At 61.6% G+C, this 56763-nt stretch carries 48 protein-coding genes and 1 tRNA gene (2 of these 49 cut by a window edge); 30 read left to right on the forward strand and 19 right to left on the reverse strand.

From position 1 onward, the window contains the following. Nucleotides 1–229: the 5' portion of a multidrug effflux MFS transporter gene (locus tag ACT6QH_RS11015; protein ID WP_444974876.1), read on the reverse strand. Its footprint begins 1094 nt before the window's first position; only the first 229 of its 1323 coding nucleotides appear in the window; the start codon lies at nucleotides 227–229; the stop codon falls past the left edge of the window. A gap of 162 nt (nucleotides 230–391) precedes the next feature. Then, a complete protein-coding gene (locus ACT6QH_RS11020) occupies nucleotides 392–892 on the reverse strand; it encodes a MarR family winged helix-turn-helix transcriptional regulator (RefSeq protein WP_444974877.1) in 501 nt (166 codons plus the stop codon). A gap of 136 nt (nucleotides 893–1028) precedes the next feature. On the opposite strand from ACT6QH_RS11020, the gene ACT6QH_RS11025 reads away from it, so the two are divergent. After that, on the forward strand, nucleotides 1029–2198 hold the full coding sequence (locus ACT6QH_RS11025) for a site-2 protease family protein (RefSeq protein ID WP_444974878.1): 1170 nt from the start codon (nucleotides 1029–1031) through the stop codon (nucleotides 2196–2198). Between the two features lie 26 nt (nucleotides 2199–2224). On the opposite strand, the gene ubiG is transcribed toward ACT6QH_RS11025, so the two are convergent. The 3 genes from ubiG to ACT6QH_RS11040 form a co-directional block, all read right to left on the reverse strand. After that, the gene (gene ubiG / locus ACT6QH_RS11030) at nucleotides 2225–2968 is read right to left on the reverse strand and encodes a bifunctional 2-polyprenyl-6-hydroxyphenol methylase/3-demethylubiquinol 3-O-methyltransferase UbiG (RefSeq protein WP_444974879.1); all 744 of its coding nucleotides are present in this window, start codon (nucleotides 2966–2968) and stop codon (nucleotides 2225–2227) included. Nucleotides 2969–3141: 173 nt separating this feature from the next. Continuing rightward, a complete protein-coding gene (locus tag ACT6QH_RS11035) occupies nucleotides 3142–4293 on the reverse strand; it encodes a DegT/DnrJ/EryC1/StrS family aminotransferase (protein ID WP_444974880.1) in 1152 nt (383 codons plus the stop codon). Between the two features lie 103 nt (nucleotides 4294–4396). Further along, nucleotides 4397–5371, reverse strand: a complete 975-nt coding sequence (locus ACT6QH_RS11040) for a Gfo/Idh/MocA family oxidoreductase (protein ID WP_444974881.1) — start codon at nucleotides 5369–5371, stop codon at nucleotides 4397–4399. Nucleotides 5372–5828: 457 nt separating this feature from the next. Between ACT6QH_RS11040 and panD the strand changes: the two genes are divergently transcribed. After that, nucleotides 5829–6278 carry an aspartate 1-decarboxylase gene (gene panD, locus ACT6QH_RS11045; RefSeq protein ID WP_444974882.1) on the forward strand — a complete coding sequence of 150 codons (450 nt, stop codon included), beginning with the start codon at nucleotides 5829–5831 and terminating at the stop codon, nucleotides 6276–6278. Between the two features lie 37 nt (nucleotides 6279–6315). After that, nucleotides 6316–6864 carry a nucleotidyltransferase family protein gene (locus tag ACT6QH_RS11050; protein WP_444974883.1) on the forward strand — a complete coding sequence of 183 codons (549 nt, stop codon included), beginning with the start codon at nucleotides 6316–6318 and terminating at the stop codon, nucleotides 6862–6864. A gap of 23 nt (nucleotides 6865–6887) precedes the next feature. Here ACT6QH_RS11050 and truA read toward each other — a convergent pair whose 3' ends face one another. Genes truA through def form a run of 3 tightly spaced genes read right to left on the reverse strand, consistent with a single transcriptional unit; the run spans nucleotide 6888 to nucleotide 9135 of the window. Continuing rightward, entirely contained in the window at nucleotides 6888–7625 is a 738-nt protein-coding gene (gene truA, locus ACT6QH_RS11055; protein WP_444974884.1) for a tRNA pseudouridine(38-40) synthase TruA, read from the reverse strand. 12 nt (nucleotides 7626–7637) lie between these two features. Next, a complete protein-coding gene (gene fmt, locus ACT6QH_RS11060; protein ID WP_444974885.1) occupies nucleotides 7638–8561 on the reverse strand; it encodes a methionyl-tRNA formyltransferase in 924 nt (307 codons plus the stop codon). Nucleotides 8562–8616: 55 nt separating this feature from the next. Next, the gene (gene def / locus ACT6QH_RS11065) at nucleotides 8617–9135 is read right to left on the reverse strand and encodes a peptide deformylase (protein ID WP_444974886.1); all 519 of its coding nucleotides are present in this window, start codon (nucleotides 9133–9135) and stop codon (nucleotides 8617–8619) included. An 84-nt stretch (nucleotides 9136–9219) separates the two neighbouring features. On the opposite strand from def, the gene ACT6QH_RS11070 reads away from it, so the two are divergent. The 3 genes from ACT6QH_RS11070 (at nucleotide 9220) to ACT6QH_RS11080 (ending at nucleotide 11708) form a co-directional block, all read left to right on the forward strand. Further along, entirely contained in the window at nucleotides 9220–10365 is a 1146-nt protein-coding gene (locus ACT6QH_RS11070; protein ID WP_444974887.1) for a DNA recombination protein RmuC, read from the forward strand. A gap of 179 nt (nucleotides 10366–10544) precedes the next feature. Beyond that, entirely contained in the window at nucleotides 10545–11453 is a 909-nt protein-coding gene (gene mutM, locus ACT6QH_RS11075; protein WP_444974888.1) for a bifunctional DNA-formamidopyrimidine glycosylase/DNA-(apurinic or apyrimidinic site) lyase, read from the forward strand. Between the two features lie 168 nt (nucleotides 11454–11621). Then, nucleotides 11622–11708 (forward strand) — tRNA-Leu (locus tag ACT6QH_RS11080). Between the two features lie 616 nt (nucleotides 11709–12324). Here the strand turns inward: ACT6QH_RS11080 and ACT6QH_RS11085 are convergent. Continuing rightward, complete coding sequence (locus tag ACT6QH_RS11085; protein ID WP_444974889.1) at nucleotides 12325–13596, reverse strand: CobW family GTP-binding protein; 1272 nt, start codon at nucleotides 13594–13596, stop codon at nucleotides 12325–12327. 443 nt (nucleotides 13597–14039) lie between these two features. Between ACT6QH_RS11085 and ACT6QH_RS11090 the strand changes: the two genes are divergently transcribed. From ACT6QH_RS11090 to ACT6QH_RS11115, 6 genes are all read left to right on the forward strand, one after another. Continuing rightward, a complete protein-coding gene (locus tag ACT6QH_RS11090; protein WP_444974890.1) occupies nucleotides 14040–16166 on the forward strand; it encodes a sigma-54-dependent Fis family transcriptional regulator in 2127 nt (708 codons plus the stop codon). Nucleotides 16167–16623: 457 nt separating this feature from the next. Further along, the gene (locus tag ACT6QH_RS11095) at nucleotides 16624–18558 is read left to right on the forward strand and encodes a hydantoinase/oxoprolinase family protein (protein ID WP_444974891.1); all 1935 of its coding nucleotides are present in this window, start codon (nucleotides 16624–16626) and stop codon (nucleotides 18556–18558) included. A 101-nt stretch (nucleotides 18559–18659) separates the two neighbouring features. Beyond that, on the forward strand, nucleotides 18660–19058 hold the full coding sequence (locus ACT6QH_RS11100) for an acetone carboxylase subunit gamma (protein ID WP_444974892.1): 399 nt from the start codon (nucleotides 18660–18662) through the stop codon (nucleotides 19056–19058). A gap of 141 nt (nucleotides 19059–19199) precedes the next feature. Beyond that, nucleotides 19200–21353, forward strand: coding sequence for a hydantoinase/oxoprolinase family protein (locus tag ACT6QH_RS11105; RefSeq protein WP_444974893.1), 2154 nt, complete (start codon nucleotides 19200–19202; stop codon nucleotides 21351–21353). Between the two features lie 102 nt (nucleotides 21354–21455). Further along, complete coding sequence (locus tag ACT6QH_RS11110; RefSeq protein ID WP_444974894.1) at nucleotides 21456–23732, forward strand: hydantoinase B/oxoprolinase family protein; 2277 nt, start codon at nucleotides 21456–21458, stop codon at nucleotides 23730–23732. Continuing rightward, the gene (locus ACT6QH_RS11115; RefSeq protein ID WP_444974895.1) at nucleotides 23729–24577 is read left to right on the forward strand and encodes a hypothetical protein; all 849 of its coding nucleotides are present in this window, start codon (nucleotides 23729–23731) and stop codon (nucleotides 24575–24577) included. Before ACT6QH_RS11110 ends, ACT6QH_RS11115 begins: the two co-directional genes overlap by 4 nt. Before the next feature lie 230 nt (nucleotides 24578–24807). Here the strand turns inward: ACT6QH_RS11115 and ACT6QH_RS11120 are convergent, their stop codons facing one another. Further along, on the reverse strand, nucleotides 24808–26454 hold the full coding sequence (locus ACT6QH_RS11120; RefSeq protein ID WP_444974896.1) for an isocitrate lyase: 1647 nt from the start codon (nucleotides 26452–26454) through the stop codon (nucleotides 24808–24810). Between the two features lie 86 nt (nucleotides 26455–26540). Beyond that, nucleotides 26541–28163, reverse strand: a complete 1623-nt coding sequence (gene aceB, locus ACT6QH_RS11125; RefSeq protein ID WP_444974897.1) for a malate synthase A — start codon at nucleotides 28161–28163, stop codon at nucleotides 26541–26543. A 134-nt stretch (nucleotides 28164–28297) separates the two neighbouring features. Between aceB and ACT6QH_RS11130 the strand changes: the two genes are divergently transcribed. The 5 genes from ACT6QH_RS11130 (at nucleotide 28298) to ACT6QH_RS11150 (ending at nucleotide 33690) form a co-directional block, all read left to right on the forward strand. After that, nucleotides 28298–29734, forward strand: coding sequence for a helix-turn-helix domain-containing protein (locus ACT6QH_RS11130; RefSeq protein ID WP_444974898.1), 1437 nt, complete (start codon nucleotides 28298–28300; stop codon nucleotides 29732–29734). A 182-nt stretch (nucleotides 29735–29916) separates the two neighbouring features. Continuing rightward, a complete protein-coding gene (locus ACT6QH_RS11135) occupies nucleotides 29917–30513 on the forward strand; it encodes an IMPACT family protein (RefSeq protein ID WP_444974899.1) in 597 nt (198 codons plus the stop codon). A gap of 311 nt (nucleotides 30514–30824) precedes the next feature. Continuing rightward, the gene (locus tag ACT6QH_RS11140; RefSeq protein ID WP_444974900.1) at nucleotides 30825–31568 is read left to right on the forward strand and encodes a (Fe-S)-binding protein; all 744 of its coding nucleotides are present in this window, start codon (nucleotides 30825–30827) and stop codon (nucleotides 31566–31568) included. Further along, nucleotides 31565–33088, forward strand: a complete 1524-nt coding sequence (locus tag ACT6QH_RS11145) for a lactate utilization protein B (protein ID WP_444974901.1) — start codon at nucleotides 31565–31567, stop codon at nucleotides 33086–33088. Before ACT6QH_RS11140 ends, ACT6QH_RS11145 begins: the two co-directional genes overlap by 4 nt. Continuing rightward, on the forward strand, nucleotides 33085–33690 hold the full coding sequence (locus tag ACT6QH_RS11150) for a LutC/YkgG family protein (RefSeq protein ID WP_444974902.1): 606 nt from the start codon (nucleotides 33085–33087) through the stop codon (nucleotides 33688–33690). Before ACT6QH_RS11145 ends, ACT6QH_RS11150 begins: the two co-directional genes overlap by 4 nt. Nucleotides 33691–33821: 131 nt before the next feature. Here the strand turns inward: ACT6QH_RS11150 and ACT6QH_RS11155 are convergent, their stop codons facing one another. The 3 genes from ACT6QH_RS11155 to ACT6QH_RS11165 are packed head-to-tail and all read right to left on the reverse strand — an operon-like array spanning nucleotide 33822 to nucleotide 36616. Continuing rightward, nucleotides 33822–34829, reverse strand: coding sequence for a TRAP transporter substrate-binding protein (locus ACT6QH_RS11155; protein WP_444974903.1), 1008 nt, complete (start codon nucleotides 34827–34829; stop codon nucleotides 33822–33824). Between the two features lie 21 nt (nucleotides 34830–34850). Then, the gene (locus ACT6QH_RS11160) at nucleotides 34851–36113 is read right to left on the reverse strand and encodes a TRAP transporter large permease (RefSeq protein ID WP_444974904.1); all 1263 of its coding nucleotides are present in this window, start codon (nucleotides 36111–36113) and stop codon (nucleotides 34851–34853) included. Beyond that, the gene (locus ACT6QH_RS11165) at nucleotides 36110–36616 is read right to left on the reverse strand and encodes a TRAP transporter small permease subunit (RefSeq protein ID WP_444974905.1); all 507 of its coding nucleotides are present in this window, start codon (nucleotides 36614–36616) and stop codon (nucleotides 36110–36112) included. Before ACT6QH_RS11165 ends, ACT6QH_RS11160 begins: the two co-directional genes overlap by 4 nt. 199 nt (nucleotides 36617–36815) lie before the next feature. Here ACT6QH_RS11165 and ACT6QH_RS11170 point away from each other — a divergent pair, with 199 nt between their 5' ends. The 3 genes from ACT6QH_RS11170 to ACT6QH_RS11180 are packed head-to-tail and all read left to right on the forward strand — an operon-like array spanning nucleotide 36816 to nucleotide 39888. After that, a complete protein-coding gene (locus ACT6QH_RS11170; protein ID WP_444974906.1) occupies nucleotides 36816–37529 on the forward strand; it encodes a GntR family transcriptional regulator in 714 nt (237 codons plus the stop codon). 24 nt (nucleotides 37530–37553) lie between these two features. After that, a complete protein-coding gene (locus ACT6QH_RS11175) occupies nucleotides 37554–38348 on the forward strand; it encodes an enoyl-CoA hydratase-related protein (protein ID WP_444974907.1) in 795 nt (264 codons plus the stop codon). 1 nt (nucleotide 38349) lies between these two features. Continuing rightward, nucleotides 38350–39888: an AMP-binding protein gene (locus tag ACT6QH_RS11180; RefSeq protein ID WP_444974908.1), complete on the forward strand. Its 1539-nt coding sequence runs from the start codon at nucleotides 38350–38352 to the stop codon at nucleotides 39886–39888. A gap of 199 nt (nucleotides 39889–40087) precedes the next feature. On the opposite strand, the gene ACT6QH_RS11185 is transcribed toward ACT6QH_RS11180, so the two are convergent. Further along, nucleotides 40088–40471, reverse strand: a complete 384-nt coding sequence (locus ACT6QH_RS11185) for a DUF423 domain-containing protein (protein WP_444974909.1) — start codon at nucleotides 40469–40471, stop codon at nucleotides 40088–40090. A gap of 206 nt (nucleotides 40472–40677) precedes the next feature. On the opposite strand from ACT6QH_RS11185, the gene prfB reads away from it, so the two are divergent. Then, nucleotides 40678–41808, forward strand: coding sequence for a peptide chain release factor 2 (prfB, locus tag ACT6QH_RS11190; protein WP_444974910.1), 1131 nt, complete (start codon nucleotides 40678–40680; stop codon nucleotides 41806–41808). Between the two features lie 101 nt (nucleotides 41809–41909). On the opposite strand, the gene ACT6QH_RS11195 is transcribed toward prfB, so the two are convergent. Further along, nucleotides 41910–42440 (reverse strand): gamma carbonic anhydrase family protein, encoded by a 531-nt coding sequence (locus ACT6QH_RS11195; RefSeq protein ID WP_444974911.1) that lies wholly within the window; start codon nucleotides 42438–42440, stop codon nucleotides 41910–41912. Between the two features lie 410 nt (nucleotides 42441–42850). Further along, entirely contained in the window at nucleotides 42851–44017 is a 1167-nt protein-coding gene (locus tag ACT6QH_RS11200; protein WP_444974912.1) for a c-type cytochrome, read from the reverse strand. A gap of 188 nt (nucleotides 44018–44205) precedes the next feature. On the opposite strand from ACT6QH_RS11200, the gene ligA reads away from it, so the two are divergent. The 8 genes from ligA to ACT6QH_RS11240 all read left to right on the forward strand — a co-directional run bounded on the left by ligA (nucleotide 44206) and on the right by ACT6QH_RS11240 (nucleotide 54483). Further along, nucleotides 44206–46545 (forward strand): NAD-dependent DNA ligase LigA, encoded by a 2340-nt coding sequence (gene ligA, locus ACT6QH_RS11205; RefSeq protein WP_444974913.1) that lies wholly within the window; start codon nucleotides 44206–44208, stop codon nucleotides 46543–46545. A gap of 209 nt (nucleotides 46546–46754) precedes the next feature. After that, complete coding sequence (locus tag ACT6QH_RS11210) at nucleotides 46755–47054, forward strand: helix-turn-helix domain-containing protein (RefSeq protein WP_444974914.1); 300 nt, start codon at nucleotides 46755–46757, stop codon at nucleotides 47052–47054. 101 nt (nucleotides 47055–47155) lie between these two features. Then, complete coding sequence (gene hyfB, locus ACT6QH_RS11215) at nucleotides 47156–49159, forward strand: hydrogenase 4 subunit B (protein WP_444975146.1); 2004 nt, start codon at nucleotides 47156–47158, stop codon at nucleotides 49157–49159. Further along, on the forward strand, nucleotides 49150–50103 hold the full coding sequence (locus ACT6QH_RS11220; RefSeq protein WP_444974915.1) for a respiratory chain complex I subunit 1 family protein: 954 nt from the start codon (nucleotides 49150–49152) through the stop codon (nucleotides 50101–50103). The genes hyfB and ACT6QH_RS11220 overlap by 10 nt, the downstream gene beginning before the upstream one ends. A gap of 1 nt (nucleotide 50104) precedes the next feature. Next, on the forward strand, nucleotides 50105–50782 hold the full coding sequence (locus ACT6QH_RS11225) for a hydrogenase-4 component E (RefSeq protein WP_444974916.1): 678 nt from the start codon (nucleotides 50105–50107) through the stop codon (nucleotides 50780–50782). Nucleotides 50783–50847: 65 nt separating this feature from the next. Further along, nucleotides 50848–52302, forward strand: a complete 1455-nt coding sequence (locus tag ACT6QH_RS11230; protein WP_444975147.1) for a hydrogenase 4 subunit F — start codon at nucleotides 50848–50850, stop codon at nucleotides 52300–52302. A gap of 126 nt (nucleotides 52303–52428) precedes the next feature. Continuing rightward, nucleotides 52429–53973 carry a hydrogenase large subunit gene (locus ACT6QH_RS11235; protein WP_444974917.1) on the forward strand — a complete coding sequence of 515 codons (1545 nt, stop codon included), beginning with the start codon at nucleotides 52429–52431 and terminating at the stop codon, nucleotides 53971–53973. A gap of 9 nt (nucleotides 53974–53982) precedes the next feature. Next, a complete protein-coding gene (locus ACT6QH_RS11240) occupies nucleotides 53983–54483 on the forward strand; it encodes an NADH-quinone oxidoreductase subunit B family protein (RefSeq protein WP_444974918.1) in 501 nt (166 codons plus the stop codon). A gap of 116 nt (nucleotides 54484–54599) precedes the next feature. On the opposite strand, the gene yghU is transcribed toward ACT6QH_RS11240, so the two are convergent. Continuing rightward, nucleotides 54600–55466, reverse strand: a complete 867-nt coding sequence (gene yghU / locus ACT6QH_RS11245; RefSeq protein ID WP_444974919.1) for a glutathione-dependent disulfide-bond oxidoreductase — start codon at nucleotides 55464–55466, stop codon at nucleotides 54600–54602. 116 nt (nucleotides 55467–55582) lie between these two features. Further along, nucleotides 55583–56620: a DMT family transporter gene (locus tag ACT6QH_RS11250; RefSeq protein WP_444974920.1), complete on the reverse strand. Its 1038-nt coding sequence runs from the start codon at nucleotides 56618–56620 to the stop codon at nucleotides 55583–55585. Here ACT6QH_RS11250 and ACT6QH_RS11255 point away from each other — a divergent pair. After that, nucleotides 56619–56763 carry the 5' portion of a hypothetical protein gene (locus ACT6QH_RS11255; RefSeq protein WP_444974921.1) on the forward strand. Its footprint extends 80 nt past the window's final position, so the window shows 145 of its 225 coding nt (coding positions 1–145); it begins with the start codon at nucleotides 56619–56621; its stop codon lies beyond the right edge, outside the window. The genes ACT6QH_RS11250 and ACT6QH_RS11255 overlap by 2 nt on opposite strands.

Below are 56763 nucleotides of genomic sequence, written 5' to 3' on the forward strand. Positions count from 1 at the left end.
AAAAACCCAGCGCCACCGGCTTGCGGCCAAAGGCATCCGAAAGCGGCCCGCACACCAGTTGCGAGAAGGCATAGCCAAGGAAGAACACCGTGAGGGTCGCCTTCACCATATTCTGCGTGGTGCCGAAAGCCTCCACCAGCGTCGGCATGGCCGGCGTGTACATGGAAAGCGTCACCGGCCCGATCGTGACCAGCGCAGCCGCAATCACCGCCACGCGCATTTCGGACATGAGGGGCGTGGGCACCCCGCCACCGGCACCTCCCGGCTGCCCCGCCGATGCCTTTTGACCTGTCGGAGCCTTTTGACCGGCCCGGCGGGCAGAAGCCCCCTTTGAAGGAGAAGATGGCGCCTTGTCGCGCAATGCCTGCACCGCCGTCCTCATGGCTTCCCCTTACGATCTCGCCCTTTCTCGCGCGGGCCGCGCAAGATTGCCGCTGATCTGCTGCAAAATGCGGACAAGCATGTCCTGATCCGCCGGGCTCAGCCCTTCCAGAGCCTCGGCCCGAGCGCTGGTTGTCATGTCCAGAACCTGTTCCAGATAGGGACGCGCAGCCGGTGTGAGAGTGACAACCTTGGCGCGCCTGTCCCTCGGGTCCACCTGGCGGGCGACGAGGTCGCGCTTTTCCAGCTTGTCCAGAAAGCCCACCAGCGTCATGGGCTCCACATTCATCTTCTCCGCCAGCACGCATTGGCGCAGGCCGGGATAACGGTTCACATAAACCAGAGTGCGCGCCTCCCCCGCCGTGAGGCCGAGGCCAGCGCGCTCAAACACCAGATCCATCCGGGCGCGATAAAGACGCGCGGCCTCCACCAGCATGAAGCCCAGCATGGGGGGCTCCTGCCCGGCTTCCGTGGTGAGGGTGGGGTGTGTATGCGGGTGTTTCGGTTCCATTTCAATGTCACTTATATAATAAGCTGACCTTATCATCAAGAGACGCCACCCCGGCCGGGGCGGCCCGCACGGGCCCCGCCATATTGTGCCCCCGCTCACATGCTGTATCAGTCAGGGATTGCCGGGGGAGAACAATATGGCGTGGTCACTCACCATCGGACGCATTGGCGGCACCGCCATCCGCATCCATGTCACCTTTTTGCTGTTTCTGGTGTGGATCTGGGCGGCCTATTACCAGTCTGGCGGGGCCAATGAGGCATGGCAGGGCGTATTGTTCGTGGCGCTGCTGTTCGGCTGCGTGATGCTGCACGAGCTGGGCCACGCCTTCGCGGCGCGTCATTATGGTGTGAAGACGCCCGATATCACCCTGTGGCCCTTTGGCGGCATCGCCAGCCTTGAACGCATGCCCGAAAAGCCCTCCGAGGAACTGGTGGTGGCGCTGGCCGGCCCGGCGGTGAATGTGGCCATTGCGGCCCTGCTGTTCATCTGGCTGGGAGCCACAGTGAATGTGGATGACCTCACCAAAATCGAAGACCCCGGCACCTCCATGCTGGTGAAGCTGGCGGGCGCGAATGTGTTTCTGGTGCTGTTCAACCTCATCCCCGCCTTTCCCATGGATGGCGGGCGGGTTCTGCGGGCGCTGCTGGCCATGAGGATGGGCCACAGCCAGGCCACGGCCACGGCGGCCTCCATCGGCCAGGGCTTTGCGATTGCGCTGGGGCTACTGGGGATTTTCTACAGCCCCATGCTCATCATCATTGCCGTGTTCGTCTTCCTCGCGGCCTCCGGGGAAGCCGGGCAGGAACAGTTGAAGGACGCCTCACGCGGGCTGCTCGTCTCCGATGCGATGATTACCCAATTCGAGCGCCTCACCCCGCAATCCACGGTGGATGACGCCGCTGACGCGCTGATCCGCACCTCGCAGAAGGAATTTCCGGTGGTGGATGGGGCCGGCCATCTGCGCGGCGTGCTGACTCGTGATGTGATGATACAGGCGCTGAAGGCGCAGGGGCCGCAAACGCCGGTGGTCGAGGTAATGCTGAAGGATGTGCCGCGCATACCGGACCGCGCCCCGCTGGGCGTGGCGCTGAAGCAGCTCACCGCCCGTCAGGCCCCGGCCATGGGGGTGGTGGATGGTCAGGGCGCACTGGTGGGCCTGCTGACCCCGGAAAATGTCGGTGAACTGATGATGCTCCACGCCGCCCGTCCGCGTCGTGGAGAAAGCCGGCGCGGTGGACCAACCGGGCCGGCATCAGGCCGCAGGATCAATTCTGACGCCGGAACCGGGCCAGACCGGATGCTGTAGGCCAAAGGCCTGCATCCGGCATTGCTTCATCCGGCCTTGCGAGCCACCATGAAATAATTCACGGCCAGATCATCCGAGAGGCTGAACTGGCCGTTGAGCGGATTATAGACCAGCCCGGCCCGCTCCTTGGCCTCATAGCCGGCAGCGGCGAGGCTCGCCTCCAGCTCCTCCGGGGTGATGAACTTTTCCCAGTTATGGGTGCCCGGCGGCAGCCAGCGCAGCACATATTCCGCCCCCACAATGGCGAGAGCAAAGCTCTTGGCCGTACGGTTGAGCGTGGAGAGCACCAGCACCCCGCCCTCATCCACCAGCGTGCCAAGGGTGCGGATGAAGGTGGCGACATCCGCCACATGCTCCACCACTTCCAGCGCCACAACCGCATTGAAGCGCGCGCCACGCACGGCCAGTTCTTCCGCGGTGACAGGCAGATATTCGATACCCAGCCCCTGCCCTTCGGCATGGTTGCGGGCCACCTCGATATTGCGCGGCGCCGGATCAATCCCGGTGACAGAGGCCCCCATGCGCGCCATGGGCTCGCTCAGCAACCCGCCGCCACAGCCCACATCCACCACCCGCAGGCCGGCGAGCGGGCGCATGCTGTGCCCCTCCCGCCCGAAATGGCGCACCAGCGCATCCCGCACAAAGGCGAGGCGCGAAGGGTTCATGGCGTGGAGAGGGGCCATCTTGCCCTTCTCATCCCACCACTGCTTTCCCAGCGCGTTGAAACGGGCAACTTCTTCAGGGTCAACGGTGGCATGGCTCACGGGCATGGCGGCCTCCTTGTCATGTGCCAGATGTAGCCGCGCGCCGCCGCGCGAACAAGCCATTCCCGGCAGACCAGTTGTGCAACAGGCTGCGCATGAATAAAGGCGGGAGCCCGGCCCCCGCCTCATATCCGTTCTGGTGCAATGCCTTCCGGCAGCCCGGCTTCAGTGATCCAGCCTCATTTTCCCAGCGCGCGGCGCACCGCCGCAATGATGCGATCCTGCGTAGCCTCATCGAGATAGGCGTGCATGGGCAGGGAAATGACCTGCGCACACAGATCCTCGGCCACCGGCAAACGCTCCGCCGCAGTGGGGAATTCCCTGTAAGCTGGCTGATGATGCATGGGCGCACGGTAGTAGACGGCGGTCGGCACGCCTTCCGCACCCAGCTTCTGCGCCAGCTCATCACGCACGCCGGCCGGCAGCTTGAGGGTATATTGTGCCCATACGCTGGCGGCACGCGAATCCACCGCTGGCACTTCAGCCACATCCGCCAGCGCTTCATTGTAACGCCGGGCGATGCGCTCGCGGGCGGCGATCTCTTCCTCGAAGATGGCCAGCTTTTCCAGCAGAACGGCAGCCTGCACCGTATCCAGACGCGCCGTCATGCCGATGCGCACATTCTGGTAGCGATCCACACCCTGCCCATGCTCGCGCAGGCTCTTGAGAACCTTTGCCAGCTCTTCATCATCGGTGAAGATGGCCCCGCCATCGCCATAGCACCCCAGCGGCTTGGCCGGGAAGAAGGAGGTGGCCGTGGCATGGCCGATAGAGCCCGTGCGCTTGTTGTTCCAGGTGCCGCCAAAACCCTGCGCTGTATCACACAGCACCTTCAGCCCGTGCTTTTCGGCGATGGGCAGAAGCGCATCATAATCCGCCGGCTGGCCGAACAGATCGACAGGGATCACCACCTTCGGGTTCAGGCCCAGCTCCTGCGCCTTGGCGATGGCCAGTTCGAGGCTCTCCGGGTCCATGTTGAAGGTATCCGCCTTCACATCGACGAACACCGGGGTTGCGCCCACCCACGGCACCACCTCGGCCGTGGCGCAGAAGGTGAAGGCCGGGCAGAACACCGCATCTCCCGGCTTCAGTTCCCACGCCATCAGAATCAGCGCCAGTGCATCCGTGCCGCTGGAGCAGCTCACCGCGAAACGCGAGCCGGCAAAGGCTGCCAGCTTCTCTTCCAGCTCGCCCACCTGCGGGCCGTTGATGAAGCGGCAGGACTGGAGCACATCCAGCACCACCTCATCCACCTTCGGCCCCAGACGGGTGCGCTGGGCGGCCAGATCAATAAAGGGGATGGGTGCGGGGGCAGAAGACGGCGTGCTCATGAGAGGCATATCCTCGCGAAGAAGCGGTCAAGCCGTGGCGGCGCGCAACAACGGGCGAAACGCCCGGCAAGCCACCACGACAGAAAGAACGGGCAGAAGGAGCTCAGCCCTGATTCTGCCGGGCAGCGCCATGGCCCGGCAGGCAGGACATGGCGATATCAATGCTGGCCACACCCTGCTCACCCGTGACTTCCGGCTGTTGGCCGGAGCGCACGGCGTTGAGAAAGTTCTGTAGCTCGGAGCGCAGCGGCTCGGCATAGGCCACCGGCAGATGGCGGGTTGAATAGGAGCCATCCGGGCGATAATCGAAATGCTCCGTCACCTGCCGGGTGATGAGATCGCCAATGACATATTTGCGGGCCGTGGCCACATGCACCGTGCGCGCCTTGAAGGGCGTGAGCCAGTTGGTGTTGATGTGCGCCAGCACACCGGAGGCCGTGCGGAACTGCAACAGCGCAATATCCTCACGCTCGGCCAGTGCGGCCGAGGTCAACGGCTGCACTTCCACAATGTCGGAATCTGTCAGCCAGCGGATCAGGTCAATATCATGCACCGCCAGATCCACCACCACGCCCACATTGGACATGCGCGGCGGGAACGGTCCCACGCGGGTGATGGCGACAGACAAAAGCTGCTCGCCCCGAATGGCCTCCTTCACCGCACGCACGGCGGGGTTGAAGCGCTCCACATGGCCCACCATAAGGGTGACGCCCTTCGCCTTGGCGGCGGCGACGATCTCCCGGCCTTCCTCGGCGGAAGAGGCGATGGGCTTTTCCACCAGAACTGACGTACCCGAACCGATGACATCCAGCGCAACATCATGGTGCAGATGGGTGGGGGCGGCGACAACCACCGCATCCAGCCCCAGGGCCAGCAGGTCCATATGGTCTGAAACAGCGTCACAGCCCAGAAACTGGGCCACACGCTCGGCCTGGGCCTGATCCGGGTCCGCCACGGCCACCAGCTCGGCTTCCGGCAGGGCGGAAAGCACGCGGGCGTGGTTGGAACCCATAATGCCGACGCCAATAACGCCAACGCGAAGGGGGCGCGCTTCTTCGGGCGCAGCCGGGTGAGTCATCTCAACCCTCATGTCTGTGATTTCGCGATGTGCTCTAGCATGACAATCACGAAAGAAGCGAGGCGCAGCGGTAAAACAGAGGTGGGCAATCGTTCAACAATTACATCCCCATGTTACCGGCCCAGCCTCATGCCCAGCCTCATGCCCAAGAACAATGCCCAAGAGCAATGCTGCGGGCGATACTGCCCAACCTGGTGGCACAGCCCGGCAGGCTGGCAACTGATGGAGGGCAAGTAGCGGGCAAGTGGCGGGCAATCGCGGGCGGCGTTCTTCCGCCTCTTCGGCTGGCGCAGCGCAGCAAAAGCCTTGCCACCGCTGAAAAGGGGTGGTTTAGGTGACCCCCATGAATAGACAGCGCGCCATGCGGCCCTTCGGCAGGCGGCGCTTCTGTCAGAACCGGCCCCGCCAGCCATCTGTGCGGACATGGCCGTTCGCATGAGAACTGGATCAGCACGCAATGCGCAAGATTGTTGCCGGCAAGCTCCATGGCATCACCGTGACGGGAGCGGACCTCAACTACCACGGCTCCATCACCCTCGACCCCGACCATTGCGAAGAAGCGGGTATTCTGCCCATGGAATTCGTGGAAATCTGGAACCGCAATTCCGGGGCGCGTATTTCCACTTATGTGATTCTGGGCGAGCGCGGCTCCCGCTGCTGCGTGCTCAACGGGGCGGCGGCCCGCACCTGCCAGCCGGGTGATGAGGTCATCATCTGCAATTCGGTTTATGTGTCGGAGGAAGAAATTCCCTCTATCCGCCCCAAGGTGCTGACCTTTGATGGCGAAAACCGCGTCACCGGCCGCCTGTCCTATGCCGTCTCGCGTGATGCGCAGGGCCGCTACAGCTTCGCCATTGAGGACGAAGCCGGCACAGCCCAGCCTATTCCGCTGAAAAGCAAGGGCTGAAGCCCCTCACCGGGGCGCCATGATCCGGGGAGCCATCATGAAGACAGCCGGCATCCTTCTGGCCGCCGGCCTCTCCCGGCGGTTCGGTCCTGAAAACAAGCTCTTGACTCCCTATCGCGGACGAACATTGGTGACATGGGCCGCAGAGGCGCTCCTTGAGGGCGGCTGTGATGTCGTCGCGGCCATCACCTCATCTGAAGAGGTTGCAGCCCGGTTACCTGCCGGCATGCAGAACCTGCCCCTGTCGCCGGGGCTACCCATGGCCGCATCCTTTCGCGCAGCCATTGCCTTCGCGCAGGCCCGGCAAGCCGGGCGCGCACTGATCTGCCTTGGCGACATGCCCCATGTGACACCGCATATGCTGAAAAGCCTTCTCGCCCGGCCCGGCAACACGGCCTGCATCAGCAATGGGGTGCGCCTGCCGCCGCTTCTGCTAATGGAAGCTGATTATGAAGAGGCCGCCCGCACCGCCGAGGGCGATCGTGGAGCGCGGGCCTTCCTTCAGGAACTGCCCGAAGAGGCCCTGTTTCCACTGGAGGCTATGGCTGGCTTGGATGTGGACACGACCGAAGACCTGCGGCCATAGGCACAACCCGGCCCGGCCGCGCTTCAGTAATCCACCTGAGTGAGATAGAGCCCCGCCGCCGGGGCCATGGGGCCACAGCGCTTGCGATCAGCAGCTTTCAGCGCCGCTTCCAGATCATCCGCGCTCCAGCGCCCCTCACCCACACGCATCAGCGAGCCCACCATGGATCGCACCTGATGATGCAGGAAAGACCGCGCAGAGGTGACAATGTGGATTTCCTCACCCACACGGCTCACATCCAACTGCTCCAGCGTCTTGACAGGTGAAGCGGCCTGGCAGTCCGCAGCACGGAAAGTGGTGAAATCATGATTGCCGAGCAGGCGCTTGGCCGCCACTTCCATGGCCTGCGCATCCAGCTTCTGCGGCACGCGCCAGGCCCTGTCCCGCTCCAGCGCCAGATCCGGCCGACGATTGATGATGCGATAGAGATAATGGCGTTTCACGGCGGAAAAGCGCGCCTCGAAACTGTCGGCCACCTTTTCCACATGCAGCACGGCCACACGATGAGGGCGCAGATGCGCTGTCATCGCATCGCGCACCGTATCGGCCCGCCAGTCTTTCTCGAGATCGACATGCGCCACCTGCCCGGTGGCATGGACGCCGGCATCCGTGCGCCCCGCGCCCGCCACATGCAGCTTCTGCCCGCAGAAACGCGCGAAAGCATCTCTCAACACACCCTGCACGGTGGGCATATCGGCCTGAATCTGCCAGCCGGCAAAAGCCGTGCCGTCATATTCAATGGTCAGCTTGTAGCGTGGCATCAGCCCGGCCGCTCAAGCCAGATACGTGCCCGCAGGCACCGCATGGCCCCGCAGGAACACATCTGCCGCCATGGGCTGTTTGCCGGCCATCTGCAACTCCACCAGCCGCACCGCGCCCGAGCCACAGGCGATGGTCAAACCATCATCCAGTGCCTCACCCGGCGCGCCGGAACCTGCAGCTAACGTGGAGCGCAGCACCTTCACCCGCTTTTCCTGTGGGCCGAAAGGAAACCATGCGCCCGGAAAGGGCGACAAGCCGCGAATATGGTCATGCACCTCCTGAGCGGGGCGCGACCAGTCGATCCGGGTTTCGGCCTTGGTAATCTTGGCCGCATAGGCCACGCCCTCATCCGGCTGAGGGGTCAGCGCCAGGCCACCGCGCTCCAGCGCCGACAAAGCGCGCACCATCAGGTCCGCCCCCAGCACCATCATGCGGTCATGCAATTCACCGGCGGTCATATCCGGCGTGATGGCGATGCGCTCGACAAGACCGACAGGGCCGGTATCCAGCCCCTCTTCCATGCGCATCACGGCCACACCCGTCTCTGCATCACCGGCCATGATGGCACGTTGAATGGGGGCCGCCCCACGCCAGCGCGGCAGCAGGGAGCCATGCAGATTGAGACAGCCCCGCTGGGGCGCCTGAAGAATCGACAAGGGCAGAATCATGCCATAGGCCACCACCACAGCGGCGTCTGCATCATGGGCGCGGAACTCTTCCGCCGCCTCTTCCGTGCGCAGGGTGGAGGGTGTGAGCACCTTCAGCCCAAACCGCTCGGCCACACGATGCACTGGTGAGGGCACCAGCTCCAGCCCGCGCCGGCCGGCCGGAGCCGGCGCACGGGTATAGACAGCCACAACCTCGTGACCCTGTCCCACGATTTCAGTCAGGGTGGGGACAGCGAAATCCGGCGTCCCCATGAAGACGATGCGCATGAAAGCCCCTACGCGAGAGAGGAGAAGAGCGGCAGAAGATCAATGAAGGCCGGGCTCAGAGCACCGCTTCGCGCCGCGCCATCTTGGTGAATTTTTTCACCACCCTGTCCCGCTTCAGCTTGGAAAGGTGATCAATGAACAGAACGCCGTTCAGATGGTCGATCTCATGCTGCACGCAGGTGGCGAACAGGCCATCCGCCTCCACCTCGCGCACCGCACCCTCCACATCCTGAAACCGCACGGTAATACGGGCCGGACGCTCCACATCCTCATAATAATCGGGAATGGAGAGGCAACCTTCCTTGTAGAAGGAGGTCTCCTCGGATTCGGCGATGATCTCGGGGTTGATGAGCGCCACCGGCTGCTTACCCTCCCCCTCACGCGCAATATCAATGGTGATGACGCGCTTCTGCTCTCCCACCTGAATGGCGGCAAGGCCGATGCCCGGCGCCTCATACATGGTGTCGAACATGTCTTCCACCAGCTTGCGGACTTCGGAATCGATCTTGCCAACAGGCTCGGAAAGGGTCCGCAGCTTGGGCTCGGGAATGATGAGAATGGGTCGGGTGCTCATGATGAAGCAGATTTAGGGGAAAGACAGCGCCCGGTCAATGTGTTCGCGCTTTGTTCGGAACAACGAATCGTGCAAACAGGGGGCATGTCTGATGTGCTCTTCACCATGGCCGGGCATGGCTTCTCCTCGGGCGAGATGCTCGCGCTGGCCGGGCTTGGTCTTGCGGCTGTTCTCGGGTTTGCCCTGTGGCGACAGGGCCGCGCGCGGGCCGATGCCGCGCTGGAAATGGCCTTGCGTGCTCAGGAGGCGGATCAGCGCATGCGTGATCTTGCCCGCATCCAGCATGAAACGGCCGGCCGGGTGCAGAGCATGGCCGAGGTGCTTTCCCAGCGTCAGAGCGAGCTGGCCCGCGTGGTGGCGGAGCGGCTGGATGACACCTCCCACCGGCTCGGGCAAACCATGGCGAACGCCTCCCACGCCACCCATGAAAGCCTGACCCGCATCGCCGAGCGGCTGGTGATGGTAGAGGCGGCGGAACGCTCCTTGTCCGATCTTTCCACCCAGGTGCTGAGCCTGCGGGAAACGCTGGCCAACAAGCAGGCGCGCGGCGCTTTCGGGCAAGCGCGCATGGAGGCCATCATTTCAGACGGCCTGCCGAAAACCGCCTTCGCCTTCCAGTATACACTCTCCAATGGACGCCGGCCGGATTGCGTCATCTTCCTGCCAGGGGATTCACGCCCGCTGGTGATTGATGCGAAATTCCCTCTGGAATCCATCACCCAGTTTCGCGAGGCGCGCAACGCCGAGGCCCGCAAAGCCGCCGCCACCCGCCTGCGCAATGATCTGATGAAACATGTGAATGATGTCTCCCAGCGCTATCTTCTGGCTGGGGAAACGCAGGATATCGCCCTCATCTTCGTACCTTCGGAATCCGTCTATGCCGATATTCAGGAGCATATGGACACCGTGGTGCAGGCGGCCTTCCGCGCGCGGGTGGTGCTGGTTTCCCCCACCCTGCTGATGCTGGCGGTGCAGCTTGTGCAGGCCATTTCCCGCGATGCCCGCATGCGTGAGGAGGCTGACCGCATTCGGGCAGAAGTGGGGGCGCTGGTGGGTGATGTGGCGCGCCTGCGCGAGCGGGTGAGCGACCTTTCCCGCCATTTCGGGCAGGCCGGCGATGATCTCGCCAAACTCACCATTTCCGCTGACAAGATCTCCCGCCGCGGTGCACGTCTGGAGCAACTGGAATTTGGCGACAGCGCCCCTGCCCACGCGCCAGATAAAAGCTGAAAGCCCTCAAAGGCCCTTTTTCAACCGCCTCACAGCCCCGCTTCACCCCAAATCCCGGAGAAGGCAGGGCCCATGTTTCAAGAAAACGCATCTTGCATCATCGCCACAGCGGGTTAAATCTGAAGATACTGCGGACTTTCGCAGCCCTTTCCGCCTGAGGCGAAGCAAAGATTCAGACCATGCCAGAACTGCCCGAGGTGGAAACTGTCCGCCGAGGCCTTATGCCCGTGCTTCAAGGCACAGTGATTGAAAGCGTGGAGGTACGCCGGCCGGATCTGCGCTGGCCCCTGCCCGAAAATTTCAGCGAGAGACTGACCGGACGCCGGATTGAAGCTCTCGGCCGACGCGCCAAATATCTGCTGGCCGATATGAGCGATGGCGAGGTGATGATTGTTCATCTCGGCATGTCCGGCTCCATCCGTGTGGAAGGTCTTTCGCAGGACAGCATGTCCGGGAAAGGTCTCGTGGTGGCGCGACCAGGGCTTTTCCATCATCCGCGCAGTGAAGACCGCCCCCACGACCATGTGGTGTTCCACCTCTCCAATGGCGCGACCCTGATCTTCAATGATCCGCGCCGCTTCGGCGCCATCCTCATGGTGCCGTACGACCGGCTGGATTCCCTGCCCCTGCTACAGAATCTCGGGCCGGAGCCATTGGGCAACAGCTTCAATGCCGCGTATCTCGCGCGCGCCTGCGCAGGCAAGAGAGCTTCCCTGAAGGCCACCCTGCTGGATCAGAAAATCGTGGCTGGCCTTGGTAATATCTATGTGTGCGAGGCGCTGCATCGCGCAGGTCTCTCCCCACGCCGCGCCGCGCATACGCTGGCCACCCGCGCGAAAGAACCCACACGTCGGGCGGAGGTGCTCGTCCGCTCCATCCGCGATGTGCTGCGCGACGCCATTCTCGCCGGCGGCTCCTCCCTGCGCGACCATCGGCAGGTTGATGGGCAGTTGGGTTATTTCCAGCACAGTTTTCGGGTGTATGACCGCGAGAACCAACCCTGCCCCACCCGCCATTGCGGCGGCACCGTGCAGCGGATCATCCAGAATGGGCGCTCTACCTTCTTTTGTCCGAAATGTCAGAGATGACTGTTTTTCAATGCCCTAGATAAAATCCGGGTGCTTCTTCCCTCTTTGAAGCGCCACTCTTCCACAGTTATCAACATCCCTTTCGGAACAAATCCGCAGAGACGATTGACAGTTCCGCGCCGACTTCGTATTCATCGCCACCTCGGAACGGCGCAGCGCCGAACCGGGGCCCAGGTGGCGGAATTGGTAGACGCGCTGGCTTCAGGTGCCAGTGGCCTAACGGCCGTGGAGGTTCGAGTCCTCTCCTGGGCACCAACCCTTTTTCAAGGATTGGTGCCATTTTAGCTTCAAGAGATCTCTGTTCGCATGTCCCGTCTTGTAATCACGCAAGAAGGTGGGACAGTAAATTGCTTGAACGCCAGCCTTCCCCCTTCCGCAGCTTGTTTGCTCTACGGATTTGATGTGGCGCTTTCACCCGCAACGTCCCATCCCCGCAAAAGCCATGACCTGACAAACGACGACTTCATTCTCCGCCATGTTGGCCGAAATATTGTCGCCCAACATGCGATACTCCAGACCATCTCCACCTTTGCCTCCGCCGCAGAGCTTATTGCCAAAGGCATGCACCGAACCAAAAGAGCAACCCCACCGACACCGCCGGGCTGCCTCGATTTTCGGAGATGTGACGTGCAACTCTTGGCCATGCGTCTCTCCCCAATCCCCCCGTAACCGCACGAGGTCGGATTGCACGCGATGCGCCAATCTTTGATACATATCAATAAAATATGACGCACCCGCCCACCACTATAAGGCGCCCTGATAGCCACTCCATCGTGATGCCGCGTCGCACCAAAAACGGGCTGGTGATATCAACCCACTCCCATCCGCACGCCATGGCAACCAAGCGAGATGAGTGACTGGCACACATCCGTTACCCCTCCATAAACGGCTTCATCCGGCGCATGCGCACGGGGCTGACCATAAAGCCATCCGTTTCAAAGCTGCCACGCCCGCGCACCGGAATACGCGCCGCAAGCCAGCAACGGGTCGGCAACAGGGGGCAAGTGGCCAGCTTGCGCAGGGCCTGTGCATCATCCGGCAAATTCATCAGGCGCTCGCGAATATCCACAACCGCAGCCGGGGATAGGCCATGAGTGATGAAAACCAGCCGGCCACGCATGTCAAAGCGCCCCTTGTCTGCCGGCCACATCGGCAGGCGCAGAGGCGGATAGGCGGTTTCCTCCACACACTGCACCACCACAGGCCCGGCAAGGCCTGCCACATTCATCAGTCCCTTCACACGCATGAGTCCTGCGCCATATTCGGCCAGAACCTGCCCCATGGTCACAGCGAAGCCACGCCATGGCACCGCCTGCCCGAAATGCAGGGTGAAGCTGGATACATCCGCCCCATGCGCCTGGGGCGCTCCACGCCCCGGATGAGCCTGCCCATCAAGTGCCGGCTCATCATGAGCACGGCCCTCCGCGACAGCCTCATCCTCATGCTGCCCCAGCCATGAGGACATGCTCTGCGCCATCTGGGCAGATTCTTCGCCGGCCATATACACTCCCGCACCTGTCACCAGCCCAGTATCCACTTCACCATGAGACACCAGCGTGCAGCGGGCTGCCGGGTTCAGCGCACCCAACCGGGAATGCAACTCTTCCAGCGCCCCACGATCCGCCAAATCCGATTTGGTGATGAAGATACGATCGGCCAGGGCCACCTGCCGGCGCGCCTCGCTGTGTCGGTCCAGTTGCGCCGCGCCATGGCTGGCATCAATCAGGGTCACTATGCCATCGCAACGGAAACGAGCACTTACGAAACGCTCTTCCATCAGTGTCGCCACCACCGGCACCGGATCGGCCACCCCCGTGGTTTCGATGATGACGCGCTGCACATCATCCAGTTGTCGCCGCGAGAGACGTTCATGCAGATCTCTTAGCGCGGCGACCAGATCCCCCCTCATGGCGCAGCACACACAGCCGGATTCCAGCAACACCATGCTCTCACCCAAGTTTTCAACCAGATGATGATCTATGCCCACGGCACCGAACTCGTTGATGAGAACAGCGGTGTTCCGGAAATCCGGGCTTTTCACCAGAGCATTGAGCAATGTGGTTTTGCCCGCCCCCAGAAAGCCGGTGAGAAGAGTGACGGGGATGCGCCCATCAGATGACGCGTGCTGCGCAGAAATGGTCATGTTGTCCTCCCGGTCGCGTGTCTTGAGGGGGACTTCTGCCCGCACGCGCCGGAGCGTTCCCAGCAATGGCCGTGCCAGCACAAACATGAACCGCAGGATCATGGACCATAGGCATCGCGACCATGCGCCCTGCGACAGGCGTTTGATTTCCGGTCGTCCGTCCGTTTGATAACCGGACATTTCCGGCCGGCGCCCCACTTTTGTTCCGCAACGGCACATTAAGACAATATATTGCCATTTCTGCCATCAAGCCTTTTTCCCGCACATTCTTTGCGCTTGGCACAAACAATGCTTGGATGCTTAATCCTGGAAATGACAGGGCAATGCCCGCCAAGAGGCATTCTGCTGCAACGATTTTCAAGGTCCGGCGAGACAGCGGCCAAAGAGCCGCTCCGGCGGGCGCCCCACATCTGCACATGCAATTGTGGGCGGGGGAGGAAAACATGCCTTTTCAAAGGCCCGGCCAAAAATTCTCGGTCCCCGAGAATGACGACAAGATCATGGTCTCATGGGAACGCTTTCTGGATGGCGACCCTGAGGACACCGACGCCCTGCGCCGGCTGGTGGACGATTCCTGGCGCAGATGTCTGGATGCCAGCGTGGATCCGCGCCGCCACGGGGCCCCGCCCCCCATGCGCGAGGAATCTCTCCACACTCTGCGCGATGCCTGCGCCGAACTCCTAGAAGCCAGCGCCCCGGTGATGGCTTCCGCGCGTGAGTTTCTGTCGGAGACCGGCACCATGATGGTGCTGACCAACGAAACCGGCGTCATCCTCAATCAAGAGGGCGATAATCGCGTACGGCAGGCAGCCGAGAATGTGCATCTTCTCTCCGGCGCAACATGGAGCGAGGATGCCTGTGGCACCAACGCCATCGGCACGGCACTGGCCGTGGGTCAGCCGGTTCAGATCCACTCTTCCGAACATTTCTGCTCCGGCATCAAGCTGTGGTCCTGCTCGGCCAATGTCGTGCGCGATCCGTTCGATGGTGCCATTCTCGGCGTGGTGGACGTCTCCGGCCTGTCAGAAACCTTCAGCCGGCATACGCTGGCGCTGGTGGTGGCCACGGCCGGGCGCATCGAGAACCGTCTGGCGCATCTGGAGCTGGATAATCGCCTGCGCCTGCTGGAAAAGTGTATGGATCAGCTTTCCACATCCAGCTCTGACGGGCTGATCGTGTTTGACCGGCGCGGGCAGGCCATCAAGGCCAACAGCATGGCACCGGATATTCTAGCAGGTCTGGCGCGCCGGCATGAAGATATGCCCCAGGCCAATGCCCATGGCTCGGGGCTGGACCATCTGCGCCTGCCCTGGAAACGCGGCAATATCCTGCCAGAGCGCATGCCCGCATGGGCGAAGCCGGAATGGTTCACCCCGGTGGTGAAGGATGGCACGGTATTGGGGTTCACCCTGCATCTTCCAGCTGTCGGAAATCGTAGCCCGGCTATCACGCCGCTACGCCCGGGCAAGATCGCCCCCCAAGCCGCACCGACGAGGGATACCACCCCCGCATCCCCGGCTGACGCGAACCCATTCGCCCATGTGGTAGGCACGTCTCCGGTGCTACAGCAGGCCATCAGCCGCGCCCGGCAACTGGCGCGCAGCAAGGCTCCTGTGCTGCTGCTGGGAGAAACCGGCGTGGGTAAGGATGTGTTCGCCCAAGCCCTTCATGCCGCAAGCGCCGGAGCGGCCGGTCCCTTCATCGCTATCAATTGTGGCGGCTTCGCCCGTGAGCTGCTCTCCAGCGAGCTGTTCGGCTATGCGGAAGGCGCGTTCACCGGCGCACGGCGCGGCGGCATGATGGGTAAGATCGAAGCGGCGGATGGCGGTACACTGTTCCTCGACGAGATCGGTGAAATGCCGAAGGATCTTCAGCCGCATTTCCTGCGCGTGCTGGAATCCGGTGAAGTCTATCGCATCGGCGAAACACGCCCGCGCCGGGTGAATTTCCGCCTTATCGCCGCCACCAACCGCGATTTGCGCGAGGAAATCCGCGTCGGCACCTTTCGTATGGATCTGTTCTATCGCGTGGCCGTCACCAGCATCGCCATTCCGCCGCTGCGGGAGCGGCTGGAGGATCTGCCACGCCTGTGCGATCACCTCATCCACCTTCTGGCCCAGCGGCAAGGTGTGTCGGCGCGCCCGCTTTCCCCCGGCACGCTGGCACAATTCATGGCCTATGGCTGGCCCGGCAATATCCGCGAACTGCGCAACACTCTGGAAAGCATGCTGCTGCTGAGCGAAGGGCCGGAGCTGGATGAAAGCACCCTGCCGGATGACTTGCGGACGATGAACGCGAACGCCGTCGTTTTTCCGGACCATCCGCAAGCCACGCCCGGCCGAACCCACATGCCGGTGCAGGGCGAAGACGCCACTTCCGGCCTCACCGGCATGGAAAGCGCCGAGCGCATTGCCCTTGTGCGTGCCATGCAGATGCACAAGGGCAATGTCACGGCCGTGGCCCGCGCGCTCGGTATCGCCAAGAGCACGGTCTATGTGAAACTGCGACGCTACAACCTTCACGGCGTGGTGCATGACATGCGCCGACATGGCGGGCTGACTACGAACTGAATGCAGAAACCTTCCGGCCCCGCCCTTAAAAAGGCGAACCGGCACGCCATTTGCACTGTCAAACTGGCTTTCGTTTCCCCCGAAAGACCTCCTCCAGCGCCGCCGATACTTTCGGCGGCGTTTTTTTTATTCTCCACCTGGCAGGAAGACAGCGTCCACAGCCATCAGGCAGAACAGGTTACGAACCGGCTCGCGTCGCACAATGAAGAACGCCGCGTCGCACAATCCAGGACGAAAATCGAACACCTGACCGCAAAGCAGACACCAAAATATATCCATGTATAGGACATATGTTCCCAAAAACACTCAAACATTAGATGCCACAACGAAAATATAAAAACCCGACATCTTCCCCGCACTTGGCACACCCCTTGCGACACTCTCCAAATCCCGCCCCCGAACGGGAGACACCGCACGCCACACCGTGACGGATAAGAAAAGGGAGGAGAGTTTCCATATGTCGTTGCAGATCAACATAGACAATGGCGGCACGCTGACAGACATCTGCATCATGGCGGGCGAAGAGGTCAAGAAAACCAAGGTTCTGACCACCCCCTATGATCTCAGCAAATGCTTCTTTGAAGGCCTCACCAAGGCCTCTGACGTGCTTTATGGCGCCCCCGATGTGAAGCGCCTGCTGGAAGAAGTGGAACTGATCCGCTACTCCACCACTCAGGGCACCAACGCCATCTGCGAGCGCAAGGGACCGCGCCTCGGCCTCATCGTGGATGCCGCCGCCGAAGACCTGCCCAGCCGCTTGGCCGCACATGATGCCGACGTGTTCGAAGCTCTGGTGGGCGACCGTATCGTGCTTCTCGACACAGCCAACGTCACCGGTGACAGCGCCGATGTGGATGTGGTGAAGGCGATCAACCAGCTCACTGCTGCGGGCGCCAATCGCCTGGTGGTGAGCTTTGCAGGCGATGATTTCCGCGAGATTGAAAACCGCTTCCGCCTCATTGCGTTACGCAAGTACCCCCGTCATCTCCTGGGCGCGGTGCCGATCCTCTACGGCTCCGATATCACCAGCGATACGGATGCCGAGCGTCGCACCTGGACGGCCCTCATCAATTCCTTCCTCCATCCGTCCATGGAGGCATTTCTCTTCAATGCGGAAAACCGCCTGCGCGATTTCCGCACCAAGAACCCCCTGCTGATCTTCCGCAATGATGGCGATGCCTCACGCGTGGCCAAGACCATTGCCATCAAGACCTATTCTTCCGGCCCGCGTGGCGGCATGGAAGGCGTAAAGGCCTTCTCCCGCAAATATGGCTTCACCGATAGCGTCTCCATCGATGTGGGCGGCACCACTACCGATATCGGCCAGTATGCCAATGATACGGTTGCGGAAATTCGCCGGGGGCATGTGGAAGGCATCTCCGTCTCCTTCCCGCTGTGTGAAATTCTCAGTGCGGGTGCGGGTGGCAGCTCAGTCTTCAAGGTGGTGGACGGGCGCGTCGCCATCGGTCCGGAAAGCGTGGGCGCGGTGCCCGGCCCAGCCTGCTTCGGGCGCGGTGGCCAGCAGGCCACCATTACTGACGCCAGCCTGCTGATCGGCCTGTTAGACCCCACCTCCTATTTCGGCGGCGGCATGACGCTGGATGAGGCCCGCTCCGCAGCCGCAGTGGAAAGCCATGTGGCCAAGCCGCTGGGGGTTGATCTCGATACCGCCCTGATGCGCATGGAATTTGCCTATGAGGAGAAGATCGCCGCCGAGCTGCGCCGCTTCACCACTATCTCTGATGATACGGTGATGCTGGCCTTTGGCGGCGCAGGCCCGCTCAATGCCTGCGGCGTGGCGGAAAAAGCGGGCATCCGCCGGGTAGCCATTCCGCAGATGGCGGCAGTCTTTTCGGCCTATGGCATTGGCGCATGTGATATTTCCCAGCGCTACGCCGTAGCTCTGGAGGATCTTTCTCCCGCCACCATCACTGCCACCCTGGCCGATCTGAAGGTGAAGGCCGCACGCGACATGTTCGCGGAAGGCTGCGCGGATGGCAACTATATGCTGGATGCCCGCCTTGTGGCCGATTTCGGCGACAGCAAGATCGAGAGCGTCTCGCTCGATACGGGCACTGCCGCCCCCGACAGCTTCCGCAATGCGAAGGCTGTGGAACTGGAGCTGAAGGCCGTGAAGGCCTTGCGTGAAGGTGGGGAAGGCCAGGGGCATTTCACCCCCACCGCCAAAGCCAAAACACACAGCCACCGCAATGTGCTGATCCGCGATCATGGTCGCATCGACGTGCCGGTCTACCGTCTCGCCGATATGACGGAAGGCGCATATGCCAGCGGCCCGGCCATTCTGGAAGAAGACTTCTTCACCTGCCGCGTGCCCGAAGGCTGGCAGTTTGTCACCAGCGCGGCCGGCGACATCCTGCTGACCCAGGACTGATCCGTCCCGGCACACCGGGAACATGACACCCAGAAAAAAACAGCGCTGCCGCATCGGCCCACAGGCCCGGCCGTTCAGCGCGCGCCAAGGAGAAAAGACCCATGAAAGTCGCCATGACAGAATATCTACGCCTGGATCTGGATGCGGAGAAATGGGAATGCCGCGTGTGTGACCACGAGATCGGGGATGCCAACCGCAACTACAAGGAAGGCCTTCTCGTTCACGATCGCAATCCGCAGGACATCCATCCGCCGATCATCAACCCCAACACGTATCGCTACAGCTTCGCGCCGGACCCGGAATGGGTGCGCATTCTGGAATATTGCTGCCCCAAATGCGGCACCCAGATGGAAGTGGAATATGCCACCCCCGGCCATCCTCCGCTGTATGACATGCAGCCGGATCTGGATGCCATGCGCGCCCAATGGGCCGCACGCGGTGAAGCTGCCGTCCCCTATGCCGGCCCGTCCGTGGCGCGCGATGAGGGCCACAGCCACTGACCCCACCCACAACACGCCTCCCGAAGCCGGTTCACCGGCTTCGTTCCCGGTGCTGCGGGCTCACGCCGACCGACAGCACCGGAAAAGACACATCTGAAAAAAGGCGCGCCCGCCAAGGCGCATACCCCTCTGGGAGGACATATGAAACGCGTTTCCGTTGATATTGGTGGCACCTTCACCGACTGCTTCGTGGTGTGGAATAACCAGTATATCGAGACCAAGGCCCTCACCACGCACCACAATCTCGCCATGGGCTTCAATGAGGCGCTGGGCAAGGCCTGCAAGGTGCTGGATGTGCAACTGGAGCAGATCCTCGATGAGGTCGACTCCGTGCGCTACGCGACCACGCTGGGCACCAATGCGTTGATCGAGCACAAAGGCCCGCGCATCGGCATGCTGGTGACGGCCGGCTATGAGGCCACCGTACCGCTGAGCCGTGCCCGCGGCTATGGTGAGGGCCTCGACATTCTCGGCCAGCAGGATCTGCCCAATGCCCAGCGCCCCGCCCCTCTGGTGGACGCCCACATGATCCGCGGCGTGCGCGAGCGGCTGGATTTCGAAGGCAAGCTGGTGATGCCGCTGGATGAGGAGGATGTGCGCACGCAGATCCGCGAGCTCGTCAATCGCGGAGCACAGATCATCGTGGTGGCGCTGGTGAACTCAGTGGTGAACCCCCAGCACGAGCAGCGCATCGAGGAAATCCTGCTGGAGGAATATCCCTCCCATCTGCTCGGCGCGATCCCGGTCATCCTGTCGCATCAGGTGGCGGGGCGGAAGGGCGAATATGTGCGCGCCACCTCGGCCATTGTGGACGGGTATCTGCATTCCACGATGTATCATGCGTTGGCGGCGCTGGAGCAAAATCTGCGCGCCCATCAGTATGAGAAACCCATGCTGGTGATCCACAATTCCGGCGGCATGGCGCAACTCAATTCCACCGATGCACTTCAGACCATCCATTCCGGCCCGGTTTCCGGTATTGGCGCGTCCGAGCATCTGGCCCTGATGACGGATCTCGGCAATGTGGTGGCCACCGATATGGGCGGCACCAGCTATGATATCGGCATCGTAGTGGAAGGCGGGGTGAAGCATTATGACTTCAACCCGGTGATCGACCGCTGGCTGGTTTCGGTGCCCATGGTGCACCTTGTCACGCTGGGGTCCGGCGGCGGCTCCATCGCCTCTTTCGACCGCATGTACAATACGGTGAAATGCGGCCCGGAAAGCGCCGGCTCCGATCCCGGACCGGCCTGCTATGATCGTGGCGGCATGCGCCCCACCGTGACCGACGCCGATCTGCTGCTCGGCTATCTCGACGCCAAGAACTATGCCGGCGGCTCAATTCCGCTGAACCCGCGCCGTGCCAAATCTGCCATCGAAGACACGCTGTGCGATGAACTCGATTGCTCGGTGACCGAAGCCGCCCTGCTCATCCGCGAAAAGGTGGATGACAACATGGCCAACGGCCTGTTCACTGAACTGCGCGCCCGAGGGTATGACCCCAAGAACTTCACCATGCTGGCCTATGGTGGCAACGGCCCGCTGCATTGCTGCGGCATCGCCCAGAACCTGAATATCGACCGGATTCTGGCTCCGCCGCTGTCCTCTGTGTTTTCGGCTGTGGGCGCGGGCAATCTGCATCAGCTCCACATCCATGAGCAGTCGCTCTACATGGTGCTTTATGACTCCAACACCCGTGCGCTCTATAATGACTATGACCGCTTCAACGGCATTGTCGCTGATCTGAAGGAACGCGGAACGCAGGATCTGCTGCGCCAGGGCGTGCCCCCTGACGACATCCGTCACCGGCTGGAGCTGGACATGCGCTATGGCAACCAGCTGGTACAGACCACGGCTGTCATCTCCCATCATGACGTGCAGGGCCCGGCGGATGTTTTGTCCATCATCTCCCAGTTCTCGGAAGATTATGGCAAGCGCTTCGGCGAGGGCTCCCAGGCGCCTGAAGCCGGTATCCGCATCAACACCATTCGTGTTGCCGCCTATGTCGAGCATGAGACGGTGCGCTTTGAAAACATCAAGCCGGCTCCGGAAGAACAGCGCCTCGCGCCACCTGTCGCCGCCTCCACCCGCATCTGCCACTTTGTAGGCCAGAGCGGGCCGGTGGAAACCCCGGTGTGGGCCCGCAGCGATTTCAAGCCCGGCATGAGCGTGGCCGGCCCGGCCATCATTGCCTCCGAGGTTACGACCTTCCTGGTGAATCCGGGCTGGACCTTCGTGGCCGCCAACCAGGGGGCATCCTGGTTCCTGCGCGAAAAGCCGGACGTCACCCACTGACGATACACCCTCCCGCGCCCAGTGCGGGAGGAGCGACACCGGAAAGAGGCCCTTGGCGGCCACACACCTCATAAATCAGCATAATTTTCGGGAGGACACCCCATGAACGACATGAGCATCAAAGGCCCAGGCAAGCTGCCGGCCGCCGACGAGATGGCGCTCATCCAGAAGTTCCTGAACGACACCACCCTGTTTCTCTCCCCCGACCCGGAGATCATGCAGAACCATGACCTCATGCCGCGTTCGGCGGATGAGGACGTGGCCATCGACAGCATGAGTGACAGCCACACCATCGCCAAGATCCGCGACCGTCTCCAGTCCGGCTGCGATGAAGGCTATGAGATGGTCGAGCAGATGGGTGCGGCCCCCGGCGCGAAGTGGGGCGATGTCATCACCGGCATCTATTCAGCCTCCGGCGACCTCGCCATTGCCTCGGCGGGCGGCGTGCTGCTGTTCTCGGCACTGGTGCACCACCCCATCAAGTTCATCATCAAGAACTGGGTGAATGATCCCACAGTGGGCGTGCGTGATGGGGATGGCTTCATCCACAATGACTCGCGCTACGGCAATGTGCACAACACCGATCAATCCATGATCCTGCCCATCTTCCACAAGGGCAAGCTGGTGTGCTGGGTGGCCTCCACCGTGCATGAGGGAGAGAACGGTGCCATCGAGCCCGGTGGCATGCCTTCCATGGCCGAGAGCCCCTCGGATGAGGGCCTCAAGATGTCGCCTTTCAAGGTGGTGGAGAACTACCAGATCAAGCGCGACATTCTCACCTTCCTGCAAAATTCGGTGCGTGAACCGAAGCTTCAGCTTGAAGATATGAAGGTGAAGCTGTTCGCCTGCCTGCGCATCAAACAGCGCATTGAGGAAACGCTGAATTCCGATGGCCCGGATGCGCTGGTCTCCACCTTGCGACTGACCATGGAAAATGTGCGCGCGGAAGTGAAACGCCGTGTCTCCGAATGGCCGGATATGACGGTGCGCACCTATATCATTCAGGATTCCACCCTGCGTGAGAACTGCATCGCCAAGATCAACTGCCAGCTCACCAAGAAGGGAGATCGGCTGATCTTCGATTTCCGCGGCTCTGCCCCGGAATTCACCAACCGCGCCACCAATACCATTGTGGCTGGTCTGAAGGGCATGCTGTCACAGCTTTTCCTGTGCTATGTATGGCCGGATCTTCCGCGCGGACAGGCGTGCTTCGCGCCGATCGAAGTCCTCACCGATCCGCACTCCATCCTGAACTGCTCCTATGATGCGCCCAACTCGCAGAGCCTGATGTCCATCTTCTCTGGATTCACGGCGGGCCAGCATGCGGTGGCGAAGTTCCTCTATTCCTGCCCGGAGAAATACACCAAGGTCCATGCTCCGGCCTTCAACATGATTAACACCTATATCTGGGGCGGTGTATCCCAGCATGGGGAAACGCTGGGCAATTTGTGCGCCGATCTCAATGGCATGGGTGCGGGTGCCGTGGTTGATCGCGATGGAGAACATGCTCTGGCCCCCATCTTCGCCACCATGGCAGATATTGGCGAGCAGGAGCTGAATGAAGAGGAAGTGCCCTTCCTTCAGCTTGTTTCCAAGAAAATGACCCGTGACGCCATTGCCCCCGGCAAGTATCGCGGCGGGCAGGGCTACACCATGATGGTGGCCACCAAGGACTCCGAGCAGTGGGGCTTCATGACAACCGCCCTGGGCGCGAAGGTACCCACTATTCAGGGCCTGTTTGGCGGCTATGCCTGCGGCACCTACCCACTGTGCAAGGTCAAGGGCGTGGATGTCTATGACATTCTCCTCAACGAACCGGAGAAGTTCCGCCACTCCATTGAGGAGATCATGAACGAGCAGCCCTTCGAGGGGGCGAAATACACCACCCATCACATGGGCATGGGCTTTGAAATCTCGCAGCGTGGTGAACTGTTCATGATCTCGCAGGGTGCCGGTGCCGGTTATGGCGACCTGCTGGAGCGTGATCCGAAGAGTGTCATCCGCGATATCGAGGAAGGGCTGATGTCACCGGACGTGGCCGCGCGCCTCTACAAGGTGGTGTTTGACCGTGAAACCCTCGCCATTGACGAGGACGCGACCCGTGCCGCCCGCGAAGATGAACGCAAGGCCCGCATCGCCCGTTCCCGGCCCTTCAACGCCTTCGTGAAGGACTGGACGCAGCCCCAACCACCGGCCCACCTGCCCTATTTCGGCGCGTGGGGCGATGATGTGGACACCCTTTATATGGGCAGCCCGCAAAAAACCCGCACCGCCAACAGCCCCCGCCCCAACTATATGCCACACCCCAAGGATGTGCGCATTGCCGAGCTGGAAGCCCGTCTGGTCGCCGCAAACGCCATGGGAGATGAGAAGCAATGAGCCAACGTCTCGCCGATGACCTGCCCCGCCCTTCCGGCGCAAACGGCATCCGCGTGTGGCTGAAGTCGTCGGGCTATGCCCGGCGGCTCCTGCTCGGCGAAGCCGGAGACCCGTGGGAAAGCGCGGCCAATTATCTGGCCTTCTTCAACCAGGCACATGGCCTGCTGAAGCCGGATGTGGCCGAGCTGGATGTGGGAGAACTCTATCGCTCATGGGTGGTGCGCCACCCGGAGCTGAAAGCCGAAATGGGCGCCAAAAAGCGCACCGCCTTTCCCCTGAAACGGATGCTGGAAGAGGACGACCCACGCCGCCTGCTGGCGGAAGTGGTGGAAGCGGTGGTGGCCAGCCTGCGCGGACAGACGCCGCTGGTGCTGACCATGCCCGCCCCGCGCCAGTGGCTGGCCGAAGCCAGCCAACTGGCGGGCCGCGGTGATGTCGAGGTGGATGACGACACGGTGGAAGATGGCGCCATGTACATGGCCGATCTGCTTCGGGCCGTCTCCGGCCACCCCATTGGTGGGTTGCTTCTGGATGAAGGTTCCGATGGCGGCGAGACTGTCGACATTGAGGCCTATCGCCCGCTTATCAATGTCGCGCGGCATTATCGCTGGGGTCTGGCGCTGCGGACCCGGCCGGGCCGGGCTTCAGCAGAGTTCGACACCATCATTTCCGCCCCCGGCGAGGCACCCCCTGGTGATTTCGCCATGGGCTGCGATATCAGCGTCCCACTCTGGGCAAATGATGCCTTGCCTGTGCTGGAATCCGGCCAGTATTATTTTGCCGAAATTCCCGTGGCGGCCCAGCCGGAAGCCGTGCTCCAGCATCTCGCCCGCATGAGAGGCTGACACATCAGGCTGCGACCTGAGGCTGAAGCACAGGGTGCGGGCTGGCCCCTCCTCCCCCGCACTCTGTTGCTTCCAGCCATTCCCGCCCCGTCAGCACAACTGGATGCGGTTAATGAAAGTGTCCCCCAGCCCCCGCAGTGACCCGGCAATCATTTCGCATTCTCGCGAAGACGGGAGCAGGCCGGCATGGCATGAATCTGGGGCGCGCCCGTAGGCGCGCTCCGTTCTTGTCACTCAGCAGCAAACTGGTTCATGGTATTGGCCGCACCGCCCGCCTTTAGGGCGCGCTCTCCAGCAACCATTTCTTTGAAGCTGTCTCCGAGATCCGATCCCACCTCGTGCTGATGCTTCACCGCCGACACGCCGCGCCGGATTTCCTCGCGCTGCACAGTGGCGACATAGGCCAACATCTTGTCATCGCCAAAATAGCCACGGGACAATTCATCCATCGCCTTGGCGGTGAGGTGGAAAGTCGGCAGGGTAATGAGATTGTGGAACACGCCGGCACGGGCCGAAATATCCGTCTGGAAGCACTTGAGGCGGGCATCCGCCTCGCGACCGAGATCCGTGGCGTCAAATTCAGGGCCCATCAGAGCATTGCCGTCCGGATAGTCAGCCTCATTGATCCGCCCCTCCGCAATCCACTGGGCCCGCACCTGTTTACGCAGGTTCAAGGTCCAGTTGAAGGAGGGGGAGTTATTGTAGGTGAGCTTGGCATTGGGCACCGCCTCGCGGATCTCACTCACCATGGCGGCGATTTCATCCACATTCGGCGTATCGGTTTCGATCCACAACAGATCGGCCCCGCCCTGGGTGAGGGAGGCGATGCAATCTTCCACCACGCGGGCCTTGCCGGTGCCCTCCTTGAAGGGGAACAGGCCATTGGGCAGGCGCACCGGCCGCACAAAGCCCCCATCCTGGTAAAGCGCCAGTTCGCCATCGCGGATGGGATGCTGCGCGTCGATCGGCTCGGTCTTCAGCCATTTGATATACTGGCTGGCAAGGTCGCCCGGATGTGCGCTCACCGGCACCTTCTGGGTCAGGCCCGCGCCAAGGCTGTCCGTGCGCGCCACGATCACACCGTCATTGACGCCCAGCTCCTCGAAGGCAAGGCGGCAGGCCCGCAGCTTCTCGATGAAATCCTCACGCGGCACGGTGACCTTGCCATCCTGATGGCCGCACTGCTTGGCATCCGACACCTGATTCTCGATCTGGAGGCAGCAGGCGCCCGCCTTGATGAGTTCCTTGGCCAGCAGATAGGTGGCGTGCTCATTGCCAAAGCCGGCGTCGATATCAGCGATGATCGGCACGACATGGCTTTCAAAGCTGTCGATAGCCTTGATGGCTTCCGCTTCCGCGGCTGCATCGCCGGCGGCCCGGGCGCTTTTCAGGGCCTTGAACAGGTCATTGATGGCCACCTCATCAGCCTGTCGCAGCGAGGTGTAGATCTCCTGAATCAGATCCGCCACCGAAGTTTTCTCGTGCATGGACTGGTCCGGCAGATGGCCGAAGCGGTTGCGCAGGCCCGCCACCATCCAGCCGGAGAGATACACATAGGTGCCCTTCGCCGAGCCCCGCAGGCGCTTCACCGCCTTTATCATCTGCTGGGCATGAAAGCCGGACCAGCAACCGAGCGACTGCGTGAATTTCGAGCTGTCCACATCATAGGCCGCCATATCGGCGCGCATCACCTTCGCCATGCCGCGGGCAATATCGAGATGGGTATCGAACGTATTCTGAAGCTTGAGCTGGACAATATCATCCACAGTGACCCCGCCCGGCGTCTGGCCGGAAGGATAACGCACTTCAACTTCAGAACGGAACTGAGAGTAAGTCTTTCGGGCAGAATCAAAAATGGACATGAACTGTCCTTTCATTGTGCGTTTTTCTGAATGTAGAGAGGTGGCGGCCGGGAAAAGGCCTCCCGGCCCGCCAAAAGGGTAAAAGGTGACCAGCCGGTCCATCAGTCGAGCGCGTTCAGCACGGCATAGGCCGGAGTGGTGATGAATTCCGGCAGCTGCTCGGCCGTTACCGCGTCATGGAAGATGCGCGCCGCTGGGGCATAGTGCCCGCGATGGAAACCGGACGCGCCGATGCGGTCGAGAATACCGACAATCTCTTCCTGCAGCAGTTCGGCCACCCACTCGGCGGTTAGCTTGCGGGCACTGCCATCAGCCAGCGCCACATTGGCCCCGTGATGCACCCACTGCCAAACCTGTGCCCGGCTGATTTCAGCGGTGGCGGCATCTTCCATCAGATTGTTGATGGGCACAGCGCCACGGCCCGAGAGCCACTGGGCAAGATATTCGATGGCCACCGAGATATTGGTGCGCACACCCTGTTCTGTCACCCGGCCCTCATGCGGGCGCAGCAACATTTCCGGCTCGAAACGGAAGGTCTGACGCGGCACGCGGATCTGATTACGGCCCGTCATCTCCGCATCGAAGACTTCCATGGCCACGGGCACGAGATCGGGATGGGCCACCCAGGTTCCATCATGGCCCAATTGCACTTCACGCAACTTGTCAGCTCGCACCTTGGCGAAGGCGGCGGCGTTTGCGGCTTCATCTCCCTTCACCGGAATCTGTGCCGCCATGCCGCCCATGGCATGAATACCGCGACGATGGCACACCTTCACCAGACGTGCCGCATAGGAGGCGAGGAAGGCGCGATCCATGGTCACTTCAGCGCGGTCCGGCAGCATATATTCAGCACGCTTGCGCAAAGTCTTGATGTAGCTGAAGATATAATCCCAGCGCCCGCAGTTCAGGCCGGCGATATGCTCGCGCAGCTCCCAGATGATTTCATCCATCTCGAAGGCTGCCGGCAGTGTTTCGATCAGAACAGTCGCCTTGATAGTCCCCTTCGGCAGACCGATCCGCTCCTGCACGAAGGTGAAGACCTCATTCCAGAAGCGCGCTTCCTCATGGCTTTCCAGCTTGGGTAGGTAGAAGTAGGGGCCGCGCCCATCCTCCGCAAAAGCCTTGCCTGTATGAAAGAAGGTGAGACCGAAATCGAACAGCGCAGCAGAAGCAGGCTGGCCAGCCACCAGCACATTCGCTTCAGCAAGATGCAGACCACGCGGACGCACAATGATAACAGCAGGATTGTCACCGACCCGATAGGCCCGCCCGCTTTTCGGATCATCATATTCCAGTGCCCCATCGCGGTAATCCAGCATGTTGACAAAGCCGGAGATGATGTTGGGAAAGCTGGGTGCCGTTGCATCCTCGAAATCCGCCATGAAGACCTTCGCGCCCGAATTCAGCGCATTGATCATCATCTTGCGGTCCACCGGGCCGGTGATCTCGACACGGCGATCGACCAGAGCCGGTGGAACCGGATCTGCCTGCCACACACCCTGACGGATATCCTGAGTCTCAGGTAGATAATCCGGCAGCTTTCCGGCATCGATACGGGCCTGTCGCCGGATCCGGGCGGCCATGAGATCGCGCAGAGGGCGCGCAAAAAGCGCGTGCAGCTCCGACAGGAAGCCCAAAGCTTCAGGCGTAAGCACGCGCTCTGAACCCGCAACATTGCGCAGGACGATAGGCAGGGGCGCAGGCTGGGATTGATGGTGTGACATAACTTGCCTCGCGAATGCGTTAGGTGAAGTCATGCTAGTAATGTCATGTTGAATATGCATTATCTATTTGATATCAAAGGGTATTACTGTAACTTTTGTCAGCAATACCGGGCATTGAATGTAAGGTTTGTCACATGGCACGGCGGGTCGAGAAACTCATTATCGGGCAGCGACTGAAGGTGCTGCGCACCTCGCTGGGGCTGACACAGGCGCAGATGGCAGCCGAGTTGGGCATCTCTGCCAGCTACATCACCTTGATCGAATCCGACCAGCGCCCGGCCTCTGCCAAGCTGCTGGTGCGGCTGGCAGAGGTGTATGATCTCAACATCACGGAGCTCGCTCCCTCATCCAATGCCCAGCTGGCGACAGATTTTGCCGCCGCACTGAAAGACCCAGTGCTGGAGGCCCCCAACCTGACGCGGGCGGAGATGGAAGCTGTGTTGCAGGCATCGCCCCGCATCGCTGCCGCCTTTGTGCGCCTGCATGATCGTTATTTGGAGCATCTGCTGCGCCCGCAGGCCGATTTCAACCCCATGACAGACCGTGACAAGGTAGAGGCATTTGCCGAAACCTCGCGCCCGGTGGAAGCGGTGCGGCTGTGGTTCTATGCCCGCAACAATCATGTGGCCGGGCTGGATCTGGCGGCGGAAGATCTGGCAGAAGAGCTGGCCTTGCACCGCAATGAACCGCATGTGGCGCTGAGTGAGCGTCTCGCCTCCCATGGCATTCATGTGCGCATTCTGCCCGCCCATGTCATGGGGCAGGAACTGCGCCGTTTTGATCCGCACAAGAAGGAGTTGCGCCTTTCAGAATTGCTGGGCCAGCCCAGCCGCCGCTTCCAGATTGCCGTGCTGCTGGCACGGCTGGAACATGAAGGGCTCATCTCCGAACTTGTGCAGGAGGCAGCCCTGACCGACCCCGCCGCTGTTTCACTGATGCGGGTGAGTCTGGCCAATTATTTCGGCGCAGCACTGCTTATGCCCTATGGCCGGTTTCTGGCGGCCTGTGAGTCGGCACGCTATGATGTGGAACTGCTCGGCCACCGCTTTGGCACCAGTTTTGAGCAGACCGCACACCGCATGTCCACACTCCAGCGGCCGGGCGCGCGTGGCATTCCCTTCTTCTTTGTACGGGTGGATAAGGCGGGCAATATCTCCAAGCGCTTCAGTGCCGGGCGTTTCCCCTTCTCACGCTTTGGTGGCACCTGTCCGCGCTGGAATATCCACTCGGCCTTCGAATTACCCGATCAGGTACAAACGCAACTTATCCGCATGCCGGAAGGGGCAAGCTATTTCTCAATTGCCCGCACGGTGACACGCGCTGGTGGCATGCATGGCACCCCCGCCCAGCGCCTCGCCATCGGACTGGGATGTGACATTGCCTATGCTCCGCGCCTGATTTATGCGGAAGGAATTGATCTGGAACGCACAAGGCCTGTGGATGTGGGACTGAACTGCTATTTGTGCGAACTGGGCGATTGCGCCTCACGCGCCCATGCCCCCATCAATCGCCGCCTCATGGTGAATGAGCGTGCCCGCAGCCTCGCCATTTTCCGTTTTGAAGAAGAATGAATAATTGAGCCAGATATGATCCGGCATTTTACATAGACTGAAAGCAGGCTGTCACTATCAATGTCTCTGCCGCCACTTTGACGGCTGATCACGCTCTGAACAGATCCCCCTCCTACCGATCTGCGCTTCTCTCTTCTCGGCCATGTCCGTCAGCACGCCGCCTCCTTCTGCTATATGGGAGCATGAGCATTCTTTACACACTGTCAGCGACGACGACCGCCCGACAAGAGGTCAAGAAAAGCCGCTTTCTCGCCACCGCCGGTGTGGCTGAAAGTGAAGAGACGGCGAAAGCCTTCCTCGCGCAGCATTCTGACCCAACAGCGCATCATAATTGCTGGGCGTGGCGGATCGGGCAGAATTACCGCTTCAACGACGATGGAGAGCCCGGCGGCACAGCCGGAAAACCCATTCTGCGCGCCATTGAAGGGCAAGCGCTGGATCGTGTCGTTCTCCTCGTCACCCGCTGGTTTGGAGGCGCTCTTCTTGGCAGTGGCGGCCTCGTCCGCGCATATGGCGGCACGGCTGCATTATGTCTGCAAAATGCGGAGAAAACCCCTCTCATCGAGACGCGCCCGGCCATGCTGACATGCCCATTCAGCGATCTGGCCTTGCTTCAGGCCCGCCTCAATACCTGGCCCGGCGTGCAAATGGAGCCTCCAACCTTCAGCGCAACCGGCGCCAGCTGGTCGCTTGCGGTGCCCCTGAGCGATGCAGATCAGCTGGCTCGCCTGGTGAATGATCTGACGCGCGGGCAGGCACAGTTACAGTTTGAGGAATAAGCGCCTTTCAGAGCCCCCCTGCCACAGCAAGCCGTTCAATAAACGACCGGGCGACTTCATGGTTTTCATGAAAGAGCTGGCGCGGACATAACATTCGCACCTCAGACAAGGGGCCTGACGCGAAAATAAAACAACGGCTCTGTTAAAGCTCCTCAAAATGCGCTACGGCTCCACGCAATGCGCGGGTTGGAGTCATTCAAAAGCGTAAATCATGGCCAGAGGAAAGCAGTGCCCATGTATGGGCGCGCCATCCATCCTGAACATGATGAGTGTCCCAGCTTTATTTTGCCGCCAAACTCTTGGAGCTGTCTATGCGAATTGGGCTTTTTGTACCTTGTTACATTGATGCCTTCTTCCCCGAGGTTGGCATTGCGACGCTGCAATTGCTGGAGCGTCTGGGCCACGAGGTGGTTTATCCCACGCAGCAGACCTGCTGCGGACAGCCCATGGCCAATAGCGGCTTCCAGAAAGAATGCGTCGCGACAGAAGAACTGTTCGTGCGCAATTTCACGGGCTTTGATTATGTTGTCGCGCCCTCCGGCAGTTGTGTGGAACATGTGCGCATGCATCTGGATGCCGTGGAGCAGACAGATGACGTGAAGCATCTGCGTGCGACAACATATGAAATCGTGGAATTCCTGCATGATATTCTGAAGGTTGAAACCTTTCCCTGGGCGAAGTTTCCGCACAAGGTTGGGCTGCACAATAGCTGCGGCACTCTGCGCAAGCTGGGCCATGCCGCACCTTCCGAATTGCACATTCCCTTCTTTTCCAAGCCTCTGGACCTGCTCTCCAAGGTAGAGGGCATTGAATTCGTCACGCCCGCGCGGCCTGATGAATGCTGCGGCTTCGGCGGCACCTTCTCCGTTTATGAGGAAGCGGTTTCTGCCAAAATGGGCTATGACAAGGTCACAGACCACGCACAAGCGGGGGCGGAATATATCGTTTCTGCGGATTCTTCCTGCATGATGCACCAGAAGGGCTGCGCCAGCAGGCTTGGATTGCCCATCAAATTCATTCACATCGTAGAAATACTGAATGGAGCAAGCGCATGAGCCCGGCGCCCGGCAAGGATCGCACGCCCGTTTCTCCAAGCGGCTTGCGGCTGGACCATGCGGAGGGGGCTTCGCGCCCCTTGAGCTATACGGCGGAAGCGCAACCGCGTGGCGCCAAAGTAAATGGCGACAAACCCATCAATCAGGCCGAGGCCGCCGAACGTTTTCTGGCCGCACCTGAACATGCGAAAATGCATGATGAACGCCTGTGGGATTTGCGCTCCAAGCGCGACCGCGAAATGCACGGAATCCCCGAATGGGAGGAACTGCGCGAGCTCGCCTCTCATATCAAGGAACACACGCTTACTCATCTGGATCAGTATCTGGAACAGTTCGAGGCCAATGCGCAGGCCAATGGCATTCATGTGCACTGGGCAAAAGACGGGGCCGAGCACAACAAGATCGTCCACTCCATTCTGGCGGATCATGGGGCCAAACTGCTCATCAAGAGCAAATCCATGCTCACGGAAGAATGCGGGCTTCGCCACTATATGGCCGGTGTCGGCATAGATGTAATCGAGACGGATCTGGGAGAGCGGATTCAGCAACTGGATTCCGAAGATCCCAGCCATGTCGTTGTGCCCGCCGTGCACAAATTGCGAACAGATGTGGCGAAAGTCTTCTCAGAAACGATTGGCACAGACCCCGGAAATAGTGATGTACACTATCTGGCCGAAGCCCAGCGCCAAGCCACGCGCCCGCTTATTCTCCAGGCTGATGCCGGCATGACCGGCGCAAACTATGCCGTTGCTGAAACCGGCGGCTTTGTTGTCTGCACCAATGAGGGCAATGCCGACCTTTCCGCAAATGTGCCGCCCCTGCACATTGCTTCAATCGGCATTGAAAAATTGATTCCGCGGCTGGAAGATCTGGCGGTGTTCATCCGCCTGCTGTCCCGCAGCGCGCTGGGTTCACCCATCACCCAGTATACGTCTCATTTCCGCGGCCCCCGCAAGGGCGGGGAGATGCATATTGTTCTGGTCGATAATGGCCGCTCCGAACGGCTGGGGATGGAAAAATTCTGGACATCCCTCAAATGTATCCGCTGCGGCACCTGCATGAATACATGCCCGGTCTACAGGCGCAGCGGCGGCCTGAGTTATGGTGCCACCTATTCCGGCCCCATTGGCCTTATTCTGGACCCAACATTCAATATCCGCAAATATAGCGCCCTTCCCTTCTCCTCCACCTTGAATGGAAGCTGTTCCAATGTCTGCCCTGTGAAGATCAATATTCACGAGCAGATTTATAGCTGGCGTCAGGAGATGGTGAACAGGGGAGAGGTTCCCCTGGAGAAAAAGCTGGCAATGAAAGCCGCCGGCACAGTCTTGTCGCACCCTGCCGCCTACCGTCTGGCGGTGGATATGGGCGATGCCGCCGTTTCGCATCTGCCCCATTTCGCGATTTATAACCGCCTGAACGCATGGGGTAAAAAGCGCGACGTTCCCGCTGCGCCCAAGCAGACTTTCCATAGCTGGTACAAAGCGAACCATGCGCACAAGACGGAGGACAAGACATGAGCAGCCGGGAAGAAATTCTTGCCACGGTGCGAGCCAATCTGCCCTCCACAGCGCGGGCTCTGCCGCAGGTTCCTCTTTATGATGCGGATGCGCCAACGGATCTGCTCGCGCATTTTTCCGCCAGCCTTGAACGCATTGGCGGCATCATGCTGGACGCCGGACCCTCGGATGACCCTTTAGCTGTAGTGAAGACAAAGCTCGCAGATGCAAAGGTGATTTGTTCCGCGACGACCGAATTTGAAGGCCATGTAAGCCTTGCTGATATTGCTCAGCCGCGCGACTTGGCCAATGTGGATTTTTCAGTTGTCCGCGCATGTTTTGGTGTCGCCGAAACGGGTTCACTTCTGCTCAGTGATGAAGCCTTGCATGTCAACGCCATGGCTTATCTGGCCCAGCATCTGATTGTTCTTCTGGACCCCAAAGATATTGTCGTGAACCTGCATCACGCCTATCAGCGGCCGGAATTTCGGACACGCCATTATGCCAGCTTTCATAGCGGGCCATCAGCCACAGCAGATATTGAAGGCGTACTGATCCACGGTGCGCAAGGCGTGCGCTCTCTTTCCGTGGTACCGGTGGCGCGTCCGGCGAAAGGCTCATAAGCCCGAACATCAAAACCTCGCCGCCATGTTTGATGGCGGCGAGGATATGGCGCAAGCGTGTTGCCAAAGGCAGGAAACCTGCTCAACACCCAGGTGCGGGAGATTTCCCACACCGAGGCCGAAATCAAAACCTATTCCAGACCGCTGACATCCTTCCAGCGCTGCATCAGGGCCTGACCAACCTCACCATTCCGCGCGACGAAACCTTCATAAATGGGCTGCATCTGCTTGCGCAATTCAGAATTTTCCTCAGCCGAAACGCGCACAATGGTCTTTGCCTCCTGCTCCACCTTTGCGAGAAGCTTGGCCTGTTCATCATCAAAATGAGCCATGGACCAGGAGATCGTCTCGGAAACAGCCTTCTGAAGAGCGTCCTTCTGCTCAGCCGTCAGTGAATCATATTTCGCCTTGTTCATCAGCAGAAGATAGGGCGAGCGCACGACAGTTGAAGCCACATATACCGGCGCAACTTTGGCCAGACCATAGTTGATATAGGAAGACCATGTGGTTTCGATGCCATCCACTGTGCCGGTCTGCAAGGCGAGGAATTGCTCGGCCGCACTCAGCATGACCACCGATGCGCCCAGCCGGCTCAGCCCCTCATCAGACAGGCCGCCCGCGCCGCGCAGCTTCATGCCCTTGATGCCGAAAATGGTCTTCACTTCCTTATTCAGGAAGAGCTGCGCCGGACCGGAAGAATTGATTGCACCAAGATATTTCACCCCAAATCGCTCGAATGTCTGGTCCAGCAATTCAACAGTCTTCGGGTCTTGAGCCAGCTTGTACATGGCGGCATCATCATAGCTGTCCGGGGGGAAGGGCAGCGAGAAGATATTGATGATCGGCACCTGGCCGGACAGATAACCAGCATAGACAGAATACAGATCCACCACACCCTGAGAAGTCGCCTGAAGCGCCTCCCGTCCCTTCACGAGGGATTCATTGGGATAAACATGGATATCCAGGCCCACATTCATCTCTGTCAACTTGTCCGCGAGATGTTGGGCCGTACGCCCCCGGAAGTCTTCCGTCGCGAAATAATGCCCAAGACGCAGCGTCTGCTGGGCCTTGGCGGGGATGACCACAGAAGCGACCCCACACAAGGCCAGAGCGGCGGCAAGAAGTGTCTTCTTCAGCATATGTATTCCTCCCATTTATTTTTAGTAAATTGCAAGCTGCGGTACAAAGCACAGAATGCACAACACCAGCACATACATGAACATGAAGGGCGTGGTGCCTTTGATGACCTGAGCCAGTGAAGTTCCCGGAGAACAGGACTTCACCACGTAGAGACACAGCCCGACAGGCGGCGTCACCACGGCAAGGCTCATGTTCACCATCAAGACAATGCCGAACCAGATCGGATCGAAGCCAAGAGCCACGATTGTCGGGAAGATAACCGGCACTGTAATCAGAATAATCGATGTCACCTCCAGGAACATGCCAAGCAGAAAATAGGCAAGCATGATGAGAATGAAGATGACCCAGCGTGAAATATCCATGCTCATGACCGCAGAGGTCAGTTCCTGCGGCATGCGCGTAATACCCAGCAGGTAACCGAACAGCATGGCGCCGATCAGCACCAGCATCAGCATGGCGCTGGTGCGGGCAGAAGCGTAGAGCGCATCGCGCACGCGCCGGACAGTCAACCGCCCCTGCACACCCGCAATGACAAGAGCACCAACCGCCCCCACCCCCGCCGCCTCGGTCGGGGTCGCAATGCCCGCATAGATCGAGCCAATCACCAGCACGATGAGAATGATGACCGGCAGGGAGAGGCTGAAAGACTGGATCAGGGAGCCTGTCTCCACGGGCGTTGCATGAACATGCGACCGCCGGACCAGAATACTCGCCGCAATACAGCACAGAAGGGTGATAAGCAGGCCCGGCACCACACCCGCCAGAAACAGCTTGGCGATAGATGTTTCCGTGACGACTCCATAAAGAATGAGGGGCAGGCTCGGCGGAATAATCATGCCAAGCGGGCTCGCGCCAGCCACCGCGCCAGTTGCGATGGGGGCGGGATAGCCCCGCTTGAGCATTTCAGGAATGGCGACCGCGCCAATCACAGCCGCAACACCCACAGCCGTGCCGCTCACCGCACCAAAGATCGCACATGCGATGATGGAAGCCACCGCCTGCCCACCACTGATACGGCCAAGAAGCCGCTCCACAGAGATGAAGAGATCGCGCCCTATCCCTGTCACCCCGATCACCTCACTCATGAGGACAAAGAGCGGGATTGCTGTGAGCACGAATTCTGAAGATGTGGCCCAGGCTGTGTTCGACATCGCCGGCAGGGCGCTCCATCCGCCGGTGATAAGCAGGCCAACAAGCGTCGTCCCCGCCAGCGCGAAGCCCACAGGCACGCCCACCAGAATAAGGATGAGCAGCAGCAAAAGGAAGGTAAAGCCAAGAATCATTGACCATTCCCCTCCTGATAACGGCGACCGCTCAACACATCCAGAAACCCGACAAGGCATTGCAGAAGTAATGCCACCGCCCCGATTGGAATGAGCATCTGCGGAATCCAGAGAGGTGTCGCCATCAGCGTGGAAGAGCGCCAGCCGAAATTGTAATTGGCGAGCGTCATGTTCCAGCCTGTCCAGGCCAATGCCACAGAGATCGCGGCTCCCACCAGAAACATGGCGAGATCGGAAACCATCCGCCCACGCTGCCCGCCAATTTCGGCCAGCAGCTCCATGCGGATATGACCATCCACCCGCAGGGTCCAGGCCGCGCCCAGAAAGGCCACGGCCACCAGCATGTAGCTTGAACTCTCGCTGACCCAGATGGTCGGCTGGCCGAAAACATATCGGCACACGACTTCATAGGTCACGGCCACCGCCATCAGGACGATGATGATCGCTGTCAGCCAAAAAAGCGCGCGACTAAGCGCATCCACAAGGGTGCGTAAGAGTGCCATGGTCCTCCCCATTTATAGTGCGATCGACTCTGCGGGACACAGCCCGCGGTCGTCGCGTTTTGGGAAACGTTACACGTCACCCCAAAATATGTATACAGTTTTTATTCCTATTGGATGCAGTTTCGCATATGACAATACGCAAGGTGGTTCGCGATGGAGCACAGTTGCTGTCAAAGAGCGCGAAACGAGTGAGGCAGAGATGAGCGAAAGCGAGAAGGCCGGGGCTCCGGAACGGGAGGATGCGCAGGCGGAGCAGATCCGGCGCGTTCTCGGCGAGGACATCATGATGGGTCGGCTCAAGCCCGGTGATTTTCTCTCCGAGCTCAAGATCGCCGATCGTTTCAATGTCTCTCGCACGCCGGTTCGCGAGGCGATCCGAATTCTGGCGGGCGATGGCCTTGTCACGCTGCGCCCACGCCAGCGCGCGCTGGTGCGCGGCCTGACGGCGAGCGAAATTCTGGATCAGTTTGAAGTGATGGCCGAGCTGGAAGCCGCCTGCGCCCGGCTCGCGGCCCGGCGTCATACGCCCGCGCAACTCACCCGGATGGAGCAGGCGCAGGAGGAATGCCGCCGGCTCGCCAGCCTGCCGGACCCAGAGCCCTATTACCGCACCAATGTGGATTTGCATGAAGCGATCTATGAGGCTGCGGGAAACGCCTATCTCCGCACGGAAACGCTGCGGCTGCGGGATCGCCTGCGCTTCCTGCGCATCAGCCAGGGCCGGTTGCCGGGACGGCTGCTCAATTCCGCTGATGAGCATGACCAGGTCATCGCCGCCATTGGCGCACGCGATGAGCTGGGCGCCGCTGCCGCCATGCGCGATCACCTCATTGTTCAGGGCGAAAGCCTGAGACTCATGCTCCGGCACACGGATGCGTCGGGAATGGTGCATGTCACCGAACTCGACGACTGAAAATCATAATAAGGGAGGAAATATATGAGCAACGAAGAGCCCCATGTCCGCCTGGTCGTTGACGGACGCATCGCCCGGATCACGCTCTCGAACCCCGTGCGGCGCAACGCCATCACCAAGGGGATGTGGCTACAGCTCACCGATATCGCCCATGCTGTCGCCGCGAACCGCGAGCTGCGCGTGGCGGTGATCTGTGGTGAGGGTACAACGGCGTTCGCCTCCGGGGCCGATATCAGCGAATTCGGAGAAAGCCGACGCAGCGCCGATCAGGCCGATGCCTATCATCAGGCGATTCAGAAGGCCCTTGACGCCATTGGCGGCATTTCCTTTCCGGTAGTGGCGCAAATTCACGGCTATTGCGTCGGGGCGGGAACAGCCATCGCGCTGGCCTGCGATCTGCGCTATGGCGATGATGCCATGCGCTTTGGCATTCCGGCTGCCAAGCTTGGCATTGGCTACAGCCCGGAGTGGATCCGCAGGTTAGCGGCTATTGTTGGCGAGGCCACAGCCGCCGAGATCCTCATGTCCGCAAAACTCTTTGATGCCCGCAAGGCAGAGCGCTGCGGCTTCGTCAACGAAATTGCGCCCGCAGATGAACTGGCCGCCTTTGTGGAGGAACAGATCACCATTCTGGCGCGCAATGCGCCCTTGAGCCAGGCCGCAGCCAAGACCTGCCTGCGCGAGATCGCCGCCTTTGATAACGCGCGCAACTGGGCCGATGCCCACCACGCCGCGGAAGCCTGCGCTTTGAGCCGGGACTATCAGAATGCTCTCGCCGCGTTTGCGAACAAACAGACCCCGGAATTCGTGGGAGAGTGAAATGACAGACATGCAGACTGTAACCATCCCTGCGACCCTGCCCGACGCCCTTAGCCTTCATGCCACACAGCGGCCGGATGACGCCTTTCTGATTTCGCCCGCCACCTCTGGCGAAGCCGAGCGCATCCTCACATTCGGTGCCTGTGCGCAGCAGATGGAACACCATGCCCGTGCGCTTGTCTCGCTCGGCGTGCGCAGCGGAGACCGGGTGGCCGTGCGCCTTCCGAAATCGCCGGAAGCCATTCTTCTGTTTCTGGCCATTACACGAACAGGCGCAACCTATGTGCCCATCAACCCCGATTTCACCCCCCGCGAAGCACAGGTGCTGATTGAGGATTCGCAGCCGGTTCTTGTCATCGACAATGATGAGGCGGCGCGTTCTGCTCTGGCACAGCAAAATATCAAAGCCATGGCGTTCGGCACCGGCACGGCAGATGATATCGCGACCCTTGAGGCGGATGATCCGCTTCCGCAGATTGGTGCGGATGACCGCGCCGTGATGCTCTTCACCTCGGGCACCACAGGGCGGCCGAAGGGCGCGCCGCTGACCCACGCCAATCTTCTGACAAATGTGGCCTCGCTCGCCAGCGCATGGGGCTTCACGCAGGCAGACAGGCTGCTGCATGTGCTGCCCGTCTTCCATGGGCATGGCCTGTTTCTCGGCGTCACCATGCCGGTTCTGGTCGGCGCTTCGGTGATTCTGCTACCGAAATTCGATGCGGCGGAAACCATCCGTCTGCTGCCTCAGGCCAGCGTGTTTATGGCCGTGCCCGCAATTTACACGCGCCTTCTGGACCGGCCGGAATTCACCACCGAGGCATGCCGCACCCTGCGCCTCTCCACCTCGGGCTCTGCGGCGCTGTCACCGGAACTGTTCCGTGAACTGCAACAGCGCATGGGGCTGAGCGTGGTGGAGCGCTACGGCCTGACCGAAACCTGCATCCTCACCAGTAATCCCATAGACGGGAGCGCCCGCGTCGGTTCTGTGGGGCGGCCCTTGTCCTGCGTTGAGTTGCAGATTGCGGGCGAGAATGATGAGCCCTTGCCCACAAACAGTGTCGGGCGCGTTCTGGTTCGCGGCGGCAGCATCATTGACCACTACTGGCAGCGCCCGGACCGGGGGAAGGACTGGACCGCCAATGGCTGGTTCCGAACCGGCGATATGGGACGAATCGACGATGATGGCTTCGTGTGGCTGGTGGGCCGCGAGAAGGATCTCATCATCACCGGCGGCTACAATGTGTATCCGCGGGAAGTCGAGATTCAGATCGAAACCCAGCCCGGTGTTGCGGAGGCTGTGGTGTTCGGCGTGCCCCATCCCGATTTTGGCGAGGGCGTCATGGCCGCCATCAAGCCCGAGCCCGGAGCCACGCTGGACCTTGCCGGAATTGAAGAAGGAATCGCGGCCGGGCTTTCCAAATACAAGCGGCCGAAACGCCTTGTCGTGGTGGAGGAATTCCCGCGCAACGCCATGGGCAAGGTGCTCAAGACCGAGCTGCGCCGCATCCATGCGGATACTTTTGCGAAGAAAGATTCATGATCGCCAGCGGCATGTTCCGGGAGCTGCCCTGAACGTGCCGCCTCGCCTTTCAACCATGCCGGCGCATGCATTGCGCCGGCACTCGGCAACTTGAAGCAAGGCGGACAAAGCCCCTCTGAACCTGTCCGCACCCTGGCACAAACAGCGCGGCCCCAAGGGGAACAATTTCCGCCTGAAGCTCCGTCCCTGCAGGCGGCCCTTACGCTCCGGCCTTCCTCTTGCCGGCCATCAGGCCGCCAATGGCCACAAACAGCCAGCCCACAATCAGCACGCTGCCGCCCACAGGGGCGGTGCCCCAGTGATATTCCCCTTCCGAAAACGCCCGCAGGGCCAGATCACCCGCGAACAAGAATGTGCCCAGCGCCAGTGCGCTCGCGCCGGTCAGCAAAATGGGCTTGCCGCTATCCACTGCGCTCACCGCCGCACACAGCGCCACCAGCGCTGCGGCATGAAACAGCAGGAAATGCGAGGCCGTCGTCAGAATATCACTGGCGACCAGATGCGCCGCAGCAGCCCCGGCCGCCACGCCCAGCGCGCCATACAGCCCACCAACAAAGAAAAGAAGGCGTCTCCACCCTTCCATACCCCACCTCCACGGTCGGGATGCGCCATCCATATTGAAGCGCGTCAGAAATTCAGGCCCGACCCCGCCCATTTCTTACCAGCACGGCTTCAGCTCCCGCAAGAAAACGCTCTATGGAGCCCCCGCGAGAAAAGGACACGTCGACACCGTTTACATGGGCGCACCGCATGGCTATCTTCCGCAACCTTACCCGGAGAAGAGAAGCTATGCGTGCGGAACTCGCCGCGAAGGTCGACGAGATCACCCAATCCCTGCAATTGCTGCGTGACCATATTGATGTGGACCGCGCCAGGCGTCGGCTGGACGAGCTGAACGCCATGGCGGAGGACCCCACCTTGTGGGACGAGCCTGAGCGTGCCCAGAAGGTGATGCAGGAGCGCACGACGCTGGAAGATGGCATCAACGCCATTGACCGCATCGCTCAGGATCTGGCCGACAATATCGAACTGATCGAGATGGGCGAGGCCGAAAAGGACGAGAGCATCGTCTCCGAAGCGGCTTCCGCGCTGGATGGCCTGAAGGTGGAGCTGGCCCGCCGCGAGCTGGAATCCCTGCTCTCGGGCGAAGCCGACGCCAACGACTCCTATCTGGAAGTGCATGCCGGCGCGGGCGGCACCGACAGCCAGGATTGGGCCGAAATGCTGCTGCGCATGTACAAGCGCTGGGCGGAACGGCACGGTTTCAAGGTGGAACTGGTGGATGAATCCGAGGGTGAGCAGGCCGGCATCAAATCCGCCACCATCCTTGTGAAGGGCCACAATGCCTATGGCTGGCTGAAGACCGAGGCCGGCGTGCATCGCCTTGTGCGCATCTCGCCCTTTGATGCCAATGCAAGACGTCAAACCTCCTTCGCCTCGGCCGTTGTCTATCCGGTGATTGATGACCGTATCGTGGTCGACATCAATGAATCAGACGTGCGAGTGGACACCATGCGCTCCGGCGGCGCAGGCGGCCAGCACGTGAACAAGACCGAATCCGCCGTGCGCCTCACCCATATTCCCACAGGCATCGCCGTGGTGAGCCAGGGGGACCGCTCCCAGCACAAGAACCGCGCCACGGCGTGGAACATGCTGCGCGCCAAGCTCTATGAATCCGAGCTGAAAAAGCGCGAGGAAGCCGCCGCCGCCGAGCAGGCCGCCAAGACCGACATCGGCTGGGGCCACCAGATCCGCTCCTATGTGCTCCAGCCCTATCAGCTGGTGAAGGATCTGCGCACGGGCGTTCAGTCCGGCACCCCGCAGGAAGTGCTGGATGGCGACCTTGATCCCTTCATGCAGGCCGCGCTTGCCCAGCGTGCCTATGGCGGCGGACCGGACAAGGTGGAGGATGTGGACTGACGGCTTCGGCCGCCTCCACCACATCTCATCCAGAAAAAATCAGGCAGGCCCCCATATGGCGGCCTGCCTTTTGTTTGAGCACCCTCGGCATGCACTGAAGCTCAGTCGATCCGCTTCAGGCCCTTGGCGTAGCGCATGGCGTTGCGGGCATAACCTTCCGCGCTGGCGGTGAGCCTGCGAATCGCCTCCTCATCCAGTGCGCGCACCACCTTGGCCGGCGTGCCAACAATGAGAGAGCCGGGCGTGAAGCTCTTGTTCTCGGTCACCAGCGCATTCGCGCCAACCAGGCTATTGGGGCCGATAACCGCACCGTTCAGCACCGTGGCGCCCATACCGATCAGCGAATTTTCACCCACCGTACAGCCATGCAGCATGGCCTTGTGGCCCACGGTCACATTGCGCCCCATCACCAGCGGTGCACCCATATCGGTATGCAGCACGCTGTTATCCTGCACATTGGTGTTCTCGCCCAGCTCGATCACCTCATTATCGCCCCGCAGCACCGCGCCGAACCACACGCTCGCTCCCTCGCGCAGCACCACCTTGCCGATCAGCACGGCCGTGGGCGCAATCCAGTAATTGCCGGAAGCGGGCAGTTCGGGTTCCACTCCGTCGAGCGCATAGATGGGCATTGGCTGTTTCTCCCGTTCAAAAACCTGCGAATGACGCCATATATGCGCCGGCAGTTACACCTTGATACCATGCGACAGACGCATTTTTGAACCGCCATGGCCACGCGCCGCCGCAGAAGCAGACGCAACCCACAAGCTCACCCGCCCGCATGTCGCAATGTGGACCTGAAAGAACAAAGCTATAGCTTTTGAAATATAGCTTCGTCCTCATCATCCATGATGACGCAGCAGATATTCCGGGCCCGAGCCGGGAGACCGCAGCCTTTCCACCCTTGCGAGGGCTTATTTTTGTTTGCGTTCAACTCAAGAACACACAGCAAAAAGGCCGGCGCACATCAGGTGCACCGGCCTTTTCATATCAGGCTGGAACCATCGACCCCGGCAGCGCAATGCCGCCCAGGGTCACCAGCTCACTTCTTTTCGGCGGCAGCGGCGGCCAGACGGGCCGGCTCCATTTGCAGAGTCTGGATGACCTGCGAACCGAAGCTGTTCACAAACGCCTTTTTCTGCACCATCTCGATGGAGGTGCTGGCAGAAACCACCTGGCAATAAGCCGAGATCAGGGCATTGGCCGCATAAGCGAGACGCGCATTCGGCACATCGGTCATCAGTGTCTGGGCGGCCTTGGAGGCCTCCTCGCCGCTGACCGGAAGTTTGGCGGGCGTGCCCAGAACGGTCACGGCTGCTGCGGCCAGATCCTGCGGCACACCGCTCTTTTCAGGCGCGGGGCAGGTCAGCTCACCGCCCTGCATGCGCGGCTCACGCAGCACCAGCGAATCACCGGCGGGCACGGCCCACACGATCGGCATATTGGTGACCTTGGCCCGCAACGTGCGGGGGAAGACATCATCGGCCGCTTCCAGAATGAACCGGCGCAGCTCGCCAATGCGCTGGTAATAGGGCCCGTCACTGGCCGCCACCACCGGGCAGTAAGCTGCCGCCAGCGCATCCACCACCACGGCCGGGCCGGCCTTCGGATCATCCGCGCGATAGGCATCCACCAATACGGGAATGGCGCGCTCGCCGCCCGCCAGCATGGCGGAAAGGGCGGCCACGCCCTTCGGGTCCGGCGCGCCATAGGAGCCGGCTTCGCCGCCCACCACCGGGCAATCGAACACTTCAGCGGCCTGCGAACCATAATTGGGCACGGCGCGGGTGGCGCGCAGGGTGGCCACCATATCGGCGCGCACCATCTGCATATTCCCGGCATCCAGCGCACCGCGCACATAATTGGCCAGATCGGCGATCTGCTGGTCATTCAACCGGCCGGCGAAGGCGGGCACGGCGGGAATGTCGCCATGGGCAGGCGCGCCCACCAGCAGCACATAGATCAGATCATAAGGTTCGGGCGAGGACAAAGCGACAGTCGCCTTCAGCGCCTTGACGAGATTCTGCGCATAGGCATCCGCATTCTTCTCGCTGCCACAGGTGTCACAGGTCTTCAGAATGAGCTGCTCGGCCCGCGCCACATAGGCGGCTTTCTGGCTGGCATCTTCAGCAAAGGCGGCACCCGCCGCAAGCACGGTGCCGGAAAATGCAACCGCCAGTCCTGCATTCTTCAAAATCGTCCGCATCATTTCCCCCGATGGGCCCTGCCGATGGACGGCTCATGCGCTGCTCTTAACGTCGCTGCCGGCATCTTACAAATGACATGGCCCAATATCAGCCCCTTTGATGATCTGTGAGGCGTGAATTGCACCCTTTCGGCCTATGCCCCTATAGCATGGGCGAAGCATGGCCCGCATACGGCCTCACAGGACACAGCATGATGGCCCGCACACCTTCAGCCCCGAACCCCTCTGCCCGCCGCGCCTCCGTTGCCGAAAAACGCCGTGCTGCGCCGGTGGACGAGCTTTCCCCCACCGAGGCCAAGCGCGAGCATGCCGCTCTCGCTCAGGACATCAGCGCCTCAGACGCCGCCTATTATCGCGAGGACGCCCCCTTCCTCTCCGATGCGGATTATGACGCCCTGCGCCAGCGCTATGAGGCCATAGAATCGCGCTTTCCGGCCCTGAAAGGCGAGGACAGCCTCTCCGGGAAGGTGGGCGCAGCCCCTGTGGAAAAGTTTGGCAAGGTGGTGCATGCCGTGCCCATGCTCTCCCTCTCCAATGCCTTTTCGGATGAGGAGATCGACGAATTCGTCGCGCGGGTGAAGCGTTTTCTCGGGCTGGATGGTCTGGAGAGCCTCGCCTTCACCTCCGAACCCAAGATTGATGGCCTCTCCTGTTCGCTGCGCTATGAGCAGGGCCGCCTCACCGTGGCCGCCACCCGTGGCGATGGCGCGCAGGGCGAGGATGTCACAGCCAATGTGCGCACCATTGCCGATATTCCCCACGTGCTGGAGGGCGAAGACGTGCCCGACATCATCGAGGTGCGTGGCGAGGTCTATATGGCCGGGGCGGATTTTGAGGCGCTGAATACCAGGCAGCAGGCAGCCGGCGAAAAAATGTTCGCCAATCCGCGCAATGCCGCCGCCGGATCGCTGCGCCAGCTTGATGCGAAGGTCACAGCCTCGCGCCCGCTGAAATTCTTCGCCTATGCCTGGGGCGAAGCCTCCGCCATGCCCGCGGACACCCAGATGGGCATGGTCGAGGCGTTCGCCCGCTGGGGCTTTACGGTCAACCCCCTCACCATCATCGCCAGCAGCGCGGCGGAGCTGGCCGCGCATTTCCACCGGATCGAGGAACAGCGCGCCAGCCTCGGCTATGACATTGATGGCGTGGTGTGCAAGGTGAACCGGCTGGATCTGCAACGACGGCTGGGCTTTGTCGCCCGTTCTCCACGCTGGGCCATCGCCCACAAATTTCCGGCGGAACAGGCCGTGACGGTGCTGGAGGAAATCGAGATCCAGGTGGGCCGCACTGGCGCGCTCACGCCGGTGGCGAAACTCACCCCCATCACCGTGGGTGGTGTCGTGGTCTCTTCCGCCACGCTGCACAATGAAGACGAGATTGCGCGCAAGGATATCCGCATCGGCGATACGGTGGTGGTGCAGCGCGCGGGCGATGTGATTCCGCAGGTGGTGCGGGTGCTGGAAGACAAGCGCCCGGACGAAGCATCCCCTTTCACTTTTCCCACCACCTGCCCGGCCTGCGGCTCTCACGCCGTGCGCGAGGTGGATCCGAAAACCGGCCGGATGGACGCCGTGCGCCGCTGCACCGGCGGCCTCATCTGCCCGGCCCAGATGGTGGAGCGGCTGCGCCACTTCGTCTCCCGCAATGCTTACGATATTGAGGGGTTGGGCGAAAAGCAGGTGCAGGCGCTGTATGACTGGGGGCTGATCGCCTCCCCCGCCGATATCTTCACGCTGGAAGCGCGCAATGAAGCCGAGCTTCAGAAGCTGGAAAATCGCGAGGGCTGGGGCCGCACCTCGGTGAAGAATCTGTTCGCCGCAATCGACAGTCGGCGCAATGTGGCCGTGGACCGCTTCATCTTCGCGCTCGGCATCCGCCATGTGGGCGAAACCAACGCCAAGCGACTAATGCGCCACTATGGCACCGTCGAAGCACTGGAACAGGCGGCCCTCACCGCCATCATGCCCGGACAGGAGCTGCTTGAGGAACAGGCGGAACAAGGCACCACCGCAGGGCTCACCCCTGAGGTGATGCCGGCTGAGCCCCCCACCCCTGCGGACCTGCTCTCCCCCCTTACCGCGCCAGCAGCCGAAAACACACCGGCGGCGCGCGGCAAGCGCTTCAAGGGCAATGAGGCTTGGCTGGAAATGACGAATATTGATGGCATCGGCGCCGTGGTGGCCGAAGCTGTGGTGGATTTCTTTCAGGAGCCGCGCAACCGCGAAGTGGTGGCCGCCCTCCTCACTCATGTGACACCCGCCCCCATGGAGGCCGTCGCCTCGGAAAGCCCGGTTTCCGGCAAGACCGTGGTTTTTACCGGCAGCCTTGAAAAAATGACCCGCGATGAAGCCAAGGCCATGGCCGAACGGCTGGGGGCGAAAGTCTCCGGCTCGGTTTCCGGCAAGACGGATCTGGTGGTCGCTGGCCCCGGCGCAGGCTCCAAGCTGGAAAAGGCGCAAAGCCTGGGCGTTCAGGTCATCAGCGAGGAGGACTGGTTCACTCTGGTGAATGGAGAGCGCGCGGAGGAATGATCATCCCGGGCACGGCACCAGCAGCGGGGCTGGAACGCGAAATCCTGCGAACAGCCCCCACATACATCCTCGCAAGCCGGGCCACGGCTTGCTTCAGAGATGACGGATTTGCAGGCTTCCCGCCACCCCATAATGATATTTAAAACATCATAAAACATGCTTGATGTTTGAATATATAGGATGTAGCCTTAATAAAAAGAGGCAACGTCATGATTACAGCCGCCCAGCTTCGCGCCGCACGGGCGCTTCTTGGTCTGGATCAGCGCGGCCTTGCCGCCCTTTCCGGCCTTTCCGTACCCACCATCCAGCGGATGGAGGCCAGCGATGGCGTCATTCGCGGCAATGTGGATTCGCTGATGAAGCTCACCGGCGCGCTGGATGCTGCCGGTATCATCCTGATTGGCGAAGGCATGGTGAGTGACACGGGCGGGCGGGGCGTACGCCTGAAAACGCAGATGCCAGCCCCCCCAACACCCACCCTCCTCACGGAAGGGAAGGGGCAGGACTGATGGCCTCCACCCTCCCCCTTTCGCGGCTCTGGTCAGATCATGCGCCCAATCTGCTGGCGCCGGATATGCTCTCCGTAGCCAGCACCCCGGCATCTTCCGGCATGGGGGCGCTGCTGGCGCTCGTGGCCATCGCCCTGCTGTTCGCAGCGGGAATTGCGGTGGTGGGTTTTGCGCGTCATGCTCTGGCCCGGCCTTTTGTCTATGGCGTGTCCTTCATCGCATGCGCATTGGGGCTGATGGCCGGTCTTGAGGGCCTGCTTGGCCCGTCTTCCGCCCTGCATCTTCCACTGGGCCTGCCCGGAATGGGGGCCTCTGTGCGGGTGGATGCGCTCTCCGGCTTTTTTCTGTTCGTCATCAATCTGGGCGGAGTGGCCGCGAGCCTTTATGGCATGGGCTATGGCCGGCATGAGGATGCCCCCGCGCGCGTTCTGCCCTTCTTCCCGGTATTTCTCGGCGGCATGAATCTGGTGCTGCTGGCAGGCGATGCCTACAGCTTTCTTCTGGCCTGGGAACTGATGTCCCTCACCTCTTGGGCACTCGTCATCTCGCAGGATAAATCGGCGGAGAATATCCGCGCCGGGCTGGTCTATCTCATCATGGCCACCTTCGGCACGCTCACCCTCATGATGGCTTTCGGCCTGCTGGCGGGTGCCGCTGGCAGCTACAGCTTCGAGGCCATGCGCCATGCCGATGCCGGGATGTTGGTGAGCGGCGCGGTGTTGTTTCTGGCGCTGATCGGGGCGGGCTCGAAGGCCGGCCTCATTCCGCTGCATGTGTGGCTGCCAATGGCCCACCCGGCCGCGCCCAGCCATGTCTCCGCCCTTATGAGCGGGGTGATGACGAAAGTCGCCATCTACGGCTTCATCCGCATCGTGTTCGATCTGGCCGGCGATCCGGCATGGTGGTGGAGTATTCCGGTGCTGGCGGCCGGAGGCATTTCGGCCGCGCTCGGCATTCTCTACGCCATGATGCAGGCGGATATGAAGCGCGTGCTGGCCTACAGCACCATCGAAAATATCGGCATCATCTTCACCGGCCTCGGGCTGGCGCTGGCGTTCGAGGCGGCGCAACTGCCCGCCGCTGCGGCCCTCGCCCTCACGGCCGCCCTGCTGCATGTGCTGAACCATGCGGTATTCAAGAACCTGCTGTTCTTCGGGGCGGGGGCGGTGCTCGTCGCCACCGGCACGAAGGATCTGGAAAAGCTGGGCGGGCTCATTCACCGCATGCCCGTCACCGCCTTCGTGATGCTGGTGGGCGCGGCTGCCATTTCCGCCCTGCCTCCGCTGAACGGCTTCGTTTCCGAATGGCTGACCTTCCAGGCCATTCTGCTGAGCCCGGAACTGCCCTCATGGGGCCTGAAACTGCTGGTGCCCGCCACCGGAGCCATGCTGGCGCTGGCGGCGGCGCTGGCGCTGGCCTGCTTTGTGCGGCTCTATGGCATCGCCTTTCTCGGCCGCCCCCGCAGTGATGTGGCACGTGAGGCGCAGGAAGTGGATGGCTGGTCGAAGACAGCCATGGGCGGGCTGGCCCTGCTGTGCCTTCTCATCGGCATCTGGCCCGGCCCGGTGATGGATGCGCTTCAGGCTGCCGTCGGCCCCCTGTCCGGCGCGCAGATGCCGGTTCAGAGTTCTGTTTCCTGGCTCTCCATCATTCCGGTGGCGGAAAGCCGCAGCTCCTATAATGGCCTGTTGCTCTTCCTGTTCATCGCCTTTTCAGCGCTGGTGGCGGCATGGCTCATTCATCGTCTGGCCTCCCGTGCGCTGCGCCGCGCGCCGGCGTGGGATTGCGGTTTTCCCAATGCCGACCCGGCGACCCAATATACGGCGGCGAGTTTCGCCCAGCCCTTGCGCCGGGTGTTCGGCGTCACCCTGTTTGCCGGGCGCGAACGGGTGGAGATGCCTCCACCCGGCGACAACCGCCCCGCCCGCATCACGCTGGATGAGCAGGACCCGGCCTGGGTCTATTTGTTCACCCCGCTTGTGGCCGGCCTCAACTGGCTGACGGAGAAGAGCAACCGCCTGCCCTATCTCACCATTCGCCAGTATCTGGGCATTGTGTTCCTTGTACTGGTGCTTCTGCTGGGGGTGCTGGCGCTATGGCCCTGATCGAAGCCCTTCTCATTCAGGGCAGCCAGATGCTTCTGGTGCTGGCTCTGGCTCCGCTGCTCACCGGCGTGGTGCGCAAAATGAAGGCCCGCCTCATGCGCCGGCAGGGGGCATCCATCTTCCAGCCCTATCGGGATCTGGCCCGCCTCATGCGCAAGGAGGCCGTGGTGGCCGAAGGCGCATCCTGGCTGTTTCGCGCCGCGCCCTATCTCATCTTCGCCACCACATGGGTGGCGGCGGCGCTGGTACCCACCTTCGCCACCGGGCTGGTGTTTTCCTGGTCTGCCGATCTCATCGCCATTGCCTCCATTCTGGCAGCGGGACGTTTTTTCCTCACTCTGGCCGGCATGGATATCGGCACCAGCTTTGGCGGGCTCGGCTCCAGCCGCGAGGTGATGATCTCCTCCCTGGCAGAACCGGCGATGATCATGATCGTTTTTGCACTGGCGCTGGTGGCCGGCTCCACCCAGCTTTCCACCATGGCGGGCGTGATGCTGGAAGGCGTGGGGCTACGCATCACCCTCGCTCTGGCATTAATCGCGCTGATGATTGTGGCGCTGGCGGAGAACGCCCGCATCCCGGTCGACAATCCCACCACGCATCTGGAACTCACCATGGTGCATGAAGCCATGGTGCTGGAATATTCCGGCCGCCATCTGGCGCTGATCGAGCTTTCCGCCCAGCTGAAGCTTCTGCTCTATATCTCTCTCATCGCCTGCCTGTTCCTGCCCTGGGGGCTGGCGCCGGTGGGGGCCGGCCTTGTGGCGGCGCTGGTGGGCGTGGGCAGCTATCTGGCGAAGCTTGCCCTGGGAGCCGGGCTTCTGGCGACCTTTGAAACCGCCATCGCCAAGATGCGGGTGTTCCGCGTGCCGGATTTCCTGGGGGCGGCCCTCATGCTGGGGTTGCTGGGCACCCTTTTGCTGTTCGTGTCGCGGGGGATGTGAGATGACGCCTCTCGGTTTCGGCCAGCTTGATTTCGATATCGCCCATCTGCTCGCCGGCGGCATGGTGCTCATCAGCTTCCTGATGCTGTATCAGGGCCGCATTCATGCGCTCATCAGCGTATTCGCCCTACAGGCGGTGGCGCTGGCGCTTTCCGTGGCCTGGCAGGCGCATATCCAGATGTCCGGCCATCTCTACATCACCGCCGGGGTGACCTTCTTCTTCAAGGTGCTGGTCATCCCCTATGCGCTGCATCACATGGTGCAGCGGCTAGGCATTCACCGGCAGGTGGAAACCTCTCTGGCCACCGGGGCCATCATGCTGGTAGGCATCGGCCTTGTGGCGCTGTCTCTGGTGGTGATGCTGCCGGTCACCGTCACTTCCAACCCGCTGGCGCGCGAGGATCTCGCCTTCGCCCTCTCGGTGGTGATGCTCGGCCTGCTGATGATGGTGACGCGCCGCAATGCCGTGGGGCAGATTGTCGGCTTCATGTCGATGGAGAACGGCCTCATTCTGGCGGCCGCCGGCGCATCCGGCATGCCGCTGGTGGTGGAAATTGCGGTCGCCTTCTCGGTGCTGATCGCGCTCATCGTCATTGGCGTGTTCCTGTTCCGCATCCGCGAGAGCTTCGACACGGTGGATGTGGACATGCTGGACCAGTATCGCGGAGGGCGGAAATGAACGTCGCACTCTCCGGCCTCACCCCTCTCATCAGCCCCCTTGTGGATACCCTGCCCGGCGGCGGCATGTTCTGGCTGCTGGTTCTTCCCGCCATCTCCGCGCTGGTGCTGGTGCTGGTGACACACTGGCGGCTGGCGGCCGGGCTGAACATACTCTCCAGCCTGCTCACCTTTCTGGCCGCCATCAGCCTGCTGGTGGTACGACCGGAAACCGGGCCCTATCTGTTGGCGGATGATCTCAACATCCTCTTCCTGCTGGTGAATGGCTTTGTCGCCTTCACCACCGCCATTTACAGCGCCACCTATGTCGGCAATGAAGTGCGGCTGGGCCGGCTGACGACCAAGCGCCTGCGCATCTATCATGCCCTGTTTCAGGTGCTTTTGTTCGCCATGAACCTGGCCTTCATCTCCAACAATCTGGGGGTGATGTGGGTGGCGATCGAACTGGCGACACTGGCCACCGTGTTCACGGTGGGGCTCTATCGCACGCCGGAAGCCATTGAGGCCGCCTGGAAATATTTCATGCTCGGCTCGGTGGGCATTGCGCTGGCGCTGTTCGGCATCATTCTGGTCTATATGGCGGCCCAGCCGGTGGTGGGCGAAGGGCAGGATGGCATGGTGTGGAGCGTGCTGATGCAGCGCGTTTCCGCCTTCGACCCCGCCTTGCTCAATCTGGCCTTTGTCTTCCTGCTGCTGGGCTATGGCACCAAGATGGGCCTCTCGCCCCTTAATGCCTGGCTGCCGGACGCCCATGCGGAAGGTCCGACACCGATTTCCGCCGTGCTCTCCGGCCTGCTGCTGAATGTGGCGCTCTACGCCATTTTGCGTTTCAAGATGCTGCTGGATGCGCACCATGGCACGCTCGACCCCGGCCCGCTGCTGATTGTGATGGGGCTGTTCTCGCTGCTGCTGGCGGGGGTGATGCTGTATCGCCGGCGCGATATCAAACGGCTGTTCGGCTATTCCTCCATCGAGCATATGGGTATCATGGCCTTCGCCTTCGGGGTGGGCGGGCCGCTCGCGGGGTTTGCCGGCCTGTTGCACATGATGATGCATGCGCTCACCAAATCCGCCATCTTCTTCGCCGTGGGCCACGCCACCCAGTTGCGCGGCACGCAGACGCTGAAGGATATTCGAGGCCTCACCACCACCCATCCGGTACTGGGCTGGGGGCTGGTGGCCGGCGTTCTGGCCATTGCCGGCATGCCTCCGGCCGGCGTGTTCATGAGCGAGTTCCTGCTCGTCACCTCCACCTTCGCCGCGCCGCTGCCTGTGCTTCTGCTCGGCCTGCCGCTGGTGCTGGGGGTGCTCATCGCCTTTGGCGCATTGCTGGTGAAGCTGTGCGCGATGGCCTTCGGCCCGCCGGATGACGCCGCCGCGATACGAACCGGCGCGGCGCATCTGGTGAAACTCTCATGGCTGCCCATGCTGCTGCATCTGGGGCTGGTGTGGCTGGCCGGCTTCTGGCTGCCGGCTCCGCTGGTGAACTGGCTACAGCACATTGCTGCGATGCTGGGATAATCTCAGGCATGGCCCTGCCATCCTGTCTCTCTGGCGGGCGCAGACGGCCATTTCTGATCTGACATTCAGGGCGTTGCCTGCAACGCCATTCCGGATCAAGGCCGGACGTTTCAAGGAGGCACGCAGATGCAGAGCCTTGCCGATCTGATGGCCCAGGGAAAACCGGCTTCAGAAAGCCCGGATGCCGGCTCGGGCCCGGCCATCTGGCCCCGCGTGGTGGTACAGCCCGGCATCTGGTCTGCCACGGCCGCCCATCTGGCGCAGGATCGCTTCACCCTTGTCTCCCTGTGGGGGGATGAAGGCGCGGTCCATATGGCGCTGTATGATGAAGACGCGCAAGCCACTGGCATTTTCACCTGCCTGTGCCCGGAGGGGCACTTCCCCTCTGTCGGGCAGGTGCATGCGCCCGCCATCCGGCTGGAACGCAGCGTGCGGGACCTGTTCGGCCTGATCCCGCAAAATGCACCCGATACACGGCGCTGGCTCGATCATGGCCGCTGGGGTGTGCGTGCCCCCATGAGTGCGGCCATGAGCGCGGCCGAGCCCGGCCCGGAGGGTGGTGAGCCCTATGCTTTTCTCACCGCCGAAGGGGCGCATCTGCATCAGATTCCTGTTGGCCCGGTCCATGCTGGCATTATCGAGCCCGGCCATTTCCGCTTCCACGCCCATGGCGAAACCGTGGTGCGGCTGGAAGAGCGGCTGGGCTATGTGCATAAGGGCCTTGAGGCGCGCATGAAGGGCTGCCTGCCGCAAGAGGCTGCCTATCTGGCCGGGCGCCTTTCCGGCGACAGCACGGTTGCGGCCAGCCTCGCCTTTTGCCGCGCGGTGGAAACCGCCTGCGCCGCCAAAGTGCCGGAGCGCGCAGTGTGGCTGCGCGCCCTGATGGCCGAGATGGAGCGCCTCGCCCATCATATCGGCGATGTCGGGGCTATCTGTAACGATGCCGCCTTTGCCCTGATGCTGGCCCATTGCGGTGCCTTGCGTGAACGGGTGCTGCGCGCCGCAGCGCAGGCATTTGGCCATCGGCTGATGATGGATTGCGTTGTGCCCGGCGGAGTGCGCACCGATCTTTCGCCGGAGGCCGTTCAGGCCCTGCGCCATCTGGTGGAGGATGTGCGCAAGACATTCCCGGCCCTTGTGGCGCTTTATGAGAACACCACCACCTTGCAGGATCGCACGGTGACCACGGGCCATCTGCGCCCTGTTCTGGCCCGCAGCTTCGGGGCTGGCGGTTATGTGGGCCGCGCCTCGGGTCGCGCCTTCGATGCCCGGCGCGCCCTGCCCTACCCGCCTTATGACCAGCTCTCCTTCGATGTGCCGGTGCTGGAGGCCGGGGATGTGGACGCCCGCATCCGCATCCGCATCGCCGAGGTGGATGAAAGTCTCGCCCTCGTCACCCACCTGCTGGATCTTCTGCCACAAGGGCCGGTGGCGACGGATCTGCCGGAGATGGCAGATGTGGAGGGCGCGGCGCTGGTGGAAGGCTTCCGGGGGGATATTTTCTGCCATGTGCGGCTGGATGGAGAAGGGCGCATGGCCCGTGTCCATCTGCGCGATCCCTCATGGTTCCAGTGGCCTCTGCTGGAGGCGGCCATTGAGGGCAATATCGTGGCGGATTTTCCGCTCTGCAACAAATCCTTCAACTGCTCCTATTCCGGGGTGGACCTGTAGGAGAGGGTCATGAGCAAACTGCTGTTGCAGGGGCTGTTGCCCCCTCTTACCGAAGCCGCGCCGGATGATGCCGCGCTGAATGCCCTGGGCGAACAGGTGCGTGGGGCGGTGCGCAAAAAGCTGGGAGGCAGCCTCTCCATCCGTCAGGTGGATGCCGGCTCCTGCAATGCCTGCGAGCTGGAAATCCACGCCCTGAGCAATGCCTATTATGACATCGGGCGCTTCGGCATTCATTTTGTCGCCTCGCCCCGTCATGCCGATATGCTGCTGGTGACCGGCCCGGTCACGAAAAACATGGCCGAGGCGCTGAAGCGCACATGGGAGGCCACCCCCAATCCCAAATGGGTGGTGGCGGCCGGTGATTGCGCCTGCACCGGCGGGCTCTTTGGCGGCACTTATGCCTGCCTGAATGGGGTGGCTGATGTGGTGCCTGTGGATTTGCGCATTCCCGGCTGCCCCCCCACGCCGACAGCCCTTCTCACCGGCCTTCTGGCTTTGCTGACGCGCTGACGGTTTGACGCGCTGACTGGCGACAAACCGCAATCGCCAGAAAAACACGCATCAAAAACCCGCCCGGCAAAGCGTGCGGGCGGGTTTAAAAGCGTGAGAACAGCGCCTGTTAGGGCTCAGTCCTTCTGTTCCAGCTTATCCTGCGTGCGCAGTTCGAAATCGCTGGCGTCATGGCGTTCGCGCAGCTGGCCTTCCAGCGGGCCGGAAGCGCGGTTGACCATACGCCCGCGCACCACGGCCGGGCGCGCGGCGATCTCATCCGCCCAGCGGATCACATGGGTATATTCCTGCACCTGCAAGAATTCGGCAGCCTCATACAGCCAGCCCTTCACCAGCCCGCCATACCAGGGGAAGGCGGCAATATCGGCGATGGAATACGCATCACCCGCCAGATAGCGCGCCTCGCCCAGCCGGCGGTTCAGCACATCCAGCAGGCGCTTGGCTTCCATGGTGAAGCGATTGATTGGATATTCGAATTTCTCAGGCGCATAGGCGTAGAAATGGCCGAACCCGCCCCCCACATAGGGGGCGCTGCCCATCTGCCAGAACAGCCAGGAGAGCGCCTCAGCCCGCGCCGCGCCCTGCGGCATCAGCGCGCCGAACTTCTCGGCCAGATACAGCAAAATCGCGCCGGATTCGAACACCCGCACCGGCTCTGGCCCGGAACGATCCATCAGCGCAGGAATCTTGGAATTGGGGTTCACTTCCACAAAGCCGGAGCTGAACTGGTCTCCCTTACCGATATTGATGAACCAGGCATCATATTCCGCCCCCGCATGGCCCAGCGCCAGCAGCTCTTCCAGCATGATGCTCACCTTCTGGCCGTTGGGCGTGGCGAGAGAATAGAGCTGGAGCGGATGATGACCGACAGGCAGTGCCTGCTCATGGGTGGGGCCGGCAATGGGGCGGTTGATGCTGGCGAACTTGCCGCCGCTCGGCTGTTCCCAGGTCCAGACCTTCGGCGGCACATATGTGGAGCTCATGCTTCCACCCTCCCTGATGCTGCTGTGCGAAATGGGGGCGGCGCACCGGGGCAGCGCACCGCTTGCCTATCTCTCCCGGCCAGAGGGGTGTGTCGTCAAGCCGCCTGAGGCATATTTCAGCCCACGACCCGCCGGCGCGCCAGGCGTCCGGCCAGACGACGGGGCAGATGAAGGCGCAGACGTCCGGGTGAGCCGCCCGAGGCCCCGCCCAGCGTCAGCAGGCCCGAGCCGACAATCAGCACAATGCCCAGCAGCATCGGCAGATCCACCACATCACAAAACAGGAAGCGGCCCAGCACCAGCCCCCACAGCATCTGGCTGTACTGGATGGGGGCGATGGCCGCCGCCGGTGCGTGAAAGGCGGCATACATCAGCAGCACATTGGCGAAGGCCGCGAACAGCCCATAGAGCGCCAGCAACACCCATTCCTCACCCACCGGCATGCGGAACCCCGGCAGCATGGCCAGCCCGCACAGCACGATGGCCCCCACAATGCCGGCTCCGAACAGAGAAACCTGCTTCTCCCCCTTCGGCGCGGCGCGGAAGGTGATGATGGCGATGGCCCCACCCAACCCGGCCATGAGCGCACCGAAATGGCCGATGGACAATTCGCGAAAGCCCGGCCGCAGCACGATAAGCACCCCGATGAAGCCCAGCAGCACCGCAGACCAGCGCTTCAGCCCCACCGCCTCCTTCAGGAACAGCACCGACATGAGAGTGACGAAGGCCGGTTGCAGGAAGATCAGCGCGAAGGCTTCCGCCATCGTCAGATGGGTAAAAGCGGTGACACTGCCCATGACGCCAAGCGGATAGGCAATGAAACGGATGAACCACATGCGCCGGTCCTGCGTGCGGAAAATATCGCTCAGCCGGTCCTGGGAACGCATGAGGAAAGGCAGCGCGGCCAAGCTGAAGACCGCACCGAAAAAGGCAGATTCATAAGGCGGAATGCGCCCCTCTATCATCTTCACGCTGGCATCGCTGAAGGCGAAAATGGCAAAAGCCGAAAAGGCCAGCACAATGCCCAGCACAACCCGGCTGGCCGGGGCCACAGGCGCGGCTTCAGGCAGGGAAACATCCAAAAGGGCGGCATCCAGCGGAGCAACATTCACAGGAGCAATATCCGCGTGGGTCGGTTCGGAAGAGAAGGACATGACCGTTCACTCGCGCCGGACCCGTTCCATCCGGCAGGCACGCTTCATCAGGGCAACCGGAACCGAGCGGCCTGTTCCGGCATTTCACGCGCAGCACGGCTTTCCGGGCAGAAAGCCAGCCAGAACGCACGGCACCGGGGCCG

This window comes from Haloleucobacter albus (assembly GCF_052492075.1).

What these genes read in the sequence shown, in the direction of transcription:
- ACT6QH_RS11020 (WP_444974877.1), bottom strand. Translation starts at nt 892, where the DNA reads ATGGAACCGAAACACCCGCATACACACCCCACCCTCACCACGGAAGCC.
- ACT6QH_RS11025 (WP_444974878.1), top strand. Translation starts at nt 1,029, where the DNA reads ATGGCGTGGTCACTCACCATCGGACGCATTGGCGGCACCGCCATCCGC.
- ubiG (WP_444974879.1), bottom strand. Translation starts at nt 2,968, where the DNA reads ATGCCCGTGAGCCATGCCACCGTTGACCCTGAAGAAGTTGCCCGTTTC.
- ACT6QH_RS11035 (WP_444974880.1), bottom strand. Translation starts at nt 4,293, where the DNA reads ATGAGCACGCCGTCTTCTGCCCCCGCACCCATCCCCTTTATTGATCTG.
- ACT6QH_RS11040 (WP_444974881.1), bottom strand. Translation starts at nt 5,371, where the DNA reads ATGACTCACCCGGCTGCGCCCGAAGAAGCGCGCCCCCTTCGCGTTGGC.
- panD (WP_444974882.1), top strand. Translation starts at nt 5,829, where the DNA reads ATGCGCAAGATTGTTGCCGGCAAGCTCCATGGCATCACCGTGACGGGA.
- ACT6QH_RS11050 (WP_444974883.1), top strand. Translation starts at nt 6,316, where the DNA reads ATGAAGACAGCCGGCATCCTTCTGGCCGCCGGCCTCTCCCGGCGGTTC.
- truA (WP_444974884.1), bottom strand. Translation starts at nt 7,625, where the DNA reads ATGCCACGCTACAAGCTGACCATTGAATATGACGGCACGGCTTTTGCC.
- fmt (WP_444974885.1), bottom strand. Translation starts at nt 8,561, where the DNA reads ATGCGCATCGTCTTCATGGGGACGCCGGATTTCGCTGTCCCCACCCTG.
- def (WP_444974886.1), bottom strand. Translation starts at nt 9,135, where the DNA reads ATGAGCACCCGACCCATTCTCATCATTCCCGAGCCCAAGCTGCGGACC.
- ACT6QH_RS11070 (WP_444974887.1), top strand. Translation starts at nt 9,220, where the DNA reads ATGTCTGATGTGCTCTTCACCATGGCCGGGCATGGCTTCTCCTCGGGC.
- mutM (WP_444974888.1), top strand. Translation starts at nt 10,545, where the DNA reads ATGCCAGAACTGCCCGAGGTGGAAACTGTCCGCCGAGGCCTTATGCCC.
- ACT6QH_RS11085 (WP_444974889.1), bottom strand. Translation starts at nt 13,596, where the DNA reads ATGACCATTTCTGCGCAGCACGCGTCATCTGATGGGCGCATCCCCGTC.
- ACT6QH_RS11090 (WP_444974890.1), top strand. Translation starts at nt 14,040, where the DNA reads ATGCCTTTTCAAAGGCCCGGCCAAAAATTCTCGGTCCCCGAGAATGAC.
- ACT6QH_RS11095 (WP_444974891.1), top strand. Translation starts at nt 16,624, where the DNA reads ATGTCGTTGCAGATCAACATAGACAATGGCGGCACGCTGACAGACATC.
- ACT6QH_RS11100 (WP_444974892.1), top strand. Translation starts at nt 18,660, where the DNA reads ATGAAAGTCGCCATGACAGAATATCTACGCCTGGATCTGGATGCGGAG.
- ACT6QH_RS11105 (WP_444974893.1), top strand. Translation starts at nt 19,200, where the DNA reads ATGAAACGCGTTTCCGTTGATATTGGTGGCACCTTCACCGACTGCTTC.
- ACT6QH_RS11110 (WP_444974894.1), top strand. Translation starts at nt 21,456, where the DNA reads ATGAACGACATGAGCATCAAAGGCCCAGGCAAGCTGCCGGCCGCCGAC.
- ACT6QH_RS11115 (WP_444974895.1), top strand. Translation starts at nt 23,729, where the DNA reads ATGAGCCAACGTCTCGCCGATGACCTGCCCCGCCCTTCCGGCGCAAAC.
- ACT6QH_RS11120 (WP_444974896.1), bottom strand. Translation starts at nt 26,454, where the DNA reads ATGAAAGGACAGTTCATGTCCATTTTTGATTCTGCCCGAAAGACTTAC.
- aceB (WP_444974897.1), bottom strand. Translation starts at nt 28,163, where the DNA reads ATGTCACACCATCAATCCCAGCCTGCGCCCCTGCCTATCGTCCTGCGC.
- ACT6QH_RS11130 (WP_444974898.1), top strand. Translation starts at nt 28,298, where the DNA reads ATGGCACGGCGGGTCGAGAAACTCATTATCGGGCAGCGACTGAAGGTG.
- ACT6QH_RS11135 (WP_444974899.1), top strand. Translation starts at nt 29,917, where the DNA reads ATGAGCATTCTTTACACACTGTCAGCGACGACGACCGCCCGACAAGAG.
- ACT6QH_RS11140 (WP_444974900.1), top strand. Translation starts at nt 30,825, where the DNA reads ATGCGAATTGGGCTTTTTGTACCTTGTTACATTGATGCCTTCTTCCCC.
- ACT6QH_RS11145 (WP_444974901.1), top strand. Translation starts at nt 31,565, where the DNA reads ATGAGCCCGGCGCCCGGCAAGGATCGCACGCCCGTTTCTCCAAGCGGC.
- ACT6QH_RS11150 (WP_444974902.1), top strand. Translation starts at nt 33,085, where the DNA reads ATGAGCAGCCGGGAAGAAATTCTTGCCACGGTGCGAGCCAATCTGCCC.
- ACT6QH_RS11155 (WP_444974903.1), bottom strand. Translation starts at nt 34,829, where the DNA reads ATGCTGAAGAAGACACTTCTTGCCGCCGCTCTGGCCTTGTGTGGGGTC.
- ACT6QH_RS11160 (WP_444974904.1), bottom strand. Translation starts at nt 36,113, where the DNA reads ATGATTCTTGGCTTTACCTTCCTTTTGCTGCTGCTCATCCTTATTCTG.
- ACT6QH_RS11165 (WP_444974905.1), bottom strand. Translation starts at nt 36,616, where the DNA reads ATGGCACTCTTACGCACCCTTGTGGATGCGCTTAGTCGCGCGCTTTTT.
- ACT6QH_RS11170 (WP_444974906.1), top strand. Translation starts at nt 36,816, where the DNA reads ATGAGCGAAAGCGAGAAGGCCGGGGCTCCGGAACGGGAGGATGCGCAG.
- ACT6QH_RS11175 (WP_444974907.1), top strand. Translation starts at nt 37,554, where the DNA reads ATGAGCAACGAAGAGCCCCATGTCCGCCTGGTCGTTGACGGACGCATC.
- ACT6QH_RS11180 (WP_444974908.1), top strand. Translation starts at nt 38,350, where the DNA reads ATGACAGACATGCAGACTGTAACCATCCCTGCGACCCTGCCCGACGCC.
- ACT6QH_RS11185 (WP_444974909.1), bottom strand. Translation starts at nt 40,471, where the DNA reads ATGGAAGGGTGGAGACGCCTTCTTTTCTTTGTTGGTGGGCTGTATGGC.
- prfB (WP_444974910.1), top strand. Translation starts at nt 40,678, where the DNA reads ATGCGTGCGGAACTCGCCGCGAAGGTCGACGAGATCACCCAATCCCTG.
- ACT6QH_RS11195 (WP_444974911.1), bottom strand. Translation starts at nt 42,440, where the DNA reads ATGCCCATCTATGCGCTCGACGGAGTGGAACCCGAACTGCCCGCTTCC.
- ACT6QH_RS11200 (WP_444974912.1), bottom strand. Translation starts at nt 44,017, where the DNA reads ATGATGCGGACGATTTTGAAGAATGCAGGACTGGCGGTTGCATTTTCC.
- ligA (WP_444974913.1), top strand. Translation starts at nt 44,206, where the DNA reads ATGATGGCCCGCACACCTTCAGCCCCGAACCCCTCTGCCCGCCGCGCC.
- ACT6QH_RS11210 (WP_444974914.1), top strand. Translation starts at nt 46,755, where the DNA reads ATGATTACAGCCGCCCAGCTTCGCGCCGCACGGGCGCTTCTTGGTCTG.
- hyfB (WP_444975146.1), top strand. Translation starts at nt 47,156, where the DNA reads ATGGGGGCGCTGCTGGCGCTCGTGGCCATCGCCCTGCTGTTCGCAGCG.
- ACT6QH_RS11220 (WP_444974915.1), top strand. Translation starts at nt 49,150, where the DNA reads ATGGCCCTGATCGAAGCCCTTCTCATTCAGGGCAGCCAGATGCTTCTG.
- ACT6QH_RS11225 (WP_444974916.1), top strand. Translation starts at nt 50,105, where the DNA reads ATGACGCCTCTCGGTTTCGGCCAGCTTGATTTCGATATCGCCCATCTG.
- ACT6QH_RS11230 (WP_444975147.1), top strand. Translation starts at nt 50,848, where the DNA reads ATGTTCTGGCTGCTGGTTCTTCCCGCCATCTCCGCGCTGGTGCTGGTG.
- ACT6QH_RS11235 (WP_444974917.1), top strand. Translation starts at nt 52,429, where the DNA reads ATGCAGAGCCTTGCCGATCTGATGGCCCAGGGAAAACCGGCTTCAGAA.
- ACT6QH_RS11240 (WP_444974918.1), top strand. Translation starts at nt 53,983, where the DNA reads ATGAGCAAACTGCTGTTGCAGGGGCTGTTGCCCCCTCTTACCGAAGCC.
- yghU (WP_444974919.1), bottom strand. Translation starts at nt 55,466, where the DNA reads ATGAGCTCCACATATGTGCCGCCGAAGGTCTGGACCTGGGAACAGCCG.
- ACT6QH_RS11250 (WP_444974920.1), bottom strand. Translation starts at nt 56,620, where the DNA reads ATGTCCTTCTCTTCCGAACCGACCCACGCGGATATTGCTCCTGTGAAT.